Origin of the sequence: Hymenobacter swuensis DY53, assembly GCF_000576555.1 — a bacterium.
Lineage (GTDB): Bacteria > Bacteroidota > Bacteroidia > Cytophagales > Hymenobacteraceae > Hymenobacter > Hymenobacter swuensis.
In genome coordinates, this window is sequence record NZ_CP007145.1 from 2,295,173 (window position 1) to 2,352,652 (window position 57,480).

Genomic DNA, 57,480 nt, shown 5'->3' on the forward strand with positions numbered 1-57,480 from the left:
CAGGGCCGGGTAGTCTACAGCGCGGTCGGGGGTGGGAGTAAAGGGGGTGACGAGGGCGACGCCGGTACCACGAAGGTTGTCCATGCGGAAAATTAGCGGTTGATTTGTAGAGGGAAGTCCTGCGGCGAAGATACAATGCCCTTGCCCAAGGTCGGCCTCTCATCTTTAAAAGTACGGTTCGGAGCCTCTCGGGCCGGGTTATCCTTCTTCATGAACTTCCCCAAGTACCCCGTGCTGGCCGCCGCGCTGGCCACCCTGGGCGCCCTCAGCGCCTGCAACGACGCCAAAAACGCCACGGCTTCGGAAAATACGGCCGCCGTAGCCAACAAAGCCCAGGACGCGGCCGATTCGGCCAGCACCGCTGTTACGCCCACGGCCGGCAACGCCTCGGCCGCCAGCACCAGCGCCGGCTCTCCGGCCACCATCCCCGCCAGCCAGCGCGCCGATGCCGCCACCATTACGGCCCGCCCGCAGGTGCCCATTCTGTGTTACCACCAGATCCGCGACTGGCGTGCCAAGGACTCGAAAGGGGCCAAGGACTACATTGTGCCCGTGGAGCAGTTCAAGGCCCAGATCAAGATGCTGGCCGACTCGGGCTACCACACCATCCTGCCCGATCAGCTGTACGCCTACCTGACCACCGGCGCGGCCCTGCCCAGCAAGCCCATCATGCTGACCTTCGACGACACCGACCTCGACCAGTTCACAGTAGCCCGGCCCACCCTCGATAAATACGGCTTCAAAGCGGTGTACTTCATCATGACGGTGAGCCTGGGTCGGCCCAACTACATGAGCAAGGCGCAGGTAAAGCAGCTCTCGGATGAGGGCAACGTCATCGGCTCGCACACCTGGGACCACCACAACGTGAAGAAGTACGAGGGCAAGGACTGGGTAACGCAGATTGAAGAGCCCACCAAAAAGCTCGAGGAAATTACCGGCAAGAAAATCAACTACTTTGCCTACCCCTTCGGCCTGTGGCGCCCTGAGTCCATCCCCGAGCTGAAGAAGCGTGGCATGGACGCAGCCTTCATCCTGGCCGAGAAGCGCGACCAGCAGGACCCGCTCTACACCATTCGCCGCATCATTGCCAGCGGCTACTGGAGCCCCCGCACCCTGCACAACAGCATCGTGCAGAGCTTCTAGGGTAGAGGTGAGAGGCGAGACATGAGAAGCGAGACGGACAAGCCGCTGTCATTGCGAGGACGCAGGACGACGCAATCCGTCCTTCTCTCAGAGTAGAGCTTTGACCTATGCAAAAGCCCGCTTCGTGTGCACGAAGCGGGCTTTTGCATGCTAGAACGCATCCTTGCGCCTCAGCGTCGAACGATGTCGTTTGAACGCAAGCTGTTCTATTGGAAGACGCGAAGTGTCGCGGCTTTACAATCGGGCTGGCGTCAGAGGCTTGGCGAATTCGGAAGCCTCTAACCCCGAGAAGGACGGATTGCTTCGGCTCTTCCTCGCACTAATAGGCGGCTCTACTTCTTGACGTCCTGCTTTTTCAAGTCCTCGTACGCGCCAGCATTGACTACCTGCTGAAACCCTTTTTCCTGCATCAGCACGGCGGTTTTACTGCTGCGGTTGCCGCTGGCACAGTATACCACGTAGGTTTGTTTCGGGTCGAGGCGCTGGAGTTGCTGGGCTACGTCGGAGGCGCGGAAGTTAAGGTTCTGGGCTCCGGGTAGGTGGCCGGCGGCGTATTCCTCGGGCGTGCGTACGTCGAGCAGCACGGTGTTGGGCTGAGCCAGGGTTTTCTTCACCTCCGCCACGGGAGCTACGGGTACGGCTGGTGGAGTAATGGCGCCGGTATTGGTGAAAAGGGCGGTGTTCTTGGCCGGTAGATCCGCCTTTACTTCCCGAACCACGTTGGTGGCCTGGGCTGAAGCAGCCTCGGCGGTCAATAGAAAAGCGCCGGCAAGCAGGAAACGTATCATAGTGGTAGGCGGAATGTAGTGAGAAGACACTAAACGGACACGTTGCCGGCCGGATAAGTTGCAACATCCACCGGGACGATGTAGAGACGCAATATTTTACGTCTCGTCGTTGAACGGTTGGAACCGCACCAGATTCTGGTGAGTCAACATCAGCAACGACGAGACGCGAAGTGTCGCGTCTCTATACTGTGCTTAAAACAAGGAGCCTTGCTGGCCGGCACTTGGTGGGGCTGGAGCGGCAGCTTCATGTTTCTCCTCCGGCGTTTCGGGCGCGTCGGTGGCGGTGGGGAGCATGGCCAATAGGTCGGTTTCACCGATGATGGGTACGTTGAGCGAGGTGGCTTTCTCGCGCTTGGCAGGGCCCATTTTGTCGCCAGCCACCAGGTAGCTGAGCTTCTTGCTGATGCTGCCCGTGATTTTGCCGCCGTGCTGCTCAATCAGGTGCTGCAGCTCCTCGCGGCTATGCTGCTCAAACACCCCCGACAGCACAAACGTCAGGCCCGCCAGCCGGTCGCTCTGGGGCTGGGGAGCTTCGCCGGTAAGGGCCAGCTGCAACCCGGCTGCCCGCAGGCGTTCTATCAACTGCTGGTTCTCGGGCTCCTGAAACCATGCTGCCGCCGACTCGGCAATGACGCCGCCTACTTCGGGTACGGCGGCCAGGTCGGTGGCCGTGGCGGCGGCCAGGGCCTCCACGGTGCGGTAGTGGTTCACCAGCTTTTCGGCCACAGTTTCGCCCACGTACCGGATGCCCAGCCCGAACAGCACCCGGTCAAAGGGCACCTGCGTGCTGGCTTCGAGCCCGGCCATGAGCCGCTGCACAGATTTCTCGCCCATCCGGTCTAATTGAGCCAGCTCGGCAGCTTTGGCGGGCAGGTCGTAGAGCGAGGCCGCGTCCGTTACCAGGCCCAGGTCGAAGAAGCGGCCCACGGTTTCGGCTCCCAGTCCGTCGATGTTCAGGGCCTTGCGCGACACGAAGTGCTCCAGCTTGGCTTTACGCTGGGGCGGGCAGCCCCGGTCGTTGGGGCAGCGGAAGTGGGCCTCGCCCTCGGGCCGGATCAGCGGGGTGCCGCAGGCCGGGCACTCGGTGGGGTATACAATGGGCTGGCTGTCGGCGGGGCGGGCGGCCACGTCCACGCCCGTAATCTTGGGGATAATCTCGCCGCCCTTCTCCACGAATACCATGTCGCCGAGGCGCAAATCGAGGGCGGCAATCTGGTTGGCGTTGTGCACCGAGGCGCGCTTCACCACAGTGCCGGCCAGCGGTACCGGGTCGAGCAGGGCCACCGGCGTCACGGCCCCGGTGCGCCCCACCTGGTACTGAATGGCCTGCAAACGGGTGCGGCCGGCCTCGGCCGGGTACTTGTAGGCAATGGCCCAGCGGGGACTTTTAGAGGTGAAGCCCAGCAGCTCCTGCTGGCGGAAGTCGTCCACCTTAATCACGATACCGTCGGTGGCAACGGGCAGTTCAAACCGCTTTTTGTCCCACTGGTGCACGAAATCCAGCACTTCCTCGATGGTGCCGCACCGCCGCCAGGTATCCGACACCGGCAGGCCCCAGGCGCGCAGGGCTTCCAGCGAGGCGCTGTGGGTGGGAAACTGGTTGCGGCCGGGCATCAGGAAGGAGTAGGCGTAGAAGCGCAGCTTGCGGGCCGCTACTTGGGTCGAGTCCTGGAGCTTGAGCGCGCCCGAGGCGGCGTTGCGCGGGTTAGCCAGCAGGGCCTCGCCGTTGGCTTCGCGCTCCTGGTTCAGTTCCGCAAACACGGGCAGGGGCATAAAAATCTCGCCGCGCACCTCAAACTCCGGAGGCTGAGGCGCGCCCTCAGGGCGCAGGTGCAGCGGCAGGTTGCGGATGGTGCGCACGTTGCTGGTCACCACGTCGCCGCGGGTACTGTCGCCGCGCGTGACGCCCTGCGTGAGCTGGCTCTGTTGGTAGGTCAGGCTCATGGCCACACCGTCGAACTTCAGCTCGCACACGTAGGCCACGTCGGCTCCTTCCAGGCCCTTGCGCACCCGTTCGTCAAACTCGCGCAGATCGGCCTCGGAGTAGGTGTTGCCCAGGCTGAGCATGGGGTAGCGGTGCTCAGCGGTGGGAAACTGCTTGGTGATGGTGCCGCCCACGCGCTGGGTGGGGGAGTTGGGGTGGGCCAGGTCCGGGTACTGCTGCTCCAGGCGAGCCAGCTCGGCCAGCAGCTCGTCAAACTCCTGGTCCGGTATTTCGCTGATGTCGCGCTGGTAATATTGGTAGTTGAGGTGGTGGAGGCGCTCGGTAAGGGCGGTTATCTGTAGCTGAATATCGGTCATGATGCGCGGGGCGGATTAGGGCTGCAAGCTACAAAGTAGTGGGTTTTCGGGGGCGGTTTCGCGCAGTGGTTCGCGGTGGAAGGCGCAGTGGTTCGCAGTAAACGGCCACCGTGAACCACTGCGCGAAAAAAAGAAAGCCCCGGCCGGGGAGGGGCAGGGCTCTGCAGAAACGGGAAAAGCTAGTCGGCTACCAGCACCCCATCGGCCTCAAAGTTGAGCTGCTGCTGGGGCTGGGTAATGGCAGCCACCTCCTTGTCGGACTTGCCGGCGTCCTGGGCGTAGTGCTGCAAATCGGAAACCGGTACCGTCTCGCGGTGGGCCCAGCCGTTGATGACCACGGTTTTTCCGCTGATGTCCTTGGGCACGAAGAAGGCATAGTCCTTGAACCGCACCCGCATTTCCTGGCCTTCCGGCGTTTTCATCGTTAGCCAGCAGCCCTTGGCCTGGCACACGGCCTCGGCTTTGCCCACCAGCTTCACCTGCGCCGAATCCTGGGTGCCCAGAACCGCATCCAGGGCCGAAAGGGGCTGCGCGTCCTCGGCGGTAATGGCCGTGCCGTAGGTTTTGCCGGTTACAGCCGTTGTTTTGACCGTAGGTGCCGTTGTGGCGGCGGTTTCGGTTTTGGGTTGCTGCTGGCAGGCGGCCAACAGGAGCAAAGCGGCCGGCAAAACGGACAGGGTACGCATAGCAAAAGGAAAAAAGAAAGCGGAGGAACGAAGGGTTTACGGCCCTGAACTTACGATTTTTTGACCTTGTATTTCTCCTTTACCTTGGGCTGGCTAGCCGATTGGGAGCTTTGGTTGATGGCCGTCAGTAGGCGCACCTGTTCTAGCTTGCCCTTCTTGTCGTACACCTCAGTTTTCACGATGCCCACGGCCGGCGAGTAATAATCCACCACTTTCAGGGTGGTGCGCATCACCATATCGGCGCGGGCCACGGTGGCGCTTTCCCGCTCGGCTTCCACTTTGTAGCACTGAAACGTGCCTGCCGGCGTGGTCACCGATTCGGTGCCGGTGATGCGGCGTTTCTGCACGGTGGTGTACACTTTGGCAATATCCACGGCCGTACTGCTGACCTGTACCGTGATGCCGCCACCGGGCAGCTCCGAGCCCACGGTGGGCTGGTTGGGCCAGGCCAGCGGCACGGGCGCGTAGGCAAAGCGCCGGTCGCGGAAGGAGCGGAGGCTCTCGGGACTTAGCTCGGCCGCACCGTCGGTAAAGCTGGTATCCTGCCGGCAGCGGAACGTGAAGTCCTGCAGCCGCAAGAGCTTGTTTTTGAGGTCGTAGGTGCCGCTTTTTACCAGCACGGTGTTGGTAGTGAGCGTCTTTTTCTTGTTCTGCTCCGAGCCCAGGCTTACCACGCGGTTGCGCGTGGTACCGGTTGCTTTGCCCTCGGCATCCTGCAGCTGGTACACCACCTCCATGTTATCGGAGAGGCCAAACGGGTGGGCGCAGTCAACGGCGGGAGCAGTCTGGGCCAGGGCGGCAGTAGCGCCCAGCGAAAAAAGAGCGGCTACCGGAAAAATGAAACGGGACATAAAACGGAAAAATGGGTGGAAAACCAGCCTTGGGGCTGCATACGCAAGCCACGCTATTTGGATTTTGCCGGACAAGCTGAACCGGCCCGGGGTGGTCAGGCAAAGGTCTTGCCAGCCTCGTCGTGTAACTTGCCCCAGCGCGGGGCGTTTGCTAAGCAGTAATCGGCCGCAGTTGCTTACCAGCCGTCGCTTGTTGTCCACATTCCTCCTTATTTCGCACATTCTCCCACATTCCCTTCTCATGCCTGACCAACCAACTTCCTGGGCCGATACGGCCGCTTCCCTGCTTTCCAAACTTTCCGGCGGCGTAGAGCTAGCACTCAACTTCGAGCAGATGGAGCTCCAGGTGCCCAACCCGCAGAACCCGGCCACGCCCACCACTTGGCGGCTCAACGGCTCGTTGCGCATCCGTACCCGGGGCGAAAACCCGCCCAGCAACGCTTTGCCGCCGGTAACGCCTACGCCCCTTGGCTAGCGGCCTGGATATTGAGGCGCGGCTGGTCATCAGCTTCGACGGCGACGATATTCAGCTGGCGGGCTCGGGGGGCTACCTCATCGTGAACTTTCCCAGTCAGCGGGTGCTCGATAAGCTCACCAGCGGCCCGCCCAAAGACCCCAACGCCCCTCTGAAACCCAAATCCGACCTCGACCCGTTGCAGCAACTCAACGATCTGGCCCATCGGCTGGGGTTGGTGCTCGATTTGCGGGTGGCGGGCAAAACCCACGTCACGTTCGGCGTAGGCCGCTCCGCCAAGATTACTCTGAACGCGGTGCTGGGTAAAATAGGCTCCTTTTTCCGGAAGGAATAAACCGGAGGCACGGTGAATTAGCGGCTTTTGCTCAGTTAGATAAGCAGCCTGTGTCCGGGTGTTATTTCGCCGGAAATACGTACGCCGGACACAGGTGCTTTTGCGTATCTTGCTCAAACGCCTTTGGTGCCGGGTAGCCTTATCGAGCCGGAACTAAAGGGCTTGCCATTGGTTTGCTACTAGCACGCAACTCCGTATCCCGCCCATGAACTCCGATTCTGAACGTACCAACAAAGTAGGAGCAAACCGCCCGGCTTCCTCTTTTCAGCGCATGGAGCGCGTCCCCCTGCTCCTGATGATGCTGTACATAGGGCTAGCAGCCGTGGCCGCGCTGTTTGTGGTACTGGTGGCGGCGTACACCTACACCCGGCTCCGGAGCGGATTGCCGACGAGTACGTATCCATTGCCGCGCTTTTTCTCGCTTAGCACCATTGTGCTGCTGATCAGTAGCTACGTTATTGCCCAGGGACAGCGCCTGTACGCCCAGGACGATCTGTCGGGTCTGGCCCGCTGTCTGGGGGCGACGTTTCTGCTCAGCAGCGTTTTTGCCGGCCTGCAGATTCTAGGGTGGCAGGAACTGCACGCAAATCAGCTATTCTTCACTGAGGAAGCCAGCGGTACGTTCGTCTACCTGATTTCGGCGCTGCACGTAGCGCACCTGCTGGGCGGCATGCTGTTTCTGCTGGTGCTGCTGGTGCGCACCCACCATGCCTCGCGCGACGCCGTGCGCAACCTCGTATTCATCCGCAACCCCTACCGCCGGCTCCAGCTTCGTATGGTAACTATCTACTGGCACTTCATCGACGGCCTGTGGGTAGCCCTGTTTGCGGCCTTCCTGTTCTTGTATTAGAGAAAGTAAAACCTAGAGCAAAAAGCCGCCGCCCTTACTGTCAGACCACTTATCAGGTATCTGACGGCAGGGGCGGCGGCTTTTTGCTCCAGCTACTTAGTTGGCAATGGTGACGGTACCTTTGTACTTCTTGCCATCCGTGAATTCAATCAGGTAGAAATACGCGCCAGCGGGCAGGTTGCCGCCGTTCCATTGGAAGCTGCGGTTGGTGGTGCGGTACACCTGGTTGCCCCAGCGCGAAAAAATCAGGATATCGGCAAAGCGGGAGTCACAGAAATCGGGCGGCAGGTTGGCTTGGGCGTTATCGAGGGTGAAGAAGTCATTTTTGCCATCCACTAGGTAGGGTGTGATGATATTGGGCGGCAGAAAGGCCGGCGTTTCGGGGGCTTCTACCTCGAAGCGTACGGTGCGAGTGCGCGGCTGTGGCCGGCAGGTGCTTTCCTGAAGGGCAAACGTGACTTCCAGCCCGTTGCGGCGCACGGCTTCACAGTCGGCTACCCAGCGGAACGTGCCGCTGGCCGCACCGGTACCATTGCGGGGACTGAACGTCATGCCCGCTGCCCCCAGCTCAAAATTCCTGCCGGCGGCTGTCATCACCAGCGCATCATTATCGGCGTCGAGCCCGGCCAGCGTGGCCTCAAACACGCCCCCGATGGGTCGCCGCACTACTGTAATGGAATCGGCGGCAGATGGAGCGAGAAAGGACGTGGTAAGGGCAGGCGGGGTATTCTGGTAGTCTATCTGAATGGGAATGACCACGGTGGTGGCCTGCCGGTCGAGGCAGGGCGCGGCGGCGGCGATAAACTCAAACTCGTACAGCGGCTTATCTACGGCCCGGCAATCAACCCGCCACGAGAAGCGGCCATTGAGCTGGTTGCTGGCGGCCCCCTGCGTAAGCGTAGCCCCCAACGCCGCCGGAGTGAAGCCCCGGCCTGTCATTTCCAGGGTCAATGGGTCGTTATCGGGGTCGGTGGCGGTTAGGTCGAAGGTGATAAGGTCGCCGACTTTGGCCCGGATGGGCAGCGCGGCGGTGGTGCGCAGCAGGGGTGGGGCGTTGGGGTCGGGCACGGAGGTAAAGGCTACCCGCACAGTGTCGCGCTTGGGCAGGCTGCAGCCGTTATCGGCCACAATCACATCCAGCAAATACACCTTGCCCCGGGTGTTGAAGCATTCCGGAAAGCACAGGCGCGAGGTAATGGTATCGGGCAGGCCGGGGGCGTGCACGGTGCCCTGCAACACGTTCAGGGTAGGCAGCGGAGCCGTGAAATTTACCGGACTCAAGGATAACGTCAGGGCCGACGTCGGGTCGGTGTCGGTGAAGCGCAGGGTAACGCACCGGTTGTTGCCGGGCGTGAGGCGCAGCGTGTCGCGGCCGGGCCGGTAGGCGCGGGTTGTGCCCGGCAGTTGCAACAGCACCTTCGGACGGGCGTTGGTGGAGCAGGGAATAACCTTGAGCTGAAAGTCACGCCGGGTTTCGCCCAGCCGTACACCCTTGCGGTACTCGGTGCAGCGAATCCCGAACACGAATAGGCCCTGCTGCGTGGGGCGCACCTCCAGCCGGCCCGTGAGCCGCCCGATGGTGAGCGTGGGCGCTCCCGGAATCTGGTTGGTGGTGCTCAGACCCGGCAGCCAGGTAATAGGAGGGTAGGGAGCCGGGGTGGCAGTAGGCGGCTTTGGGTTGCCGGAGCTAGAATACCCGTTCAGCGGCGTGATAAGATCATACACCAGGGAGTCGTTGTCGATATCCTGCCCGCCAAAGTTGTAGTAAAACAGCTCACCCAGGCAGGCATAGTCGCTCAGGGGCGGGAAAATGCGGGGCGTGGAGTTGCGCAGCGCCTGCCCGTTGCGCGTGACGGGTGGAAACTCCAGATAGAACGTCTGGGCCGCACCGCTGGGGTTCACAATGTTGCTGATGCCGTTGTTGCGGCAACACCGCTCCACGGCTACGTAGTACCCCGCCGCGTTGGCATACTCCTGCGGCAGTAGCGTTAGCCGTTGCGTGTAAACCAGCCTGCGCGTGACCAGGTCGGGGGTGAAGCAGGCCGGGTTGGTGTAGCTGACGAGCGTGTTGTTGCCAAGCGGCAGGGTCACGTTCATCATCCGGCGGTTACTGCCCTTCTCAAAGATGCCGGCCGTCAGCTCAGCGTCGAGGGCCCCAGGCTGACCATTGACGGCATCGAAATACAGGTTCAGTGTGAGCACGTAGCTATTGCCGTTGAGGTACTGCAAATCCATTTCGCCCCCCACAATATGCGTGGCCCGGGCCGCCGGGGCCAGCAGCAGGCACAGGAGCAGGGGCAGCAGGCCGCGCCGGAACAAACAGGCAAGAGTAGAAGTCAGCATCCGGCGAAAAACACAGTGAAAAATTTCAATAGGGTAAGATACAAAGCAGCTGACTGCCAACAGCCGGGAAAGGACACTTTCTGCGGTGTGTGGCGTACCTTACGCTACTTTATTTCCACCCTGTTGCCCGCTTACCTATGCGTCTTACTGTTTACCCGCTACTACTCGGCGGTCTGCTGTGCAGCCTATCGGGACTGGCCCAGATTCCGGCGTACCGCCCGGTTGCGGCCGATCTGGATGGCTCGGCCGCCGAGGCCTGTGCCCGCACCCACGCCGGTACCGCCGCCCGTCCGGCCTACGCCAGCCTCAGCCACCGCCAGAAAATGGCCCGCTACGATGTCAAATACTACAAACTGGACCTCAGCCTGACCAATACAACCCGTGACGTGAGCGGGGTGGTTACCATCAAAGCTCTGGCCGGGGTTCAGGGCCTCGACTCGCTGGCGTTTGAGCTGTATTCCACTTTCATCATTGACTCCGTGGTGGTAAATGGCCGCCGGAGTGCCGGCCTGCGCCGGGTAGGCATGGGGGATGTGACGGTGGGCCTAAACCAGGCGGTGGTGCCCAATGCCCTATTCAATGCCCTCATTTACTACCGGGGCACCGCGCCCAACAGCAACGCGGCGGCTATTGGCAACGCACTCAACACCCGCGTGGCCCCTACCTACGGCGTGAGCACCACTTGGAGCCTGTCGGAGCCCTACAACGCGTATGAGTGGTGGCCCTGTAAGCAGGTGCTGACGGATAAGGCCGACTCTACCGACGTGTGGGTGACGACCAGTGCCACCAACAAAGTGGGCTCCAACGGGGTGTTGCAGTCGACTACCACCTTGCCAGGCAACCAGGTGCGCTATCAGTGGAAGTCGCGCTACGCCATTGATTACTACCTGATTTCCGTGGCCGTAGGGCCCTACGTTGAGTACGTGAACTACGCCAACCCGGCCGGTGGCCCCCGGGTTCCGATTGTCAATTACCTCTACAATCAGACCGCGCTGAACACGTACCGCACTGAAATAGACCGTACCCCGGGCTTCCTCGAAAACTACTCCGAGCTGGTAGGGCTGTATCCGTTTGCCGCCGAAAAGTACGGCCACAGCATGGCCCCCATCGGGGGGGGCATGGAGCACCAGACCATGACTACTCAGGATGGCTTCAGCTTTACCCTCACGGCCCACGAGCTGTTTCACCAGTGGTTCGGCGACAATGTAACCTGCGGAGCTTGGGAGGATATCTGGCTGAACGAGAGTTTCGCTTCCTATGGCGAATACTTGTCGCTGAACCGGTTCAGTTCGGCGGCGGCGGCTCTGTCCTGGATGAACCAGGCGCACACCACGGCTATGAGCCAGCCGGGCGGCAGCTTGTTCGTACCCGATACCAGCAACGTGGGCCGTATTTTCAGCTCCCGCCTCAGCTACAAGAAAGGTGCGGCCGTGGTGCATATGCTACGCTACCTGCTGGATGATGACGTGAAATTCTTCCGGGCCCTGCGCACGTACCAGAGTACATACGGCGGGCGCACTGCCCGCACCCGTGACCTGCAGCGCATTTTTGAGGCGGAAGCCGGCCGCTCCCTACAGTATTTCTTCGACCAGTGGTTTCGGGGCGAGGGCTACCCAACCTTTGCCGTCCGCTGGAACCAAGCTAATGGCCTCGTGTATATCCAGAACACCGAAACTGCTTCTATGCCTGCCGTCACGCCGTATTTTGATACCGATGTTGACTACCGCCTCACCTTCACCGATGGCACCACCCGCACCCTGCGCCTGCGCCAGTACCAGCCGGTCGTGGCCGCGGCCGTGGCGGAGTCGCGCACTGTCAGCAGCATTGCCGTCGATCCGGACCAGTGGCTGCTCAATGGCCTCGGCACCATCACCCGCGACAATGGCCTGCTTACTGGTACCCGCGCCGCCCGCGCCGTTGCCGCTATTGCCGTATACCCAAACCCCTGCCGCGACCAGCTGCGTCTGGCTGAGTTCAGTGGTACCCAGGCCCAGGCCGAAGTAACCGATGCCACTGGCCGCATTGTGCTGCGCCAAGCCGTGACGGCGGCCCTACCCGTACTGCAAACCGGCATATTGGCCCCCGGTGTCTATCATCTGCGGCTGCTGGGTAAGGATGGGGTAGTAACGCAGGCCCGCTTCGTGCGGGCAGAATAACTGCCCTGATTACTCCGCTAAGCACGAAAAAGCCTTCCGCTGTGGCAGCGGAAGGCTTTTTCGTGCTTAGCGGAGGGCTATATACTTAGCTCTTTTTGTACTTGCCAATCAGTTCCTCCACTTCCGGTGGGGCCGGCGGCAGATTGAACACAGCGTCAATCAACTCATCAAAGGACCCCGGCGCGGTGAAGATGTCATCGGTGAAGGGGTTGCTAAGCAGGCGCAGGAACCCGGGCTGCCCGTTGATGCCCACCAAATCCAGGGTTACATTGCCGAAGCGTTGATTGCAGCGGCCGGTATCGGTACAGTCATTGGGCTGAGGCTTCAGAAAATACTTCTGGGTGGTTTCCGCGTATTGCTCGTGCTGCACGGTGCGCTGGTCAGCAGCTCCTATATGGTAGCCCAGCGCCAGCACCCGGTCCCGGATGAAATCGAACAGGTGCTGGAAGTTACCGGGCCCGATGCTGGGGTCATACATAAATACTGCGCCCCGGCGGCTTTCCTCGCGGGCGAGCTGCACCCGGAAGCGCGCCCCCGGCAGGCCGGCTTTCTGGTAGTGGTACGCTTTGAAGTACGGCCCCATCCAGTTCAGATACACCTGCTGGGCCAGCCACTCCTGACGCACCCGTTCCTGCGCCGGACTGCGGTGCAGCGGCTGCCAGTCGGCCGAAGGAGGGGAGGAGCCGGGGAAAAGGCGTTTGAACAGGTTCAGCAAAATAGCACGGGTGATTTCAGAGGTAACATGCCCCCCTGCAAATGGTTTAAAAGGGAGGCGCCGGGCAGAGCCTGAAAAACCTTGCCAAACCAGCCGCCGTGCTCCTTGCCAGGCGGGCAAGTGCAAGCATATCAGAACGCAAAAGCGGCCTCTCCGGTCAGGAAGAGGCCGCTTTTTACTAGCGAAAAGAATTACGCTCTATTTTACGCGGGTCCAGGTCTGCGACTTGCCAATGAGCGAGAAGCCGATGTAGCCTTTCACTTCCATGGTGTTGGCATTCTCCATCTTCATGTAGCAGGAATACGTTTTGCCGCTTTCCGGGTCGTAGATCTTGCCATCATCCCACTTGTTGTCGCTGTCGTACTCAAAGCCCTGCATGAAGACCATGCCCAAGCGGGGACGGCTGCGCAGTTTGGGGTCGGGGTTGACGGTGTCGGTTTTGGGCTTACCGGTTTTTGGGTCGTTAGGCACCGTCAGACTTACAATTTTGCCGCAGAGCTTGTTGCCGCACTTGTAAATTTCGAAGGTAGCTTTCTTCTCCGAGTTAGTCCACACGCCCAGCGGCGAGAGAGATTGGGCCGAAGCCGCCCCAATCAGGCCCAGAAATAGGCCCAGGCACAGGAACAGAATTTTTTTCATGGTGGTGATGAAGTAAATGTGGGGTTTTCGGGGAAAAAGATAGAAGAAAAGTCGGGAAGAACGGTAATCTACCGGTTTGCTGCACTGCCCCACCAATGGCAACTTTGGGGCCAGCCTACAGATGAGGTAATAGACCAGAAGATTATTCAACGTAAAAGCGTTTGATGGTCAGATAGATGAGAAATATATGCGGTTGGGGAAGGAAAAAAAGCCTTTTTTATTTTGAACCATCCGGGGGGCTTTTAACTTTACCAACCGTAGCGAGTGCTACAGCCCCCGCCAAGCCGCCCTAAGGTATTGGGAAGCGCAGCAGGGGTTATGTCGGATCTAAAGAAAGGAGGTACAAAATGTCTAGTAGTCCCAAACAAATCCTGCCAAGCCTGTCGAATGTAGTCCGCCTCACCGCCGGACGCGCCTAACAACAGCTTTCGCGCGGAACTCGCTTTTAACTCAAGCTATTCCCGCATTCTGGCAAGGTCTTACACACGGATGGCGGAACTGTACCCCAGTTCAGTCGCTTGGTAAGATTTGAAGGATTAGATGCCCGGTTCGCCCAGCAGCCTCACAACGGAGGAACTGCATAGGCGGCCGGGCATCGTTGCGTTTATTAGATAGTGAAATTGTGAAGAGTGAAGTTGTAACTGGGCCGCTTTGTAAAATCAGGCTTTCACAACTTCACCACTCACAGCACCCGGCGCACTTGCATGAAGCGGCGCTCATAATCGGTGCCTTCCACCTGGCTGATTTTAACGCCGGATTCCCGGCGGGCCGAAGAGGAGTGTACGAAGCGAAGCGGCTGGCCGGGCTGGCTGAGTACAATACCCGCATGGCCAGGCGTAGTAGCAGTAGCAGCCGTTCCCGTGAATACCACAATGTCGCCGGGGCGGGCCTGCTCCCGCGCCACGGCCCGGCCGGTGCTGATGAGCAGGGCCGTGGAATGAGGTACCGGCACCCGGTAACGGGCAAATACGTAATTCACGAAGCCCGAGCAGTCGAAACCGGTTTCGGGTGTACTGCCAGCGTAGCAGTAATTGGTGCCCAACTGGCGCAAAGCAAAGGCCACCACGCTGTCGGCTTTGGGTGTTGTAGCATTGCTGAGCACGTAGGCAGTGGGCTGCACCGGAGCCGAAACAGGGCTTTGCGCAACCAACGCAGGTTGCCGCAGCCGCACCCAGGTTACGCGCCCCACCAGAACGGCTACCAGTAAGAGAAAAACCAACCAGACGTAACGCATACCCAAAGTGGAAAAGCTGAACGCTACCCTAACGGGACACTTACGGCCCGGGTTCCGGCGGATCGGGTCCAACCTGGCCCGGGGAATGGCAATTTTTGCGCAGGCTTTGCAGCTTTCCGTGGTTTTCCCCGTTCTTTGGCGACCCGGTTTCCGGGGCTAACGCTTCCCCACTCAATTCCTCTTTTCCTGATGCTCCTGATTCGTACCCGCCACCTCGCGGTAGCGGCCCTGGGCCTGCTGCTGGGCTCTGCCGGTTCGGCTATGGCCGCGCCTGTGCTGCGCTACACCCTCGCAATGCCCGCCCCGCAAACGCATTACTTTGAGGTGGAAATGAAGCTGGAGGGCTTCAACAAGGCGTACACCGATGTGAAGATGCCTGTGTGGGCTCCCGGTTCCTACTTAGTGCGCGAGTTTGCCAAAAATGTGGAAGGCTTTGCGGCCACGGCTGGCGGAAATTCCCTGCGTACCGAAAAGGTTTCGAAGAATACCTGGCGGGTATATCACCCAAAAGCCAAGGATTTTACGGTCCGCTATCGGGTGTACGCCTTCGAACTGAGCGTGCGTACCAGCTTCATTGATGCAGCCCACGGCTACGTAAATGGCACTAGCGTGTTCATGTACCCCGCCGATGGCAAAGAGTTGGCCAGCACCCTGGAAGTGAAACCGGCCCAGGGCTGGAGCCAGGTGAGCACCAGCCTCAAACCAGCCGGCGGCACGTTCACCTTCCGCTCCGGCAACTACGACGAACTGGCCGACTCACCCATTGAAATCGGTAATCAGAAGCTCTATACCTTCACCGCCAACGGCACGCCGCACACGGTAGCCATGTTCGGCGACCCGAAAGTGGACGAGGCCCGCCTCACCCGCGACATGCAGCGCGTGTGTGAAGAGGCGCACCAGGTGGTGGGCCAGAATCCGCTGGACCGCTACGTGTTTATCGTGCACAACATTGACCGGGGTACGGGCGGGCTGGAGCACCTGTTTTCTACCACGCTGTCGGTGTCGCGCAACGCCTATTCCTCGGAAGCGGGCTGGAAAGGCTTTTTGGGCCTCGTGGCGCACGAGTATTTCCACCTCTGGAACGTGAAGCGCATTCGGCCGGTGGCACTGGGGCCGTTTGATTACGACAACGAGAACTACACCCGCATGCTGTGGGTGAGCGAAGGCGGCACCGAGTATTTCTCAAACCTGATTGTGCAGCGCGCCGGCTTCCTGACGCCTGAGCAGTACCTGGGCGACCTGAGCAACGGCATCAACCGGGTGGAGAATACGCCCGGCAATAAGCAGCAGTCGGCCGCTGAGTCCAGCTTTGATGCCTGGATCAAATACTACCGCCCCAACGAAAACTCCTCAAATACGGGCATCAGCTACTACGATAAAGGCGAAGTGATTGGTGCGGTGCTGGACCTGATGATCATTCAGGAAACCAAGGGCCAGAAGCATCTTGACGACGTGATGCGCTACCTCTACGACCAGTATTACAAGAAGCAGGGCCGGGGCTTTACCGATGAAGAGTACCAGGATGCCGTGGCCAAAGTAGCCGGCCGCCGCTTCGATGATTTCTTCCGCCGCCATGTATACGGCACCGAAACACTGCCTTACGAGCAGGCCCTGGGCTACGCCGGCCTCAAGCTGACCACTACGCCCGCCGCCGCTACCGACGTGGCGTTGGGAGCTACTATCAGCCCCGCCGGCGGGCGCCAAACGGTGAGCAGCGTGGTGCGCGACGGTAGCGCCTGGCAGGGTGGTCTGAGCGTGGGCGACGAAGTTCTGAGCCTGGATGGAGCCCGGGTAACTGACGACCTGAACAAGCTGGTGACTGGCCGTGCCGTGGGCTCGGAAGTGAAGCTGCTGGTTACCCGCGAAGGGCAAATTCGGGAAGTGACGTTCCCGCTGCTGGCCTCCGCCGTGCGCCGCTACCGCATTGAGCAAGCCCCGAATCCTACGGCAGAACAACAGGCTGTATTGGCGAAGTGGCTGCCGGTGAAAAAGTAGATAGTAAGAAGGTGAGACATGAGAAGTGAGACTTCTGTTCAATGGCCCAAACGCCAGAACGGAAGTCTCACTTCTCATGTCTCACCTTCTCAGGTCTTAATTCAGCGGTACGCCCACGGCCGTTGCCAGATTTACGCGGCCCCAGCCGAAACTGCTGCTGCGGGCCGTGCGGTTGGAGCTGGCGGCAATCAGGCGGCTCATGATCTGAGCACGGGTTTCGGTGGGGTACCGGGACCACACCACGGCAGCCATTCCTGCCATGCTGGCCGTGGCTACCGAGGAGCCGCCCACGGTGCTGGGTGCGTCGCCGCTCATAGCCAGGGTGAGGGGCCGCCGGTCGTTGCTGCTACGCTGCATGACCACTGTAAACTCCACATCGGACCCAACGTGGCACTCGTCGCAGCGGGTGGTGAGGTTGTCCTTCACACCCGTTACGGCCACCGCTTCGGGCAAAGAAGCGGGGTAGATAACACCCACCACGCCCGCCGACCAATCGAAGGACGTACCAGCGGCGCACAGGATCAGTTTGCCTTTACCGTAGGCATAGCGAATAGCATCCGTCATCTGGGAGGAAGAGGTCAGCCGGCCCATGCTCATGCTGATAACGCGCACATCGGCGCGGTTTCCAGCCAGCAGGTACGCATCCGTGACGCCCTGTACCTCGCGGCTGGCATCCAGAAATACGTCCTCAGCGGCCCGCACCGTAATCAGGCTGGCATTGTAGGCAATGCCCACCGAAGCCCCGTCGGTGCCGCGCGGGGCGGCACAGGCTCCGGCCATGCTGGTGCCGTGACCACAGCCGTCGTTGGGGGTTTCGTAGTCGCCATACGGAATGCCGAAGATTGTATTGCGCGGCAGCGTGACGAGGCGTTCCACGGTGCGGCCCGTACTCAGGCCCTGGTTGAAGGCGGAGCCCAAATTCTCCTGCGTGTCCGAGGAACCGGTGTCGATAATCAGGACCTTGCTGCCTCGGCCGGTGCTCTGGCTCCAGGCCGCCCGGATGCCGTGGTACACATCCTGCTGGTTCCACGACGATTTGCTGCCGTTGCTAATCACCGTGTAGTCGGAACCGGCTACCAGTCCGACGGTGGCCGTGTTGCTGCCGCAGCCGCTGCTACTGAGCGTAGCGACCGGCCGGTTAGCCGGCTGCCGGTTAGGCTCGTAGCCCATCGGCTCGGCGTAGCGCACCAGTACTGAGGCTCGTAGGGCTTTGATGGTATTCAGTTCCCGAACCGTCACGGTGAGTACTGGCAGCGCATTGGCCTCGAAAACCGAAAGCTTTTCCAGCGTCATTTCAGGGTTGGTTTTCTGCTCTTCGGCCAGAATGAGGGCCAGCACCTGGGCGCGGGCCTGCTGCCACTCGGGGCTTTGCCGGGCATCTTCGGGCAGCGCGGCACCGCCCTGTAAACCGGCCGGCTGGTAGCCCACCGACAGAACGTGGTCGGATTGCTCCAGCGCACTCCATACCGTGTGGGCCGAGGCCTTGTTCCAGTCATACTGGGTGCTCTGCTTCAGCGTGCTCAGAATCTGCTCGTCGAGCTGCTGAATACTGAGGGCAGTGGTGGGGTCGGGTTGGGGCGTGGGCAGTTGCTCCGTAGTTTCCTGACTACAGGAAGCCAACGCCAGGGCCAGCAACGCGGCCGGCGCGAGGGTAAGGGTACGCATAGAATGGTGGGTTTTGGTTGGGAAAAGAACGATTGAATAAAGGAAGTAGAATATGGGATAAGTACAACGTGTAGAATTATGTTCGGCTTGCCGAATACTTACTACCCTACGAGTTAGGCATATTACCGCCCCAGCAAATTATTCGCCTGACTCAACGCAAACGGCCCCGCTGCCAAGTAGGTAGCGGGGCCGTTTGCGTTGCCCTGAATCGGGGCCTAATAGTAGGCAGAATCTGCGTTATCGAACCCGTTTGAGGGCTACGTCGCGCACGGGAGTGATGACCAGCGGCACCTTCTCTACTTTCACCGAACTGGTATCCAGTCCGAAGTATTTGTCCTCGGAGGCAATGAACTGCTTGATGTAGAAATACGCCTGCATCACCAGTTTCTCCACCATGGGGAATTCGTTTTCGACGGACAGGAATTTCTCCAGCACCACAAAGCGGAAGTCGCCGGTGACGTGCTGCTTGCTCAGGGATTCGTAGCGGGAGGTAATGTCCACTTCCTTGTTCCGCACCAAGTCTTCCACCACTTTGCGGAAGTACAGGTTGATGCGCTGCTCCACCCGGAAACCCAGCCGGAAGGTGATGCGGAACACGTCGTCCTGGGCCAGCTCGGTTACTTTGTACTCCATTGTGTAGGGCTCATCGGTGGTATCCACGTGTACAAACCAGTAGATATCAGCGCGCTTGGGCCGCTTCTGAAAGATGGAATAGATAATCTTCGACTCGATTTCCGACTGCCGCTCCGCCGACGACATAAACACGAGGTGCGTTGCGTATTTCGATACCGATTCGTCGTTGCTCAGCTCCTTCAGGGCGTCGATATATGGGTCAATCTTAACGAACTCGGTGAGGCGGCGCTTGATGTAGAAGGCCCGCAGCCACACATACATTACGCCCATCAGGGTTACGCCAATGGCTAGGGAAACCCAGCCGCCGTGCGGAAACTTAATTAGGTTGGCAATCAGAAAGGAGCCTTCAATAGCTCCGTACACCAGCGCAAACAGCACAATGGCCGCCAGCGGCACCCGCTTGGAGCGTAGCCATGTAATGAGCAGAATGGTCGTCATCAGCATAGTCAGCGTGATGGCCAGGCCGTAGGCTGCTTCCATGTTCTCTGATTTGCGGAAATACAGCACCACGGCAATGCAGCCCAGCAGCAGCAGCCGGTTCATGCTGGGCACATACAGCTGGCCCTTCACGTCGGTGGGGTAGTTCAGCTTCACCTTGGGCCACATGTTCAGGCGAATGGCCTCGGCTACCAGCGTAAACGAGCCGGTGATGAGGGCCTGAGACGCAATGATGGCTGCAATGGTGGCAATACCGATGCCGATAAGCAGGAACCACTCCGGCATCAGCTCATAGAACGGGTTACGCTTGTTGAGCATCTCTCCCTGGTGGGCCAGCAGCCAGCCCCCCTGGCCCAGATAATTGAGGACCAAGCACGACTTAACAAATACCCAGCTAATGCGGATGTTACCCTTGCCGCAGTGGCCCAGGTCGGAGTACAGAGCCTCGGCCCCGGTGGTGCACAGGAACACCGCGCCCAGCAGCCAGAAACCGCCCGGGTAGTTCACCAGCAAATCGTAGGCGTAGTAGGGGTTCAGGGCCTTCAGGATTTCCGGATTCTGCACAATGCCCAGCACACCCAGCACCGCCAGCATGGAAAACCACACGAACATGATCGGGCCGAAGGCCTTGCCTACAATTTGAGTACCAAAGCTTTGCAGTAGAAATAGTCCTGCAATAATGCCGATGACAATAGGCACCGTAGGGATATTCGGGTACACGGCTTCCAGCCCTTCAATGGCAGAGGAAACTGAAATGGGCGGCGTAATCACGCCGTCGGCCAGCAGGGCCGAGCCGCCAATAATGGCAATAGCCGAGAGCCAAGCCCCACGCCGCCGCACTAGGGCATAGAGCGAGAAAATGCCGCCTTCCCCGTTGTTATCTGCGTTGAGGGTGAGCATCACATACTTGATGGTCGTCTGGAGCGTGAGGGTCCAGAAAACGCAGGAAATCCCTCCGTAGACAAGCATGGGGTTGATCTGCTCCGGGACAATGGCCTTCATTACGTACAGCGGCGAGGTGCCGATGTCGCCATAGATAATGCCGAGGGCAATGAGCAAGCCAGCCGTCGAAATGGCGGTATGCGGGTGTTTGGCGTCCATGTGAGGAGTACTGGTGAGAGAATAGCCGGTTTTTTAACGAGCGGGGCCAAAGGTAGCAGTTGCGCCGGAATGCCACCGCTACGGCGCGCTTACGCAAGTAGCCCGAAAAAGTAACAGCACCTAAGTGAGTTAAAAGCCGCTGATCTGGTGCTGAGACGGCCAGTTGGTGGGCTCAGCGGCCTGCAGCCAGTAAGCCGCCGTGGCAGCGGCTTCATCGTGGCGCTGCCGGATGCGGCGGTTGGCTTCCTGCGCCAGCTGCTGCCAGCTCCGTGCCGGCCCCGAGAAGGCAAAGTGTCGCGGCTCCTGACCCGGCCGGTGCAGCCGCCAGCGGTTGGTACCCCGGGCCCCCCAGGCCAGCAGCGCAATACCCAGGCTCATGCCCAAGGCTGCCGGTACCGTCCGGAGCCAGAACTGCAGAAAGCCCAGCATGAAGATGCAGAGCGTAAAGGCCCCCAGCATCACACCCAGCAGCCAGCGTACCGGCCGCACGTCCACGCCCTCCAGCTCGCGCCAGCCAAACAGCTCCCCGTTCAGCTCCAAGCCGTCGTTGGTCAGCTCCACGCGGCCGTCCTCACTCCGCAGAATGGTAAACTGTTCTGGTGGGGGTGGGGGCAACGGCTGAAAGCGGGGTTCCGGTGGGAGCGGGGCCAGCTGGTCGGCCGTTTCCTCCGGTTGATTAGGCGTCGCTTCTGGTTCTGGCAAGGTGGAGTGGGACATAGGTGAAAAAGCCCCGCTGGCCGTAGTGGTTCGTACCCATTGAGGCGGGACGAGGCGCACGGACGGCAGCGGGGCTTTCATTAGGATGATGAGATGGGGCAGAGAAGAAGGCGGTAGCTAACAAAGCAGAAGTGAACAGTACTCAGAAGTTTATTCCTGCCTGTCACACTCCGGCTTTGTCAAGGTAGCACCTCTGGCTGCTACTTGTTCACCTTCAGCAGCTCTACATCAAAGATGAGCGCCGTATCGGGCCCAATGTCACGGCCGGCACCACGCTTGCCGTAGGCCAGGTCGGAGGGAATATACAGGCGCCATTTCGAGCCTTCGGGCATCAGTTGCAGGGCCTCTGTCCAGCCCGCAATAACCTGGTTTACGCCAAACGTAGCCGGCTGGCCCCGCTGGTACGACGAATCGAAAACGGTGCCGTTGATGAGCGTCCCGTGATAGTGGGTGGTTACCGAGGAGGTCGGGCCGGCCTTGGGGCCGGTACCTTCGGTCAGTACTTCGTACTGCAGGCCGCTGGGCAGGGTGGTTACGCCGGCTTTGCTGGAGTTTTCCTGCAGGAAGGCTTCGCCTTCCGCTTTGTTGTTGCTCATAGTAGTGGGGTCTTGGGTGTCATCTTGGTCTTCGCCGCCGCCCAGCTGTTCCTGCAGCTGCTGCATGGCACTCTGCATTTGCTCGGGCGTAAGCCGGGTTGGCTCGCCGGTAAGGGCCTCCTTCATGCTCTGGGCAAATATGTCAATGTCCAGGTCGAGGCCCTGCTGGGCAAAGTTGCGGGCCATGTCGCGGCCGATGATGTAGCTGATTTGCTCTTTCAAGCCGGTCAGGTTCATAAATCACTGATTTTCGATGCGTTGCCTGCTAAAAGCGGACGTTTCTTGCAAAACGCAGCAGGCGCGGCAACAGGTGAGAGGAAAGGAGCCAGCCGCCCACAGTAGGCGACCGGATCTGTGAAGTACCGAAAACCGGCGCGAATGGATATGGTTTTTTTCGCTCCCCGCAGGTAATGCCCTGATTTTGAACCCCGGTTTGTATTCTGCTAAACGCACCAAACCCCGCCGAAGGGGCGGGGTTTGGGCAAAACCAGGAAACAGGCTGCTTAGCAGAAATGCAGCTCTTCCTCGTCGCGGAGGTCAAAAAACAGGTTCAGGTCGCGGACCTGAGCAGCCAGGAAACTCAAGGACCCTAATCCGCCCAGAACCAGCAGTGAAGAAACGGCAGCAGTGCTCTTTTTCATGAAACTATGTGTATGTGAATGCAGGTCAGTTTGTTGGCTGCAAAGATACTACGCTTTGGGTAGGAAATTGTTATGCAAGCATCATTTATTTACCGCCCGTCTGAGGAAAGCCGCCAAAGCGAAGGTTACTCCGCGCGTTGCGTGTCCTCGTCCTCGAAATAGCTTTCTTCGTCCATCAGGTAGTTCTCTTCAGCTGCTGGCGGGTTACCCAGCCAGATTTCCACGAAGGGCGGCTGACTCGCCCGTACCTGCACCGGAATTTCGTCGCTTTCCAGCCGGCCGTAGGCTTTGAGAACATAGTGACCGGGGCGCAGATTATCAAAGCCGAACCTGCCCCGGGCATCAGTAATGGCGACGATATCGGGGTGCGGCGGGCCGGATACGATGATCATGTTCACGTCCTCCAGGGGCGCGTCGGTGGTATCCCGAACGATACCCGTTATGTTTCCCATAGTAGTAGGATGAGTAGGTGCGTTACAACCCAACAGCAGCAAGACAAGCCCCGGCACCAGGCCGGAGAAAGGAGGGCCAGCGGCATCCCAATGGCCCTGACCCTCCTGTATAGCCGTGCCTGTTGTCAGGCGGCCCCACCTTCCAGCCGCCACTTCTTCAGGTTATCGAAGACGGGTTTGGTGATGCGCGTGGCGGAGTTGCCCGACGATGCCCCGTTGGTATGGATGCCCACCACAATGCGGCTGCCCATTGCGTCCTTGAACCACACGGGCGAGCCGCTCTGGCCGCCGGCCGTATCAATATCGTAAGTGATGGTGCGGGCAGTGACGCTTTTGGCTTTGCGGCCGTTGAACCACATGGTGCCGGCCGGCTTGTCGCCGGGGTAACCGGCCGTGTTCAGGCGTTTATCAAGCAGGAACTGATCCGGGAACTGCCCGAAGCCGAAGGAGCCGATACTGGGTGAAACACTGGCATTTCTGGGCAGCTGAATGACGCCGTAATCGTAGTTCCGGGATTTGTTCGTTACCCAGCCCTGCACCGAGCGGAAGGCCGTGGCCGTAAACTTCTGGAAGGGCTCCGACTCAGCGTTGCGGCCGGGTGTTACCACAATCTGGCGGGGCCAGCCGCCGTGGCCGTGAATGTACACGCAGTGACCCGCCGTGAGAATAGTGCGCGGCCCGATAAAGAAGCCCGTACCAAGATAGGATTTGCCATCAGCGGCCATGATTTTGAGGTGGCAGATCCGCTTCCAGGGTATCACCGTCGTGTTATTCACCCGCGCCCGGTCATCTACCCCGATTACGACTTCCAGGGCTTCAATCTGCTGAGCCAGTGCTTCTACATCCGTTTCATTCATGCCGGTGGCTTCGTCGGAGCCGGCTTCGCTGTCGGTGGCTTCGCTGAACTCCAGCTGCTTGATGATGGCGGGGTTGACGCCGGCCTGCTTGAGCATTTGCAGAACGGCGGGGCTGAGCTTCTTGGCTTTAGGCTTCACAATGCCCTGCACTAGCTTGGTGCCCTGCTTAACGGCGGCTCCGGCCAGAGACGGTAGTACTGCCTTAGCCAGCGGAACTATCAGGGCGGCGAGGGCCCCAAAGAATTCCTGTCCACCCTCGGAGGCTTCCATATCGGCCAGGGAAGCTTCCACCACCGGTTCGGCCTCGGGGTCGGACTCCGTGGGCTGGTTTTCCTCCCAGCCTTCCACACTCTCGTAAAACGATTCGGGAGCAGCCCCATCGGCCTCCGCCGATTCATCGGACATACTGCCTTCGTTGTTGGTTGTGTTCAGGCGGTTCAGGGGGCTGCTCATTGAGCGGTGACCTTCCGTGAGGAGTGGCTCGTTGCCGGTGGCTTCCGTACCGAAGCCCTCGAATTCCTGACTCTCATTCGAGCCGGCCACTTCGTTAATGACTTCCTCCATCGTGCCGGCCTCGTTGCCGGTTTGGCTGGTGGGAGTGCCCATTGGGCCGTAGCCGGTGGGCGGGAGGTCATAATCGTACTGCCCGTTGCGCTGGGTTACTCTGAACTTTGTTTCCATAGTGGTAATAGGTTGTGATGGGTGAAAGAATAGTCCAATTTACCCAGGATACCGGCTGACTTCAATAGCATAAATATGTGACAGGTAAGCGTTTATATTGACTGTGGATCTGTGTCAGAAGGCCTTTGGAACGGATAGTGCCCGGTACTTGCGACCATAAAAAAAGCTCTGCCACGGGGGCAGAGCCTAGTAAAACATAAGTCCGAAACGTTTAGCAGTAGTAGCAGGCGTCGTTGTCGTCATCCTCGCGCAGGCTGAACCGGAGGCTCAAGCCCCACACCTGGCGTAGCAGATAGCCCTGTATACCAACAGTGCCGCTTAGCAGCGAAAGGGACTTCGCTGCTAAGAATAGGCTTTTCAGGCAATGGGCCCGACTTCCGGCGAAGTGCCGCTTTCCAGCTCCAGCAGGGCCTTCTTGCGCCAGAGTCCGCCGGCATAGCCAGTCAGCTGCCCATCGGCCCCCAGCACCCGGTGGCAGGGAATAAGAATGGCAACGCGGTTCATGCCATTGGCCGAGGCCACGGCCCGTACGGCTGCCGGCCGGCCCAGGGCCGCGGCCTGCTGCCCATAGGAGCGGGTGGCAGCGTACGGAATCCGGCGCAGCTCCTGCCACACCAGCTGCTGAAACGCCGTGCCCGGCGTAACCAGCGGTATCGAAAACTCCCGTCGGTGGCCGGCAAAATACTCCGCCAGTTGGGTGCGGAGCAGGGTAAATAGCGGGTTGTCGCTCTGCACGATGGTTGCGTTGAGCCGGCGCGCCAGATCCTTCAGCTCGGTTTCCAGGCCGCGCCGGTCAGTGAATTCGAGCAGGCAGAGGCCCGTTTCGGTGGCGCAGGCCAGCATGGTGCCCAGCGGCGTTTCGAGGCGGGTGAGGTTGATGACCTGCTGCGCCCGGCTGCGGGTGGGCGCCACGCCGAAAACGGTTTTAAACGACTCCTGGAACCCGCTCAACGACTCGTAGCCGCTGTCAAACGCCGCCGCTGTTACTGATTCGCCCTGCTGCAGCTTCTGGAAAGCCAAGTTAAGGCGGTTGAGCCGCTGGAAGGAATGAAACGTAATGCCGTGCTGGCGCAGAAACCACCGCCGCACGGTAACCGGCTCCAGCCCTTTCTGGCGCAGTTGGTAATCGGTGATTTTGGTGGCGGGCTGGTGCATGAGCTCCTGCAGCAACTGCCGGATGAAGTCGGGCGTGGCATCCCGGGCAATAAGCGGCCGGCACACTTTACAGGGCCGGTAGCCATGAAGCAGCGCCTCTTTGGTAGTGGCGAAAAACTCCACGTTTTCGGGCTTGGGCTTACGCGCCGAACAGGTGGGGCGGCAGAAGATGCCGGTGGTTTTCACCGCCGCAATAAACCGGCCTTCGTAGGAGGCATCTTTGGCTACCAGCGCCTGGTAGCACTCGGCAGTGGTGGGTTCGGGGAAGGGCAGCAGAAGCGCGCGGGCAGAGGCAGTCATACGGCTAGGAAGAAGTACACTGGCAAAGCACGGGGCATTTATCCCGGGCTGCAACCGAAAAACGGACAGGCATTTTTAGGTCTACTGCTGGCGCTGGCTCAAACGGCCGGGCCGCAAGGCGCGGGTGTTTGCTGTGCTGGTTAAAATGTTCCGGCCGGTTTACTGCGTGAACAGGCTACCGGGAAAGCTCTTCCAGTTGTTGCTTCTCACGCCTGTTAAGGCCTTCCAGGCCTTTATGGCTGATTTTTTCCAGTAACTCATCCAGTACTGCAGCGTCCTCGCGCTTGCGGGCGTGGTACCGGTCATCAACGGTTTGATAATGCGGGCCGGAGGCAAACAGATTCCCCAGCAGGCGGCCGGTGGGGCGGCGTATCAGCAGGTACAAAGATGCCGCTGCGGGCAGCACAATAGCCAAAATAGTCAGGTAATTCAGCCGCAGAATATCCGGCACTACCCCCACGGCTGTAACGAGGCCGACCAGACCGCCGCCCAGATGCGCATCATGACCAATAGTGTCGCGGCGTACCGTAATACCATAAGCCGAGAGCAACACGTACAAAAAGCCGTAAAGCCAACCCGGCAGGTAAATGCCCAGCATGCCTACCTCAATGCCCGGAAACAGTGCGATACTGGCGAAAATAAGGCCGCTAATAGCTCCTGAGGCACCTACGGCGGTGTAACGGGGCTCGTGCCGGTGCAGCCACAAGGAAAACAGGTTGCCGCCTACCAGGCTCACAAAATAGAGCAGCAGGAAATTCTGCATTCCCACCACTGTCTCCAGTGCCCCGCCAAAGCACCAGAGCGTAAGTACGTTGAACCCCAGATGCCACCAGCCAACGTGCAGGAACCCTGATGACAGTAGCCGCAGGTACTGCCGCCGGTGGCGGATAGCGCCCACTTCAAACGCGTACCGAACGAAATAGGCAGGGTCCTGCATGCCCCGATACGAAACCAACACCATCACGAATACCAACCCCAGGCCCACAATGCCCAAGTCATCCATAAAAACATTCCTAAGCTATAAACTGAACAGGCCGAAATAGCGCCTTCGGGCAATTTACAGCGGGAGCGGCCGGATTTCCTAAGGTGGTTGGGTACTGAATTAGCTACACCTAATCGGTACCGCTGACCAACGCCCCTATGGCTGCCCGAATACCCGCCGCAGAAAGGCCACAGTGTACTCCAGGGTAGGGGTAAACCAGGGGTTGAAGAGCGGAAATGGGTGAGGAGCATCCGGGAAACGCTGTGCTTCTGAGTAAATACCCAGGGCCGCCAACTGGCGGCGCGCGTCGTCGCGGCCGGCGTGCATACGGTCTACACCGCTGTTAATGAACAGGATGGGCGGCGTAGCCGGTCCAAGGTGGCTCAGGGCCGATGCCTGCTGCCACAGCTCCGGCCGGGCCTGCTTGCTGCTGCCGAGCCATTGCGTGGCGGCGGAAAGGCTCCGGCTGTCGTCGCCCTCCCCCGATTCAGGATGGATAAAGGCCAGAATACCATCGACATCTATAATGGCCTGCACACTGCTGGAGCGGCTGCGGAAACAGGTGCCCGCCTCATACAGTGGGTCCTGGTTAGTGGTGCCCACCAGAGCCGCCAACTGGCCGCCTGCCGAAAACCCCCACACAGCAATGCGTGCGGTATCCAGGGCGTAGCTTCGGGCATTGGCCCGCATCCAGCGAAGGGCGGCTTTCAGGTCCTGTACGGCGGCCGGGTAGGGGGCCTCAGGGCTCAGTCGGTACTCGGCCGTAACGGCCACGAAGCCCCGGGCCGCCAGCTGCTGCGCCAGGGGCACATGCTGACTTCGGTCGCCGGAGCGCCAGCCGCCGCCATGCACAAGAAGCACCGCCGGTAGCTGCTGGCGGCGTTTGGGTTTGGGGTAGAACACATCCAGCTTCAGTGAGTGGCCGTTTGGGGAGCAATACACAATATCCGTCCGGGCCCGTACAGCGGCCGGCATCGGCGGCCGGGCCACGCTAATATCAGGGTACTGCTTCTTCGCTTTGCTGTAGGCACTGTATACTGTAAATGACGTGTCGCGGGAAAGGGTGGGGTGCTGGGCCCAGGCCGGGCGCGTGAAGAGGACCAAGGCCAGCAGCGGCAGCAGGCGGCAGTGAGCCGGGAGAGTGAGTGGTAGCATTCGGGCCTTAAAGCAATGGTCGATTTCGAAAAATACTACTTCCGGCCGGCACTGCTTTTCTTCTGCTTAGCTGGTTTGCGGAGATGCACAGGGAGCAGATGCGCGTTGGCATAAGTGCAAAGCCCGGTAGCTACCGTTTGAAGTAGACCGCGAAGACGGAGCCTTCGCCAGGCTGACTTTGTACCGTGATTTTGCCGCCCACGTTTTCTACCATCCGCTTAACCATGTACAGCCCGATACCGGAGCCCTCTACGTGGGTATGCAGCCGCTGGAACATGGCAAAGAGCTGGTCTTCCCGGCCCGGCTCAATTCCCAGACCATTATCCTGTACTTCCAGAATCTGGTAACTGCCTTCTGTCCGGCAACTGATGCGTACCTGCGGCGCGCGGTCGGGGTGGTGGTATTTGAACGCGTTACTGAGCAGATTGTATACCACGGAACGCAGGTTTTTCGGCGAGAATATAATGGTAGAACAACTCTCAATGTCCAGTTCTACCTGGCCGCCCACCTGCTGCCGCAACGGAGTCAGGTCAAGTTGCACGTCTTCAATTACTTCCCGCAGTACTACTTCCGTCACGGGCTGGTCGTGTTCCTGCTGCAGCCGCGAAACATCGGTGAGGTGCTCAATGGTGCGCTTGAATCGTTCCACCGAGTCCTGCATCATCCCCATCAGGTGCGCGGCCTCAGTGGCCTGCCCACCCAAGGGTAGCTCGTCGCGGAGCATATACAGGAGGCCCTCAATATTCGTGATAGGGGCCTTCAGGTCGTGGGAAGCCGTATAAATGAAATTGTCCAGGTCGACGTTGGTGCGCATCAGCTGGCCATTGGTAGCTTGTAGCTCCGTGTTGAGCGCCTGCGCCTGGTCGCGGGAACTGCGTAGTTTCAGGGTGAGGCGTTGTAGCGCCAGTTCGGCCAGCTTCTGTTCGTGCACATCAATAACCGTCCCTACAATGCCAGCAAACTCCCCGTCCTGGGTGAAGCGTGGCTGTCCGCTGTCGATGGCCCAACGATACTGCCCATCATGCCGCCGCAGGCGGTACAGGCAGTGAAACGGGATGCGGTGGGCATTCGCCTCCATAAAGGCCCGGCCAGCCGCCGGAGCATCTTCGGGGTGTACCGCGCTTACCCAACCCATACCCAGGGCTTCCGCCTCCGTCTGGCCCGTGAAGGCGTACCAGGGCTGGTTAAGGTAGGTGCAGTAACCGTCAGCGTCGGTTACCCAGAGCATGGCGGGGGCGTTATCGGCCATCAGCCGGAACGATTCTTCCCGCTGTTCTACCACGCGCCGGGCTGCTGCCTGCGTGGTTACCTCAGTGGCCACGCAGATAACGGCCGACACCTTGTTGTATTCGTCACGCAGGGGCTGGTACACGAAATCGAACAGGCCGGCTTCGTGGGGCTGGTGGCGGGCCAGCCGGATTTCCTGCTCCCGGGCTACAAACGGCACGCCCGTTCGCCGCACCTCATCCAGCAGGAGGCGCAGGCCCTGGTCGGCCAGTTCGGGCATGGCCTCAAAAAACGGCTGACCCAGCAGCTGCGGCAGCGGGCGACCCAGCATCTGGCTCATGGGCTGGTTCACTACGTCCAGCACGTAGTCGGGGCCTTCAAATACGCAGATGGCCACCGGGGCCTGCGCAAATACCTTGTGCAGGCGCAGGCGCTCCGCTTCGCGCTGGCGCCGGGCCAGCACCTGCTCCGTTACGTTGTAGGCGAAGACGGACACGCCGGCTATCTGACCATGCTCGCGGTAGGCCTGATAGGTGAAGTTAAAATAATGCGTACCGGCCGGGTAAGTGGCGGTGGCGGCCAGGGTCAGCGGAACTTCTGCCCCCACGTATGTTTCGCCCGTTTGGTACACATTGTTTAGCAACGTCACGAAGCCCTGCGTTGCCAGCTCGGGCAGCGCCTCGGCTAGGTCCCGGCCCACCAATTGATGACCGGGAAACAGGGCCTGATACGCCGGATTCACATAGGCTATGCGGTGACCGGGCTGGCGGAGCAGCTGCACCAAGGCCGGGGTCTGCTCAAACACCTGATAAAACATTTCGCGCTCCTCTGCCTGGCGTCTGACGGCGGCCAGAGCGGTTGCGCGTTCCTGCTCGGCACTCTGGCGCAGCAATACCTGCTCAGCCACGTCGTAAGCAAAGGTGGAGATGCCCACAATTGCTCCGTTTTCGCGGTAGGTCTGGTACGTGAAGGTGAAGTACATCTGCCGGGGCGGGTGGCCATCAGGCTGCGCCACCATCAGCGGCAGTTCGTGACCGAAGTAGGTTTCGCCGGTCTGGTACACGCGGTCCAACAGGGCCACGATGCCCGCCTCCACCGTTTCGGGTAGCGCTTCAGCCACGGTACGTCCCAGCAGCTGGCGGCCCGGGAAAAATGCTTCATAAGCACAGTTCACGTATTCGTAGCGGTGCTCAGGGCCACGCTGAATACAGATGGCAGCCGGGGTATGCTCAAATATTTGGTAGAAATTTCCGCGTTCCTGCACCTGTTCAGTAACGTCGGTTACTGTGTGCAGAATGTGGCGTATCTGGCCCTGCTCATCGGGTATGGGCAGGTTGCGCGGCTGCCAGTAACGCTCCACAGACAGGCTCGGCGCATGGGGGTTGGGTACGTCATACCGCTGCGGGAGCATGGTATGCGGCTGCCCAGTAGCGAGAACCTGCTGCAGCGAAGCCTGCAACTCCTGGACGGCAGAAAGGGCCTGATAAGAAGCCGGGTGGTCAGGAAAAGCCTCGAATATGGAGAAGCCCACCAGCTGCTCGCGTTGGGTGAGCGTGGCCGCCAGGTAGTCGTTGCTGGCCGCTTCAATCAGCAGTTGCGGAGTGAGAAGCAGGTTGGCCCCGGGCAGCGCGTTGAACACGGGTAGCAAAGCAGCGTAATCGGTCATGAAAGGCGGATGGCGGGTAGTAAAGCGTAGTGAAAGCGCACATTCAGCCGAGGCTGGCTACCTGCCTACGTTTTTTCCGGCATAACATCCAATACTGCCCGCATTATTGCGGGCGCACCGGAGAGTTGGGGCTGCAAAATAGGGCAGAAGGTGCATAAAATACCGTTTGCCGGGTTTCGGCCGGGGAAGCTCACTCGTCACGCGCCGGACTGCGGGGCAGCGCAAAGGCCAGCAACAGCCAGCACCGAAATAAAACGAGCACAACAACAGCAGCTACCACCACGGCTGGCCCATGACGGAAGCCGGCTGCGGGCTATACAGGAAAGAAATAAACGGGCCAACTCAGGGCGCAAATCCGCGAAAAGCAGCCCAAATCTGTCGGGTTGGGGTACCAATATATGAATTGAGGCACCGGGTAGCGTGGGGTTGCCGTGCTTTGGCTCACTCTGCTGCTGTTGCGGTCCGTTGGTTTTCTCCTTTCCCTCTCAACCCTGTTGGTATGCTTCGTTTGCTACGCCCGCTTTTTGAACCCCTCGTGCTGCCGCATTGGTGGCAGGATGCCCTGCTGCTGCTGCCCCGGCTGGTGTGCGGCTACCTGCTTACGGCCGAGTTCGGGTCCGCGAAGTTCGGATTGCCCTGGTCGCCGCCCGATAATAATCTAGGGCTTTTTGAAGTAGCCTTTTGGTTTCCCACGGATGTGGCCGCTTACGGGGGCATCTTCACGCTGTTTCCGGCTTTCTTCGCCTGGATGGGTGCCGCCAGTGAAGCCGTGGGCGGCTTGCTGCTGCTGTTGGGCCTGGGTACCCGGGTGTCGGCCTTCCTGATTATCTGCACGATGCTGGTGGCTATTTTCATGCAGCAGCTCCAGCAGGGCATGTGGAATATGCTGCCCGCCGCCGGCTTCCTGTGGGCCGCGCTGCCCGCGCTGGTGCTGGGCTCCGGCCGTTTCGGCCTCGATTATCTGCTTAGCAAAACCCGCAGCCATGAAAACGCCTAGCCTGCTGCTGCTCCTCCTCGCTAGCCTGCTGCTGCCCGGCTGCGTGCAGCCCGCCCACGACAAAACCGTGGTGTACCTGCTCGATGTGCGCGGGCTGCCCAACGTGCGGCAAGTGGGCCTGCGGGGCCGCGACAACCCCCTAAGCTGGAACCAGGACCTGCCCCTGATGCCCGCCAACCCCGACAGCAGCCTCTACCGCGCCGTGGTGACTACCCACACCGGCTACCTGCTTACGGAGGTGAAGTTCACCGTCAACGGCGAGTTTGAGTTCAAGGAGGCCGATAACCGCCGCATTGAGTTCGGCCCAGGCGACACCACCGTGTACCGTGCCCGCTTCAACGTGCAGTAGACTGGGTGGTGCTGCATAGATAAAAAGTGCCGCGTAGAGGTATAGACGATGCCTACTCCTGCCTCGCCCGGCTCATGATGCGCCGCTCCCACCGCTTGCGTTTGGGGGCGATGCTGCCGCGCAAATACTTCTCCATCACCATTACGGCGCAGGGTGCGGCGGCCGTGGCCCCGAAACCCGCGTTTTCGAGGTATACGGCCACGGCAATTTTGGGATTATCGGCCGGAGCAAAGCCGACGAAGGCGGCGTGGTCGTCGCCTTCGTCGTTTTCCACGGTACCGGTTTTGCCGGCTACGGTAATGCCTATATCGGCGAGGCTGGAGGCATCGGCAGTGCCGCCGCGCTGCATTACGGCTACCATACCGGGCACCAGCGCGGCAAAATTAGCGCTGTCGATAAGGGTATAATGCTTTTCACGGAAGCGCGACAACGGCCCGCCGCTGCCAATGCCGCGTACCAGATGGGGAGCGTAGTACCAGCCCCGGTTGGCAATGATGGCCGCCATATTGGCCATCTGCAGTCCCGTCAGGTTGATTTCACCCTGCCCGATGCTGAGCGAATAGATGGAACGGTACGTCCAGTTGCGGGTGCGGCGGGCCTTGTCGTAATAGGCCGGGGTGGGCAGGAAGCCGGGTGCCTCACGGGGCAGATCCACGCCCAGCACCGAGTCCAGCCCGAAAGACCGCACGTAGCGCCGCCAGAGGGCCAGGTTGGCGTGGCGGGCAGCCACCGTATCCTGTACCAAACTATCGGGTACGCGGGTGATGAGGTTCTGCATCACCTGGTAGAAATAGGGGTTACAGCTGTATTTCAGGCCCAGCGTGAGGCTGTTGGCGGGCCGGTGGTGGTGCACGCAGCTCACCAGCGCCTGGTTACAGCGGAAGCCGGTGGCGGGAGTAATGGCTCCCAACTGCAGTGCCACGGCGGCATTTACCAACTTGAACACTGAGCCGGGTGGGTTGGCCAGCATGGCGGGACGGTTTAGCAAAGGCATCTCCTCGTGCTCCAGCAGCTCAGCCCGAACCCCGGCCTGATCGGGCGCGCTAAGGGTGGCCGGATCATACACCGGGGCCGATACGTAGGCCAGAATTTCGCCAGTACGTGGGTCAAGGGCGACCAGGTAGCCCCGGCGGTTGCCCAGCAGCTTTTCGGCGTACGACTGCAGCTTCACATCAAGGGTGAGGTGCAGATCCTGCCCCTGGCGGAAGGTGGTGTCTTTGGCCCAGGTGCCATGGGTGTTGCCTTTGGCATCTACTAACGGGTGGAGGTAACTGTGGCGGCCGGTGAGCAGGCCATTGTAATACGCCTCAATGCCACCGTTACGCAGCCGGTAGAAACGCCCGCGCCGGTAGCGTCTGGCTTGGTGGAAGAAAGTCTGGGCTTCGCTGGCCTTATAGCCCAACACCGGGGCTCCTGCGTGGGTAGTGTACACGCGCTGATGCCGCTGCGTGAGCAGTAGGTTGGGCCAGGCAGCACTGTCGCGGCGTACCCGCTTGGCTTCGGCGGCCGTGAGCCGGAGCTGAACCGGATGGCGGGGCCGGGCACCCGGGTAAGGCAGGGCCTCGGCAATACGCCGCCGGACGGTAGTAGAATCCCAGCCCAGCAGCAGGCCCAGGGCCAGGGTGTCGAGCGGAGGGCGGCGCGGCAGCTTCAGCAGAAATTGCGGGCGGGTATCCACCAGCACCGAGTCGTACCGGTCGAGGAGGCGGCCCCGAATAAGCGAGTCGGCCACCACAACGCGTCGCCGGGTATACACTTCGCCGGTGGTGGGGTTCTGGGTGGGTACGTCCGTTTGCTGATCGGGAGAGGAGCAGGCGGCCAGCAGTGCCAGCAGGCCGGTTTGCCACCAGAAGAGAGCAGTGCGCATGGGGTAAAGCTAGCCAATTGCCGGGCTTCGACGGTCCGGTTTTCGGTGAACGGCGTGGGCTGCTGGTCGGGCACCGGCCCACGCCGTTCATCGACCAGTCAGCCCATTCCCGACCCGCGCCCACCAAAATACCGCTTATGTTGAGCCCGGCGGCGCGGCCCCGGCCGCCGAGTGGCGGGGCTTATTCGTCGGTAGCTGCCGGTTCTTTGGTGCCGCCCCCGAGCATGAGGGACATGGTTTGCATCCCGATCTGCAGGGCGTCTTTGGTATAGTCGAGCAGGGGGGCGGTGGTGTTGACTTTCAGCTCCTGGTCGGTAACGGCGCGGGGCTGCACGGTGGCAAATTCGTAGCGCATCTGCTGGCGGTGCTCCTTATCGAAGTACACCACCAGCCGGGTGATGCCGTAGGCCTGGTTGACGTACACCGGGTGGGCGAAGTTCAGGCTCTGCGGAATCTGGCGGGAGGTCCACACATCCAGGGCCACGGGCTTGCCGGAGAACTGGCCGGGGCCAGCCGGTTTAGTGTCCTGCGCCCCGGGCTTGAGGGTGTAAGTGGTTTTCTGGCTGGGGTAGCCCGCCACCAGCACCGTTTCGGGCGTGGTGCGCAGAGTGTAGTCCGAGTCTGTTACTACGATGCTCTGCCAGGTTTTCTCCACCGAAGCGGCGTCGTAGCTGTAGTTGACGCTCTGGGGAGCGGCCTGCGCCACGAGGCGTAGCAGGCCTTTGTTGGTTGCCTGGTTGAAGTAGTTTTCGAGGTGGTAGGTGAGGGCATCGGTAGTGGCGCGCACTTCCCGGCCCCGGCAGTAGAGCGTACCCTTGCGCGGCAGCAGCAGCGCGCCCATCGTCATGGCCGGGCTGAGGTCGGCAGCGGCGGCCTGCAACTGCTGCTGCTCGGCCGCCGTGAGCCGACCGGCCAGCTGCTGCAGCTGCTCCTGAACGTTGCCCTTGGCCGGATCGACCTGGCTAAGCAGCTTGTCGTACGGATTACCGGGCAACGACACGCGGGTGGTAATAACGCCCTGGGTGAAATCGGGCACGGCCACCGCCGAGGCAGAGGGGGCGGGAGCATAGCCGGCGGCGGCCAGCAGCACAGTAAGCGGCAACACAGACCAGGCAAACGAACGAGAAAGGCGCATAGGGAGGAAAGGATTTATTCGCTCAAAGCTATATAGATAATCCAGACCCGGCGTCTTTCCTTATCACGCTCCGAAACCGCCGCCGGACCGGCCCACGGCATCTGCCGGCCCGGCAGCAGTCTATGCTTCGTGTCGGCTTAGCTTACCGGTCTATCCCTATTACTAATCCAGGTTGCTGAAAGAGCCGCCGGACCGGAGCCCTTGCGAGTGGCCCCGCATCATCCGCAACCTGGGTTAACTACTATGTTTTCCTGATTGATCCGCGCCGTCCGTTTTCTGCCTTTGGTCGCTTTGGGGGCCTGCTCTTCCCAGGCTGTGTGAACAGATGGCACCCGTTCATGTTTCCGGCGTGGCTTCGCCTGGGTTTTGCCGGCTGCGCCGCTTAGTCCGCGTAATGGTGGCGGTATAGTAAAACCCAAGCAGCCAGGAAACTCCCAACGGCCAGCAGTGCCGTAAATCCAAACAGGTTAAGCAGCAGCAATCCGATAAAAAGCCCGAATACCACCCGCAGAAACAGTTTCATGTGCTGCCCCAGCCGGTACAGTACGGCCCGGAACAGGAGCGTAACGCCCAGCATCAGCAGGAACCCCATGAGGGCCTTGGGCGGAGCGGCGGCAAGAAACAGCCCCAGCGCTTCGGGCAGCAGCAGCAGGCTGTATAGGGCTATCTGCTGACCGTATTGCCGCGCTTTACCGTAGGGGAAGTTGCGGGCGAAGCGCAGGTACGTCAGCTCGAACTCGCTTGCCTGATACACCAGCACCGCGTGAATCAAGGCCACACACAAGCCCATCATCCCAAGCAGCCGCAGGTCGGAGCGGGAATCGGGAAATACGCCGAAGACCAGGGCTACACTGACCAGGGAAGCTGCTTTGGTAACGGCGTAGGCCACGCGTTTGCGGAAGACGACTTCGAACAGAAACAGGCTGAACAAGGGCTTGGGCCAGGCGCGCAGCCACGCCAGCCCAACTGCCCGGGTCGGCTCGGTGGCCGGGTTGTTCGTGATGCATACGTAGTACCGGGCACTGTACCCGATAAGCACCAGCAGGTACCCGGGGATGAGCAGCGGCACTAACCAGTACCCGTACGCCACGCCCACCAGCATGGCATACCCGCCCAGCACCACCAGCGGCAACGACATGACGAGCTGCATTACTGCCCAGGCCCGCAACTGCCGGGTGCGGCTCAGGGCGTTGAGGCTGTAAAACAGAAACCCCGCGTCTGGCTCTTTCAAACGCGCGCTGACATATTGCCAGGTCTTAATGCTGTAGATAAATAAAATAGCAGCAAAAATAACGACGCCCACCGGTTCGCTGACGGTAGATATTGCCAGTTTCAGGGCCGTTGCAATAATCTGCTCGGGCGTCAGGTGGGTTTGGTTGAGGACGTTGGTATAGAAGAAATTGCTGAAAATGAGAATAAGCAGCGAGAGTAATAAGCCGGTGTGCTCCCGATAGAACCCTTTGGCCAATAGTTTGGTCAGCACGCGGGTGTGGGCACTGCTCATCCGATATGTTGCAGCGTAGCCTGGGCCACTAGAATTTCCCGCACGTCGGGCAGAAGTTCCCCCTCAAATGCCTGGTGCGAGGACAACAGGAAGGTCGTGCCAGCCAGCCGGTGCTGGTCGGCAATCCAGGCATATAGAATCGGCAGCGAATCCGCATCCAGGGTGGTCAGGGGCTCATCGAGCAAGATGCAGGCCGGCCGCCCCAAAAAGGCCAGCACCAACGACAGTTTCTTGAGCATCCCGCTGGAATAGGTGCTGATGCGGTCCGGGAGGTAGGCCGTCATGCCCATGCTTTCCACGTACTGCTCCTCCTGCCGGGCCGGCGCATTCTTGGCCGATTTGAACAGCTGAATCAGCTCCGTACCCGTCAGGAAATCGGGAAACACGGGTTCAGCCTCGGCAAAGTTCACCGCGCTGCGGTAGGCGGTGGGGTTCTTCTTGATAGATATATTGGGGTGTGCCGTCACGTCTCCCTCAAAGGAAAGTATGCCGGCCAGGGCTTTCAGGAACGTGCTTTTGCCGGAGCCGTTGTGGCCGCGAATCCAGTGAATCCCGGAGTCGATAGTGAAATTATCCAGCCGAAGAATTGTGTGGCCGTTGTAGGCTTTATGGAAGTTGTGAATGGTGAGCACGGGGTAATAACGAATAGTTGTGGACGCCAAAGCGGACGCCAGATTAAGCATGACGATACGGTTACTGTTGGCTGACTATCTGAGCCGCACGCTGCTTGTGGCTGCGTCAGCAACGCCGGCTTTGTCCGCTTGTTGTCGCAGCGCGCCACAAAAATCCTTCATGTTTTCTGCCAACCCGGCGCGGCTGCTCAGCAAAACGCCACCCGGATTTCTCCGGGTGGCGCAGTCCAAACGCACGTCAGATTGTGGTGTGTTACTGGGCGGCCGGATACCAGTTGCGCAGCCGGACGTCAATTTTCTTGTTGGCCTGGTTCACGGTTTTCCTGAAGCCCTCCACGTCGCTCAGGCCATTCTGGCCCCGGTAGTGATACGGATACACCATACCCGGTTTGAAGGCCAGAACGCCCTGCGCGGCCTGCTGCACATCCATGGTATAGGGCAGGTTCATGCATACGAATGCCACGTCGATGTTCTTGAGGGCGCGCATTTCGGCAATGTCTTCGGTGTCGCCGGAGAGGTACACGTTCTTGCCGCCCAGGTTTAGCACATAGCCGTTGCCCCGGCCTTTGGTGTGCGGCGCATCGGGGGCTTCGGGCAGGTTGTACATCGGAATGGCCGAAACCGTCATGCCCAGCGTATCGAGCTTCTGGCCGTTACCCAGCACGCGGACCTGGGCTTTGTACTCGGCGGGCAGCTTATCGGCCACGGCCTGGGGCACGATCATCAGGGCCTTGCCCACGGAAAGCCCCGCCAGCGTCTTCGGGTCCAGGTGGTCGCCGTGAATGTCGGTGATGAGGATAACATCGGGGGCGGCCAGGCCGGCGTAGGCGGCGGCTCCGCCGTAGGGGTCCACGTAAATGGTCTTGCCGTTCCAGCTAAACACCACGCTGCCGTGGGTGATGGGCTGCATCGTAAGCGGGCCTTTCTTGGTGACAATCTGGTCGGCGGCCGCACGCGGTGCGGGGGCAGTTTGGGCCTGCGCCTGGGCAGTGAATGCCAGGGCCGCCGCGAGGATAAGGGGGAATTTCATTCGTTTTTTTCTTGGTGGGGGTGTTGGGAAGAAAGCAGGTTCAGGTTGCTAACTCAGGGCGGGGGCGAAAGTTCTGGGTGAGGCGTTTGGAGAGGGTAGCCTCCGTGTCTTCGGTGTGTAACACACGAGTGGAGTATAGAAAACGCCGCCCGGATTGCTCTGGGCGGCGTGTTTTCGGGTTGCTGCTTTGCAGTAGTGGCGGTACAATCTCCACATATAGCTAGTCACAAGTTACGGCTGCGCTTGAAATCGTGCCAGTAGCAGCCAATGGAGGACTTAGATTATCTAGTCTCTATATCAAAGATGAAGAAAGCATCGTTATTATTCGATAGACATAATCCCCAAATTTCCTTGTCGAGGAACAAACTAGGGTCTTTTGATTCTGCATATTCTATGGACACGTCCGGTGCGTGGCCAAAATAAGTATAGCTCAGATAAATTGGATTTGGTATCCAAAGTTGAAGCGCAAAAGACGAATCAATTCTGGTAGAAATATATTCATGCTTTTGACACTTGTCAATAAGAGTTTGGTTGACCTTTGCTTCAGCTAAATTGTCAGTTCCAATCTCTTCGTCTAAAGCATAGTTCAACGTTGGTACTGTAACAGGCTCATTAATGGCACAGATTGTAATAGCATCAATAGTCATATTATCCTGTGTGCAAATCTTTATATTGGCGTTTTTGAATAAGTATAGATATGAATAGTATTTTTTACTCGCTTCTACTAGTTCATCACTGAACGTGTCAAAAATGGATTGTTCGTTATCTGAGTATTTCAACGGAATGCCTAGTATATGTCTCATCAATTCTACGCTTGAACCTGGCTTGAGACGCCAAATGGCTTCGCCTGTAATGACCTTGTCAGTATTCTGTAATGTTATTGTCTTTTGCTTTTCTAATTCTTTGGCTCGTTCTGCTATTGTTTCTTTCTTCTTTTTATTTTCTCGATAGTTAAGATAAGTCTGCTGTAATAACCAAACTAATAAGCCTCCTATTAGACCTGATAAAATATTGCTGAACATAGATGAAAAAAAATCTGGTTCTGGTTTCATAAAAATTTCTAAATAAAGAAGGTATACCCTTAATGAGGTATACCTTCTTTAACTACAATGTTAGAGTTTACATATTCCGCCGATACTGCCCACCCACCTCAAACAGCGCGTTCGTAATCTGCCCTAATGAGCAGAACTTGGCGGTTTCCATGAGGGCCTCGAAGAGGTTGCCGTTGGCCACGGCCACCTGCTGCAGCTGCTTCAGGCGCTGCTCGGTGGTGGCGTGGTTGCGGGCATGCAGGGCCTGTAGCATTGTAATCTGGTACTGCTTTTCCTCCTCCGTGGCGCGGATAACCTCGGCGGGTACCACCGTGGGGGACCCGGAGGAGGAGAGGAAGGTGTTCACCCCGATGATGGGATACTCGCCCGTGTGCTTGAGCATCTCGTAGTGCATGCTTTCCTCCTGAATCTTGCCGCGCTGGTACATGGTTTCCATGGCCCCCAGCACGCCGCCGCGCTCCGTAATCCGGTCGAATTCCGTGAGTACGGCCTCTTCCACTAGGTCGGTGAGCTCCTCAATGATGAAGGAGCCCTGCAGCGGGTTTTCGTTTTTGGCCAGGCCCAGCTCCCGGTTGATGATGAGCTGGATAGCCATGGCCCGGCGCACCGAGGCCTCGGTGGGCGTGGTAATGGCCTCGTCGTAGGCGTTGGTGTGCAGCGAGTTGCAGTTGTCGTAGATGGCGTAGAGGGCCTGCAGGGTGGTGCGGATATCGTTGAAGTCGATTTCCTGGGCGTGCAGGCTCCGGCCGCTGGTCTGGATGTGGTACTTCAGCATCTGCGAGCGGGCGTCGGCGCCGTACTTCAGCTTCATGGCCTTGGCCCAGATGCGGCGCGCCACACGGCCAATCACGGCGTACTCGGGGTCGATGCCGTTGGAGAAGAAGAACGACAGGTTGGGGGCGAAGTCGTTCACGTTCATGCCCCGGCTCACGTAATACTCCACAAACGTGAAGCCGTTGCTGAGCGTGAGGGCCAGCTGGGTAATGGGGTTGGCCCCGGCCTCGGCAATGTGGTAGCCCGAAATCGACACGGAGTAGAAGTTCCGCACCTTGTTGGTGATGAAGTACTGCTGCACGTCGCCCATCAGGCGCAGGCTGAACTCGGTGCTGAAGATGCAGGTGTTCTGGGCCTGGTCTTCCTTCAGAATATCGGCCTGCACGGTACCGCGCACCTGCGCCAGCGTGCGGGTTTTGATGGCGTGGTACACCTCCTGGGGCAGCACCTGGTCGCCGGTTACGCCGAGCAACAGGAGGCCCAAGCCGTCGTTGCCCTGGGGCAGCTCGCCCTGGTAGCGGGGGCGGGGCTGGCCCAACTCCTGGTAAATGGCCTCGATTTTGGCTTCTATCTCCGCTTCCAGCCCGTTTTCCTTGATGTACAGCTCGCACTGCTGGTCGATGGCCGCGTTCATGAAGAAGGCGGCAATGGTAGCGGCGGGCCCGTTGATGGTCATCGACACCGAGGTCATCGGGTCGGCCAGGTTGAAGCCGGAGTAGAGCTTCTTGGCGTCGTCGAGGCTGCACACGCTCACGCCGCTGTTGCCGATTTTGCCGTAGATGTCGGGCCGGTGGTCGGGGTCCTCGCCGTAGAGCGTTACGGAGTCGAAGGCCGTGCTCAGGCGCTTGGCGGGCAGGCCCATGCTCACGTAGTGGAAGCGGCGGTTGGTACGCTCGGGCCCGCCTTCGCCGGCAAACATGCGGGTGGGGTCTTCGCCCTCGCGCTTGAAGGGAAACACACCGGCCGTGTAGGGGAACTCGCCGGGCACGTTTTCCTGGAGCTGCCACTTCAGCAAATCACCCCAGGCGGTGTAGCGCGGCAGGGAAATCTTGGGAATCTGCTGCTGGGAGAGGCTAGTGGTGTGCGTCTGGATGCGGATTTCCTTGTCGCGCACCTTGAAGATGAACTCGGGGGCTTTGTAGGCGGCTACCTTTTGCGGCCAGGTCTCCAAGAGCTTCCAGTTTTGCCCGTCCAGACGGAGCTTGATTTCCTGGAAGGTGCTCTCCAGGCCGGCCACGAGGCTTCCTGCTCCGGATCCGTGGCTGCCGTTCCCGCTGCCAGATCCGTTAGGGGCGGCGTCTCCGAGACTTTCAACGGCTCCGACGGCCTGTCGGATTCCATAGAGCTGCTGAGCAACGTCAGCTTGTTTTTGAACCCACTGATCATACTGGCGGTTGGTTTCGGCAATTTCAGACAAATACCGCGTGCGGTGCGGCGGAATGATGTAAATCTTCTCCGAATCCTCCTGGGAGGTTTCGAGGTGGGAGGCGAAGGGCACGCCGGTTCTGGCTTCTACAGTGGCCAGCACGGCGCGGTAGAGGCGGTTCATGCCGGGGTCGTTGAACTGGGAGGCAATGGTCCCGAAAACGGGCATCGAATCCAGGGGCTTATCCCAGTGGCCGTGGTTGCGCTGGTACTGCTTGCGCACGTCGCGCAGGGCGTCCAGGGCGCCGCGCTTGTCGAACTTGTTAAGGGCAATGACGTCGGCGAAGTCGAGCATGTCGATTTTCTCCAACTGGGTGGCCGCGCCGTACTCGGGCGTCATCACATAGAGGCTGGTATCGGAGTGCTCGATGATTTCGGTGTCACTCTGCCCGATGCCGGAGGTTTCGAGGATGATCAGGTCGAAGCCAGCGGCTTTTACCACGTCCACGGCGTCCTGCACGTACTTACTCAGGGCCAGGTTGCTCTGGCGCGTAGCCAGGCTGCGCATATACACCCGGGGTGAGTTGATGGCGTTCATCCGGATCCGGTCGCCGAGCAGGGCCCCGCCGGTTTTGCGCTTGCTGGGGTCGACGGAAATGATGGCAATGGTCTTCTCGGGGAAGTCGAGCAGAAACCGCCGCACCAGCTCATCCACAAGCGAGGATTTACCCGCGCCACCGGTGCCGGTGATACCGAGGATGGGAGTGGTGTGAGGGTGTGAGGGTGTGAGGGTAGGAGTTTGGGAGTTAGTGGTGTTGGCTCCATTTTCACTCTGCTGAAACTCAGCCACCAACTGGCCTTTCACGCGCTCAAACTCCTCGGGGAAGTTTTCGGCGGCGGAGATGAGGCGGCCGATGCTGCGGGCGTCTTTGTCTTTGACGTGGGTTACCTCGCCGTTGAGGTGTTGGCCGGTGGGGAAGTCCGACTGCTGGAGCAGGTCGTTGATCATACCCTGCAGACCGAGGGCGCGGCCGTCGTCGGGCGAGTAGATGCGGGTGATGCCGTAGCCTTGCAGCTCGGCAATTTCGGTGGGCAGAATCACGCCGCCGCCGCCGCCGAAGATTTTGACGTGCCCCGCGCCGCGCTCCTGCAGCAGGTCATACATGTACTTGAAGTACTCGTTGTGGCCGCCCTGGTAGGAGGTAATGGCAATGGCCTGGGCATCTTCCTGAATGGCGCAGTCCACGATTTCCTGCACCGAGCGGTTGTGGCCAAGGTGAATTACTTCGGCCCCGCTGCTCTGGATGATGCGGCGCATAATATTAATGGCGGCGTCGTGCCCGTCAAACAAGGCAGCGGCCGTGACGATGCGGACGTGGTTCTGAGGCTTATAGGGAGCTACGGGAGCTGGGTGCATACGCGCAGGGCAAAGTGGGTGGAATTGGAGGGGTGAAGGTACAAAAAAAGCCCCGGCGGGGCTATTCACGTAAGTTTGAGTGAACTTGCAGCAGCTAAAATTTTACTACCCAATGTCTGAAACCAGTAAGCGCGTTGCTTCTTTCGCCGAGTTCAGGGAGGTCATAGAGAAACTGAAGAATCAGCCGGTATGGCAAAGCCGGGCCGGGAGTGGGACAGGATCCATTTTCACGCTGCAATTCGGCCCGGTATCGGCCCGTGATGAAAAATGGGGCAAATTCTCGTTGATGGTTTGTTGCGCGTGGCGGATTGTAACGGCTGAGCGCGTTATCTGTACATGGCACGAGGATGCCGATACCAGCCTGGCTCCTGCCTTACAGACATTGGAAAACAGTATGGTTGCCAATGCTGCTTTCACAGCGTGGGGTGACCTGACCATTGATTTCTCAAATGGCCATTCACTGCACATCTGGAACGATGCTCCCTACATAGATTCTGACAGTTGGTTTATTATCTGTGAAGGACTAGGGAATTATTGGGTGGACCCCCGCAATACTTTCATCCACGAGCCCCACGAGCCCGAAGTTGATTAGCTAGGGATAAAAAAAGCAAGGTTACCCAAGTGTCATTGACTGCTGCCGGGGCGACAAGGGCTGGTGGTGGCGTGGCAATGCTGTATAAACGAGTGACATTGACTGCTGTCCTAGTGACATTAAGAGGTGACGAGGTGACAATGCGCGCTGACCCGGTAGCAATGGCGAATGACCCAGTGGCAACGCCTTGCGGCGGGGTGGCAAGAGCTGCTGACTCAGTGACAAGGGGCACTGCCTGCGTGGCAATGAGCAGTGACGAGGTGACAGCAGACACTGGCGGGGTGACAAAGCCCCGTGGCCTGTTCACAACAGGCATTGACCTCCGCGCGCTGGGTGTTGCGTGCTTTACACTACTTCGTGTGCAAGCCACAAGGGAAAGGGAAGTGGGCGAGGCTGGTGAGACGCCAGGCTAAAATCCTTCTTCCGGAAAGTGAGGGCCAGTACTGGGGTTGAGCGCCTGTTCAAGTGGGCCTGTCCGCAATAAATCAGCAATAGCTGCGGTGATACACTCCCGGGTGAGCTCTTTTACGAACAGATCAGGCGGCTTTAGATAAAGGCCGGCGAGTGGTTTGCCTTCAGCTATGTCCTGCTGGACAGCAGTGGTCAAAAACCGGAATGTCCAGACGTTGATGCCATAAAACCGGCCATCGGGCAGGGTTACGTTGATGTTACAAAACTCATTTCGCATGTCGGACTCACCAAAGTCGACATATTCAAACTCTAGCTAAAGGGTGAAATCACTCATTCGAAATGAGAATAGACTGAGCAAGAGAAAACAAAATTTTAGCCCGCAGCGGCCGTGGAAGAAACGTAGAGGGCGCAGAACTCAGCGTCTTCTGCTCCAACCTCTGCGTCCTCTGCGGGCTAAAAACAGCTGAATAAACTAGCTGCAGTTGCGCCAGCCGGAAGCCTGCCCGCCCGTTGTCGAAACCCTGCATCGTTTCTGATTCAGGTTGGCCTCATAAAACGGGTTGTCTTTCGGAAGACGCGCAAAACGCCCGCCTACTCCGTGAGTACCGTGAAGTACAGGCTGGGCTGCATGGCGTGGATGGTCCAGGCGGCCTGGCTGTTCTCGCGCTCCACCATTACCTGTTTCCGCTCCCGGGTCACGGGGATGGAAAAGTACTTGTCCCAGGGGTTGGTTTTCTCGCTTTGCAGCCACTGAATGGTAGCCATGACGGGCTGGGCCTCCAGCGTGAGGGCGTAGGGGCGGAGGTCCACCGTGAGCCAGCCCTGCTGCCGGTTGGTAGTCAGCAACTGAATATCCCGGGAGAGCAAAGCACGGCCGGGCCGGCCGTTTTCCACGGTGTACAGGTTGAGGCGGAAGCGGAGCTGCTCGTAGTTGTTGGCGGCCAGATACACGTGAAACTCCTCCAGGTAGGTCGGGCGGGTGGGGCGTAGCAGGGTGCCCAACTCCCAGCCCCATTCGTCGTCCACGGTTTCCTTGCCGCTGGAGCCGCCGGTCCAGTGCACGTCGCCCTTCTCCTTGTTGCGGCCCAGTAGCGCGGGATGCACGCGCGGGTGCTCCACCACCACTGTCCCGAGAGCCTGCTCCTGAGGCATCACCTTGAATACGCGCTGCCCGGCCGCTAGCGCCGCCGGGGCCACGGCCGTGCGCGAGAAGCCCACCGAAGTAACTACCAGCGTATCGCTCAGGCCGGCGGGCAGGCGCAGCAGGTAGCGGCCCTGCTCGTCGGCCACCGTGCCGATGCCCCGGCCGGGTACGCCCAGGGTGGCAAAGGGCACCGGCTCGTTGGTGCGCTCATTGAGCACTTGACCTTCCAGAATAGCGGTCTGGGCGTACAGTGCCGCCGGAAGGATACTTACTAACAGGCTAAAAAACAGCCGACGAATCATGGGCGGGGGTAGAAAACAGCACGGATAACTACCCGAAGGTAAGCCGGACCTGAGCAAATTCGATGGGATATGCGGGCGGTCCGGCGAGTAGGAACGGTAACCTGTTGGCTTGGTGAAATATGGTGTTTTTCGCTTATTAAACAGAAATATGGAAGCTGATGGACCGCCCGGACGGATAGTGGACGCAACGCATCTACGGCCGCCTATTCGGTCCTGGATTCCGGCGCGAAAATTCGGGGTACTAATCCGGCCCAAACGCCAAACGGCCAGACCACCCCGTAGGGAGGCCCGGCCGTTGGTGCCGAGGGCAAGCAGCGCTGACGTTATGCCGGCTCCTTCTCCTTCTTCTTGGCTTTGGGCTTGATGTCCGGAATCAGGTTGTGCGGGTTGAGTACGAACTTCTTGGCGACGCCGCTGTCGAATTCCTCGTACCCACGCGGGGCGTCGTCGAGGCTGATGACTTCCACGTTCACGGCTTTGGCAATCTGCACCTTGTCGTACAGAATGGCCTGCATCAGCTGGCGGTTGTAGCTGAGCACGGGCGTCTGGCCGGTGTGCAGCGAATGGCTCTTGGCCCAGCCTAGGCCGAAGCGGATGGACAGGCTGCCTTTCTGCGCGGCCTCGTCCTTGGCGCCCGGGTCCTCGGTCACGTACAAGCCGGGGATGCCGATGGAGCCGCCTGCCCGGGTGATTTCCATGAGCGAGTTGAGCACGGCGGCCGGCACTTCCGTCTTGGAGTCGGTGCCGTGGCCGCTGGCCTCGAAGCCCACGCAGTCGATGGCACAGTCGATTTCCGGCACGCCCAGAATCTGGGTGATTTGCTCGGTGAGGGTGGCGTCCAGCGTCAGGTCCACGGTTTCGCAGCCGAAGGAGCGGGCGTGGGCCAAACGGGCCTTGTTCATGTCGCCCACAATCACCACGGCGGCACCCAGCAACTGCGCCGAAGCGGCAGCGGCCAACCCTACGGGGCCGGCTCCGGCCACGTACACCGTCGCGCCTGGTCCCACGCCGGCCTTCACAGCCCCGTGGAAACCGGTCGGGAAAATGTCGCTGAGCATGGTCAGGTCCCGGATTTTCTCCATGGCCTGGTCTTTATCGGGGAAGCGTAATAGGTTGAAGTCGGCGTAGGGCACCATCACGTACTCGGCCTGGCCACCAATCCAGCCGCCCATGTCCACGTAGCCGTAGGCCCCGCCGGCGCGGCCCTCGTTCACGGTCAGGCAGATGCCGGTTTTCATTTCGCGGCAGGTGCGGCAGCGGCCACAGGCCACGTTGAACGGCACCGACACTAGGTCGCCTTTCTTGAGGAACTCCACGTCGGCCCCCATTTCAATCACCTCGCCCGTGATTTCGTGGCCCAGCACCAGGCCCGATGGGGCCGTAGTCCGGCCGCGCACCATATGCTGGTCGGAACCGCAGATGTTGGTGGAAACTACTTTCAACACCACGCCGTGCGTGATTTTCTTGCCTTTCGGATTCTTCAACTCCGGAAACGCAATATTCTGCACCTCGACTTTGCCGGGGCCGGTGTACACAACGCCTCTGTTATCAGCCATGTGAGTAGGAATGTGAGTGGAGAAATAAAACAGCCCGCCCCCAGGGATGGGAGCGGGCTGTTGGGCCTAGCGGCCGCCGACAGCCTGTGCGCCGGCTTCGGCTACCGTATGGTCGTTTTCTACCGAGTCGCCGGACACGCCGATGGCTCCGATAACCTTGCCGCTGGCATCCTTAATAGGTATGCCGCCAGGGAAGGTGATCAGGCCTCCATTAGAATGCTCAATGCCAAACAACGAGCCGCCGGGCTGCGAAAGGCCGCCAATAGCCCCGGTTGGCATATCGAAGAAGCGGGCTGTTTTGGCCTTCTTGATGGAGATGTCCAGTGAGCCGAGCCACGCGTCGTCCATGCGGGCGAAGGCCGTTAGGTTGGCGCCGGCATCTACCACGGCAATGTTCATTTTCACGCCCATTTCGAGGGATTTCTCGTGTGCGGCCTTCACGGCGGCCTGGGCTTGTTCGAGGGTAATACCCATAATGCTTGGTTGGGAAGGTTAGGTGAAAGAACAGTGTTCCTTCCACAACGGGGATTCAGCCGCCTTGTTCAGTTCCGGCCACGCGGTTGCGACGATTCGTGCGCTTTTTGCGACGATACTGTACCGTTGCGCCGGGTTTGCCACTGTGGTTAGTTACCGACGAGAGCCGAATCAGGGTGAAACCGGGTCAGGGAGGGTGGCCGAAGCGGGCGTTGGGTCGGCCATTTTAGCTTTTCCCGGGCCTTTCCCGTATCTTCGCCACTGCAAAAAACCGCCTCTAGTGAAGAACATCCGCAATTTCTGCATCATCGCCCACATCGACCACGGCAAGAGCACGCTGGCCGACCGCCTGCTGGAATTTACCAGTACTGTCTCCAAGCGCGATATGCAAGCTCAGCTGCTCGACAACATGGACCTAGAGCGGGAGCGGGGCATCACCATCAAGAGCCACGCCATTCAGATGCAGTACCCCTACAAAGGGGAAATCTACACGCTCAACCTGATTGACACGCCCGGTCACGTCGATTTCAGCTACGAGGTATCCCGCTCCATTGCCGCCTGCGAAGGCGCTTTGCTGATCGTGGACTCGTCGCAGGGTATCGAGGCCCAGACGATTTCCAATCTGTACCTGGCTATCGGCTCCGACCTGACCATCATTCCGGTGCTCAACAAGATTGACCTGCCGCACTCCATGCCGGAGGAGGTCAGCGACGAAATCGTGGACCTTATAGGCTGCGACCGGGACGAAATCATCCCCGCCTCGGGCAAGTCGGGCATTGGCATCGAAGCCATCCTGAACGCCATCTGCGAGCGGGTTCCCGCCCCGGTCGGCGACCCGGACGCGCCGCTGCAGGCCCTGATTTTCGACTCTGTTTTCAACTCCTACCGGGGTATCGAAGTTCTGTTCCGCATCAAGAACGGTACTATGAAAAAGGGCGACAAGCTCCGCTTCATGGCCACCGGCAAGGAATACGGCGCCGACGAAATCGGTATTCTGGGCCTCAACCAGGAGCCGCGCCTCGAAATCGGGGCCGGCAACGTGGGCTATCTCATTTCGGGCATCAAGGAAGCCCGCGAAGTGAAGGTCGGTGACACCATCACGCACGTGGCGCGGCCCACCACTGAAGCCATTCAGGGCTTCGCCGATGTGAAGCCGATGGTATTCGCCGGTATCTACCCCGTAGAAACCACCGAGTACGAGGAGCTGCGCTCGTGCATGGAAAAGCTCCAGCTCAACGATGCCTCTCTGGTGTGGGAGCCCGAAACGTCGGTGGCCCTGGGCTTCGGCTTCCGCTGCGGGTTCCTGGGCATGCTGCACATGGAAATCGTGCAAGAGCGTTTGGAGCGCGAGTTCAACATGACGGTCATTACCACCGTGCCCTCGGTGCAGTTCCACGCCACCGGCACCAAGGATCAGCGCCTGGTTATCAACGCCCCGAGCGAAATGCCGGAGCCGAACATGATCAAGCTGATCGAGGAGCCCTACATCAAGGCTCAGATCATCACGGCTTCCGATTACGTGGGGCCCATCATCACGCTGTGCATGGAGAAGCGCGGCATCATCAAAGGCCAGAGCTACCTGACTTCCGAGCGGGTAGAACTGTCGTTTGAGCTGCCGCTGTCGGAAATCGTGTTCGACTTCTTCGACAAGCTCAAGACCATTTCGCGCGGCTACGCCTCGCTCGATTACGAGCTGATCGGCTTCCGCGAGTCGGACATGGTGAAGCTCGACATCATGCTGAACGGGGAGAAGGTCGATGCCCTGTCGGCCATCGTGCACCGCTCCAAGAGCTACGAGTGGGGCCGCCGTCTCTGCGAAAAGCTCCGGGAGCTGCTCCCACGCCAGCAGTTCGAAATTGCCATCCAGGCCAGCATCGGGCAGAAAATCATTTCGCGGGAAACCGTGAAGGCCCTGCGCAAAAACGTAATTGCCAAGTGCTACGGCGGCGACATCAGCCGCAAGCGCAAGCTGCTCGAAAAGCAGAAGGAAGGCAAGAAGCGGATGCGCCAGGTTGGCTCCGTAGAAATTCCGCAGGAGGCCTTCCTGGCCGTCCTCAAAATCGACTAACGAAGTGGAACGCGCCCCATCGGGGCGCGTTTTTTTTGTATTCACACCAACAACGCATTTTCCACCTCATACACTTCTTGACACGGCGTGTTATGATTTACTCATTCTAAGACATGTCCTCAACCCTTCTCAAGAACTGTACGAGCCAGGAACAGCTGGAAAAGATCATCAAAGGCCAGGAGCGTAAGTTCCGGTGGAGAGATGACTGGCCCACGATGGAAGCCGCCCTGCAGGCTGCCGGTACGGCCGCCATTGCCGCCCACGAAAACAAGAAAACTACTGACCAACCCCAAGACCCTGCTTAACTGCCAAACCCCATGACCACTGCCCCCGACGCCACGACCTACCGCCTCATCGACGGCAAGCAAACCGCCGAGGCCATCAAGGAAGAAATTGCTGCCGAAGTAGCCCAGCGTAAAGCAGCTGGCCAGAAGACGCCGCACTTGGCGGCTATTCTGGTGGGCCACGACGGTGGCTCGGAAACCTACGTGCGTAATAAAGTGCTGGCCTGCGAGCGGGTAGGCTTTGAAAGCACGCTGCTGCGTTACGAAGACACCATCACGGAAGCCGAACTGCTGGCCAAGGTGCAAGAGCTGAACGAGGACGAAAGCATCGACGGCTTCATTGTACAGTTGCCGCTGCCGCGCCACATCGATACCAACAAGGTGATTGAGGCAGTGCGGCCGGAGAAGGACGTGGACGGTTTCCACCCGATGAATATCGGGCGGATGGTGGCCGGCCTGCCGGCCCTACTGCCTGCCACGCCCTCAGGCATCGTGGAACTGCTACGGCGCTACGAGCTGCCGACGGATGGTATGCACTGCGTGGTAATCGGGCGCAGTAACATTGTGGGTACGCCGGTTAGTATTTTGCTGGCCAAGAACTTAGAGCCTGGTAACTGTACCGTGACTTTATGCCACTCGCGCACCCAGAACTTAGCCGACATCACCCGCACCGCCGATATACTGGTAGCCGCTTTGGGCCGTCCGGAGTTCGTGACGGCCGACATGGTGAAGCCCGGCGCGGTGGTAATCGACGTGGGCACTACCCGCGTGGAAGATGCCGACAAGAAGTCGGGCTGGGCGCTGAAAGGCGACGTGAACTTTGCTGAAGTGGCACCGCTTGCTTCCTATATCACGCCCGTGCCGGGTGGGGTCGGGCCGATGACCATTGCCATGCTGCTGCTGAATACGCTGCGGGCAGCGAAGGGCGAAGTGTACCCAAAGTAACGTGAAACCAACAGGAGGGAAGATCACTTGAACCCAACGTAGAATATACAGGGTTAAATCGGTGCTTGGCCTCGTTAAATCCAATTAAAACCGCCTCAGGCTTTTAGAATTCGGGGCAGTGTACTACTTTTAAAGTCGGGCCGTTAGGGCGGAGGTCGGGTGCGCAGGCATTCGGAGCCGCCCAACGGCCCGGCTTGTCGTTTTCAGATTACCCACGTTTTGCTGCACGAACTTCCCGTTACGTCGGCGTCCCCGGCCCCCGGGACGACGGCTTCCGAACTGCCCGTTATGGAGCAGTTCTATACCATTCAGGGCGAAGGCTATAACACCGGCCGCGCCGCTTACTTCATCCGCTTGGGCGGGTGTGATGTGGGCTGCGTATGGTGCGATGTGAAAGAATCATGGCCCATCGACGCGCACCCACGCCAGGCCATTGCCCGCCTCGTGGCGGCGGCCACTGCCGATGCGGGCCGCAACGTGGTCATTACCGGCGGCGAGCCGCTGATGCACGATCTGGCTCCGCTCACGGCCGCGCTGCACGAAGCCGGCTGCCGGAACTGGATTGAAACCAGCGGTGCGTATCCGCTCAGCGGCCAGTGGGACTGGATCTGCGTATCGCCCAAGAAATTCAAGGCTCCGCTGCCGTCGGTGCTGGCGGCCGCGCACGAGTTGAAGATAATTGTGTTCAATAAAAGTGATTTTGCCTGGGCCGAGCAGCACGCTGCTTTGGTAAGGCCCGATTGCCGACTCTATCTGCAGCCGGAGTGGAGCAAAGCTCCTGAGATGATGCCGCTCATTGTGGAATACGTCAAGAACAATCCGCAATGGCAGGTTTCGTTACAAACCCATAAGTTTCTCGACATTCCGTAGCGTCCTACTTTCCCCCTATGCGCCGTTCGTTCGTTGTGCCCATTGTCCTGTTGCTTGCAATGGGCAGCCTGTCACCCTTGCAAGTTGCTGCCCAGGCCAAGCTGAGTACCACCAACACCAAAGCCCGCAACATGTGGGAAAAAGCACAGGAACAGGCCAAAGCCCGGGACTTCAACAAGGCCATTGAAACCCTGACGCAGCTGAATCAGAAGTTCCCTTCGTTGGGAGAGCCGTACGTGCTGAGAGGGTCGCTGCTGAAGGCTATGGGCGAAAATCAACAGGCTTTTGAGGCGTATCGTGATGGGCTGGCCAAGTTGCCGGTAGAGGCTTCCCATTCCAACGATTATTTTACGCTGGGGGAGTTGGCCATGACATTCGGCGAGTACCAGACGGCCGCCGAGAGCTACAAAAAACACCTCAAAACTGCCGCTAAAAGCCCACGGAATGCCCCGCGGGCTCAGCGCCAACTGCTGAACTGCGAGTTTGCCCAAAAGGCTATTGCCGCACCGACTGGCATTCAACCCGAGCGACTGGCGGAGCCGCTGAATACATTCCGGTTCCAGTATTTCCCGGCCCTTACCGCCGACAGCCGTTTCCTGTTATTCACGGGTCGGCCCACGGCGGAAAGCGGTGAGGATTTGTTTGTGAGCCGTCAGAATAAGGACGGGAGTATGGGTGAGCCGGCCTCCATCTCAGCAGCCATCAATACGCCCTACAACGAAGGCGCAGGCTCTATTGCCGGCGATGGTAAAACGTTGGTATTTGCGTCCTGTGACCGGCCGAGCTCAGTAGGAAACTGTGACCTGTACATTTCCCGCCGGACTGGCAATGTGTGGAGCAAGCCTCAGAACTTGGGGCGTAACGTCAACTCCCCGGAGTGGGACTCGCAGCCCACGTTGTCGGCCGATGGCCGTACGCTCTACTTCACCAGCACCCGGCGCGGCGGCAAGGGCCAGGAGGATATCTACGTGACCACCCTCAATGCTGATGGCAACTGGACACCCGCCCGCAACCTGGGGGCTCCGGTGAACACGTCCGGCAAGGACATGGCCCCATTCATCCACGCCAGTAGCACCACCCTCTACTACGTTACCGATGGCCTGGTGGGCATGGGGGGGCTGGATGTGTACCGTTGCGAACAGCTGGCCGCCGACAAATGGAGCAGCCCCCAGAACCTGGGCTATCCGCTCAATACGTTTGAGAACGAGGCGTCTCTGTTCATCAGTTCCGATAACCGCCGGGGCTTCTGCTCCCGCTCCAAGGCCACGGTGGCTGGTGTGAAGCAGGAGCGTGACCGGCCGGTGGAACTGTTCGGCTTTGAAGTGCCCAAGGAGGTGCGAGCCCGCGAAACCAGCACTTACACCCAGGGCCGCGTATTCGACGCCTTCACCAAAAAGCCTATCCGGGCCGACGTGCAGCTCTACGACCTCAACACCGACGAACTGGTGCAGTATGTGGGCTCAGATGCCGAAAACGGCGAGTACACTGTAGTGCTCAACGAAGGCCGTCAGTACGCCATGTACGCCGCTGCCGATAAATACCTGATGCGTAGCCTGAGCTTCGACTACAGCGACAAGCGCAGCTTCGACCCCCTTACGCTTGATATCTATCTGGAGCCGGTGCGCTCGGGTCGCAGCATTGTACTCAATAACCTGTTCTTCGATTCCAAGGAGTTTGCCCTCAAGCCCAAGTCGCGCACTGAGCTGAATCGGCTGGTGGCATTCATGAAGCAATATCCTGATATTCAGGTCGAAATATCGGGGCATACCGACGACGTCGGATCCGATGATGATAACCAGGCGTTGTCGCAGAACCGGGCAAAGTCCGTGTATACCTACCTTATCAGCCAGGGGGTGAAGGCCCAGCGGTTACGCTTCAAGGGCTATGGCGAAACCAAACCCCTCAACCCCAACGACTCCGACGAACACCGCCAGCAGAACCGGCGCATTGAACTGCGGATTCTGTAGGTTTCTTGTTCATAATCAGAGAATTGAAAGTCCGGCTGCTAAGCAGCCGGACTTTTTTTGTTTGTATTTAGCCTTTGTCGTTGCACTCCTAAAAGACTGATAATGAGGAACGAAATAGGAGCTGGGAAAAGTATTTGATTAGAATAATTATAAAATTTATTTGTATTATTAAATTATAGTGTTCATATTTGGTCATGCCTACCTCCCCTACCGGGTTAGGGCAGTAGGTCTGAGTATGGTTTGTCAACCCATTCAGACCCCAAGCATTCCTTCGTAAACACATCATTTCCACACTTACACCTTTCACTCCTTATCTCATGAAAAAGACTACTCTTTTCGCTTGCCTGCTGCTGGGAGTACAGAGCATGGCATTGGCTGGTTCAGAAGGCGACGGCAATACCAGCATCCACGCCCGGGCCACTGCTCTCACGCGTTCCATTTCGGAGAAAGCCCGTCTGGATGAAGGACAGTACCTGCGCGTAAAGCAGCTCAACGTACGGATGCTGGCTGAAATAGAAGACTTGAAAACCCGCTTTGCCGCCGACCAAAGTATCCTGGATCAGCGTCTTGCCGATGCGCAGGGCCGCTACGAATCTGACCTCACTGCGCTGCTCCGGCCAGCCCAGTTGGCACTATTCCAGCAGAGCCGCGCCAGCATGACGGCCCTGGGGCAGCACTAGAATCCTTAGTCGTTGTTGGAATTTCCTCCCTTGTTCCTTTTTTCAGACCCTATGAAAAAGCTCACAGTACCCTTGTTGCTGGCTGTGTTAGCCTTCACATCGCACCGGCTGCTGGCGGCTCCCGGCCCCGGTAACCGCGACCTGCAGGCCCGCGCTACCGCCATGGCCCGTTCCCTGTCGCAGCAGGTGCGCCTGAATGAAGGCCAGTACGTGCAAGTACGCGCCCTGAACCTGCGGCTGCTGCAGGAAACACTTTCGGCTAAGGCCTTATTCGTACACGACGCGGAACTGCAAACCCGTGCCGTAGCCGATGCACAGCTGCAGTACGAGATGGAGCTGTCGTCTCTATTACAGCCAAACCAACTGGCCCTTTACCAACAGAATCGGGCCAGCATGACGGCACTAGGTGCAACGCCTTACTAGTAGCGGCCAGAAAGGCCTGTCTACTTCCGTAGGCAGGCTTTTTCAGGTCTATTACAAACTTGCTTAAATATATTTAAAGTAAATATTGGTTATGTTATAACAAACGAATATATTCATTCTATTGCTAGCGAACTACTTACTCTTTCTGGTTTCACTTTCCTCCAACTCACCACCGTTATGAAAAAAGTATTCTCCGTTCTCGCTTTTGTCGCTGTAGTAACTGTTAGCCAGTCTGTGCAAGCATCTCCCGCTGACGGTGGCAGCAAGGTATCAACCCGCGCCACCGAGATGACGCGCCGCATGGCCGAGCGTACCCGTTTGAGCGAAGGACAGTATGTGAAAGTCCGGACGCTGCACATACGCCTACTCACCGAAACGGCAGAGTTGCGCAAGCAATTCGCTGCCGATGCTGAGGCAACCGATAAAGCCCTGGCCGACGTGCAAATGCGCTACGAGTGGGACCTAGCTGCCATTCTGGGACCTAAGAAAATGGTAGCTTACGAAGAAATGAAAACGAACTTCACCGCCGCTAATATCCACTGATTTACTGCAGGTTACAGAATGTAACCTGCAGTAGCAGTAGAAACGAAAAAAGCCCGCTGAAGCGGGCTTTTTTGCTGTACTAAGGTAACGTGCAGAACTTACGAACGAGCCGTAATGCTCACGTAGTCGCGCTCAGTTTCGCCGGTATAGATCTGGCGCGGACGGCCGATAGGCTCCTTGTTCTCGCGCATCTCTTTCCACTGGGCAATCCAGCCGGGCAGGCGGCCCAAAGCAAACATCACCGTGAACATTTCGGTAGGGATACCGATGGCGCGGTAGATGATGCCGGAATAGAAGTCTACATTAGGGTACAGCTTCCGCTCGATGAAGTACTCATCGGTGAGGGCAGCCTGCTCCAGTTCCTGGGCAATCTTCAGCAGCGGGTCGTCAATGCCAAGAGCAGCTAGTACGTCGTCGGCCGCTTTCTTGATGATTTTGGCACGTGGGTCGAAGTTCTTGTATACGCGGTGACCGAAGCCCATCAGACGGAACGAATCGTTTTTGTCCTTGGCCTTGGCAATGAACTTGCTAGTGTCGCCGCCGTCTTTCTGAATAGCCTGTAGCATCTCCAGCACTTCTTGGTTGGCGCCGCCGTGCAGCGGACCCCAGAGGGCGTTGATACCAGCCGAAACAGAGCCGTAGAGCGAAGCATTGGCCGAACCCACGAGGCGCACGGTGGAGGTAGAGCAGTTCTGCTCGTGGTCGGCGTGCAGGATGAGCAGCTTGTTGAGGGCACTCACGATGCGCGGGTCGATTTCATACTTCTCCGTGGGGAAGCTGAACATCATGTACAAGAAGTTCGAGCAGTAGTCGAGGTCATTGCGCGGATAGTTCAGCGGGTGACCCATGTTGTTCTTGTACGTCCAGGCCGCAATAGTTGAAATCTTGGCCATGAGACGAATCACGTTCAGGTCGATTTCTTCCTTGCTCAGGTCGGGCGATACGCTCTCGGGATAGAAGGCCGTGAGCGAGCAGATGAGGCTGCTGAGGATGGCCATGGGGTGGGCTGCCGACGGGAAGCCGTCGAAAATCTTGCGCACGTCCTCGTGCACCAGCGTGTGCTTGGTAATCTGGTGGCTGAAGTTGTCGAGCTCAGCCTGGGTGGGCAGCTTGCCGTAAATCAGCAGGTAGGCTACTTCAATGAACGAAGACTGTTCGGCCAGCTGCTCAATCGGATAACCGCGGTAGCGCAGGATACCTTCTTCGCCGTCGAGGAACGTGATGGCGCTCTTGGTAGCACCCGTGTTCTTGTAGCCCGAATCGAGGGTTACGTAGCCCGTCTGGTCGCGCAGCTTGCCAATGTCAAAGGCTTTTTCGTGCTCGGTGCCTTCAATGACGGGGAGAGAGATGGATTTCCCGTCGAGGATCAGTTCAGCAGATTCTGCCATAAGGTTGGGTTGATGGGTGGGGTTATAAGGCGAAACTAAAGAATTGCCGGTGAGCCGGAAACCCCGTCTGTATTTGACGCCTATACTACAATCCGACCGCAGTGGTTGTTTGAGATGGGGAAAGCGCAAAGAAACGGCCCCCTGTTTGAAAATGCGGCATGCAGCGTAAGGTTTTTCCAGGCGAAGCAGCATTTTTTGTTCCGGCAACGTTGCCGATTCATGCCAGCAGCTTACTTCCCGATGCAGAACTGGGTGAAAATGCTGGTCAGCAGGTCGTCGTTGCTGATTTCACCGGTTATCTGGCCCAGGGCCGCCAGGGCGTGGCGCAGGTCAGCGGCCAGGAGCTCGGTGCCCGCGCCGGTGCTCAGGCCCATCAGTACGGCATCAAGGTGCTGATTGGCCTGCTCCAGGCTTTGGGCGTGGCGCAGATTGGTCACGATGGTACTGGAGCCCGTACGGTCAAGGCCATCGAGGCGGACACGGGCCAGCAACTCCTGCCGCAGCTCATCCAGCCCGTCGCCCCGGGACGCAGCAATAAGCACGGTGCCGGGACGCGTCAGGAAGGCTTCCTGGTCGGTATCCGGAGCGACGTCCAGCTTGTTGCCTACGGCCAGTACACCCACGCCCGCCGGTAGTTTCAGTGCCTCAATCTCCGCTTTAAGATCAGCGGGGGTAGTAGTCGTTATATCAAACAGATATACTACCAATGCTGCCTGCTGCACACGCTTTAAGGTGCGCTCCACGCCGATGGATTCTACCACGTCGGTTGTGTCGCGCAGGCCGGCCGTATCCACAAACCGGAACCGGATGCCTTCAATGCTGACTTCATCCTCAATCAGGTCGCGGGTAGTGCCGGCCACGTCCGAGACAATAGCGCGCTCCTCGTTGAGCAGAGCGTTGAGTAGGGTGCTTTTGCCGGCATTGGGGCGGCCAGC

The 57,480-nt window shown here is 59.3% G+C and carries 50 protein-coding genes (2 of these 50 only partly in view); 17 read left to right on the plus strand and 33 right to left on the minus strand.

Annotated elements, in window-relative coordinates:
* Positions 1–84 carry the 5' end (the start) of a 4-hydroxy-tetrahydrodipicolinate synthase gene (gene dapA / locus HSW_RS11120; RefSeq protein ID WP_044001980.1) on the minus strand. Its footprint begins 786 nt before the window's first position, so 84 of the gene's 870 nt are visible here — the first part of the coding sequence; its start codon is at positions 82–84; its stop codon lies beyond the left edge, outside the window.
* Positions 85–210: 126 nt separating this feature from the next.
* On the opposite strand from dapA, the gene HSW_RS11125 reads away from it, so the two are divergent.
* On the plus strand, positions 211–1,143 hold the full coding sequence (locus HSW_RS11125) for a polysaccharide deacetylase family protein (RefSeq protein ID WP_044001981.1): 933 nt from the start codon (positions 211–213) through the stop codon (positions 1,141–1,143).
* Between the two features lie 332 nt (positions 1,144–1,475).
* On the opposite strand, the gene HSW_RS22790 is transcribed toward HSW_RS11125, so the two are convergent.
* From HSW_RS22790 to HSW_RS11145, 4 genes are all read right to left on the minus strand, one after another.
* Positions 1,476–1,931, minus strand: coding sequence for a rhodanese-like domain-containing protein (locus tag HSW_RS22790; protein ID WP_081768375.1), 456 nt, complete (start codon positions 1,929–1,931; stop codon positions 1,476–1,478).
* Between the two features lie 192 nt (positions 1,932–2,123).
* Entirely contained in the window at positions 2,124–4,232 is a 2,109-nt protein-coding gene (ligA, locus tag HSW_RS11135) for an NAD-dependent DNA ligase LigA (protein WP_071883100.1), read from the minus strand.
* 179 nt (positions 4,233–4,411) lie between these two features.
* Positions 4,412–4,918 (minus strand): DUF4920 domain-containing protein, encoded by a 507-nt coding sequence (locus tag HSW_RS11140; RefSeq protein ID WP_044001982.1) that lies wholly within the window; start codon positions 4,916–4,918, stop codon positions 4,412–4,414.
* A gap of 50 nt (positions 4,919–4,968) precedes the next feature.
* Complete coding sequence (locus tag HSW_RS11145) at positions 4,969–5,769, minus strand: TapB family protein (protein WP_044001983.1); 801 nt, start codon at positions 5,767–5,769, stop codon at positions 4,969–4,971.
* Between the two features lie 241 nt (positions 5,770–6,010).
* On the opposite strand from HSW_RS11145, the gene HSW_RS11150 reads away from it, so the two are divergent.
* The 3 genes from HSW_RS11150 to HSW_RS11160 all read left to right on the plus strand — a co-directional run bounded on the left by HSW_RS11150 (position 6,011) and on the right by HSW_RS11160 (position 7,428).
* A complete protein-coding gene (locus HSW_RS11150; RefSeq protein ID WP_044001984.1) occupies positions 6,011–6,244 on the plus strand; it encodes a hypothetical protein in 234 nt (77 codons plus the stop codon).
* Positions 6,237–6,578, plus strand: coding sequence for a hypothetical protein (locus HSW_RS11155; protein WP_044001985.1), 342 nt, complete (start codon positions 6,237–6,239; stop codon positions 6,576–6,578). Before HSW_RS11150 ends, HSW_RS11155 begins: the two co-directional genes overlap by 8 nt.
* Before the next feature lie 205 nt (positions 6,579–6,783).
* Entirely contained in the window at positions 6,784–7,428 is a 645-nt protein-coding gene (locus HSW_RS11160) for a cytochrome c oxidase subunit 3 (protein ID WP_044001986.1), read from the plus strand.
* Between the two features lie 96 nt (positions 7,429–7,524).
* On the opposite strand, the gene HSW_RS11165 is transcribed toward HSW_RS11160, so the two are convergent.
* On the minus strand, positions 7,525–9,771 hold the full coding sequence (locus tag HSW_RS11165; protein ID WP_081768376.1) for a T9SS type B sorting domain-containing protein: 2,247 nt from the start codon (positions 9,769–9,771) through the stop codon (positions 7,525–7,527).
* A gap of 137 nt (positions 9,772–9,908) precedes the next feature.
* Here HSW_RS11165 and HSW_RS11170 point away from each other — a divergent pair, with 137 nt between their 5' ends.
* Positions 9,909–11,927 carry a M1 family aminopeptidase gene (locus HSW_RS11170; protein WP_044001988.1) on the plus strand — a complete coding sequence of 673 codons (2,019 nt, stop codon included), beginning with the start codon at positions 9,909–9,911 and terminating at the stop codon, positions 11,925–11,927.
* 85 nt (positions 11,928–12,012) lie between these two features.
* On the opposite strand, the gene HSW_RS11175 is transcribed toward HSW_RS11170, so the two are convergent.
* From HSW_RS11175 to HSW_RS11185, 3 genes are all read right to left on the minus strand, one after another.
* Positions 12,013–12,642, minus strand: a complete 630-nt coding sequence (locus tag HSW_RS11175) for a hypothetical protein (protein WP_044001989.1) — start codon at positions 12,640–12,642, stop codon at positions 12,013–12,015.
* A 198-nt stretch (positions 12,643–12,840) separates the two neighbouring features.
* The gene (locus HSW_RS11180) at positions 12,841–13,281 is read right to left on the minus strand and encodes a DUF2147 domain-containing protein (protein WP_044001990.1); all 441 of its coding nucleotides are present in this window, start codon (positions 13,279–13,281) and stop codon (positions 12,841–12,843) included.
* A 682-nt stretch (positions 13,282–13,963) separates the two neighbouring features.
* Positions 13,964–14,515: a C40 family peptidase gene (locus HSW_RS11185; RefSeq protein ID WP_052346361.1), complete on the minus strand. Its 552-nt coding sequence runs from the start codon at positions 14,513–14,515 to the stop codon at positions 13,964–13,966.
* A 189-nt stretch (positions 14,516–14,704) separates the two neighbouring features.
* Here HSW_RS11185 and HSW_RS11190 point away from each other — a divergent pair, with 189 nt between their 5' ends.
* Positions 14,705–16,510, plus strand: a complete 1,806-nt coding sequence (locus tag HSW_RS11190; RefSeq protein WP_044001991.1) for a M61 family metallopeptidase — start codon at positions 14,705–14,707, stop codon at positions 16,508–16,510.
* 96 nt (positions 16,511–16,606) lie between these two features.
* Here the strand turns inward: HSW_RS11190 and HSW_RS11195 are convergent, their stop codons facing one another.
* From HSW_RS11195 to HSW_RS11240, 11 genes are all read right to left on the minus strand, one after another.
* The gene (locus tag HSW_RS11195) at positions 16,607–18,175 is read right to left on the minus strand and encodes a S8 family peptidase (protein ID WP_044001992.1); all 1,569 of its coding nucleotides are present in this window, start codon (positions 18,173–18,175) and stop codon (positions 16,607–16,609) included.
* A 237-nt stretch (positions 18,176–18,412) separates the two neighbouring features.
* The gene (locus tag HSW_RS11200) at positions 18,413–20,347 is read right to left on the minus strand and encodes a KUP/HAK/KT family potassium transporter (protein ID WP_044001993.1); all 1,935 of its coding nucleotides are present in this window, start codon (positions 20,345–20,347) and stop codon (positions 18,413–18,415) included.
* Positions 20,348–20,476: 129 nt separating this feature from the next.
* Positions 20,477–21,064 (minus strand): hypothetical protein, encoded by a 588-nt coding sequence (locus HSW_RS11205; protein ID WP_044001994.1) that lies wholly within the window; start codon positions 21,062–21,064, stop codon positions 20,477–20,479.
* Between the two features lie 200 nt (positions 21,065–21,264).
* Positions 21,265–21,897: an FKBP-type peptidyl-prolyl cis-trans isomerase gene (locus HSW_RS11210; protein ID WP_044001995.1), complete on the minus strand. Its 633-nt coding sequence runs from the start codon at positions 21,895–21,897 to the stop codon at positions 21,265–21,267.
* 266 nt (positions 21,898–22,163) lie between these two features.
* Positions 22,164–22,301 (minus strand): hypothetical protein, encoded by a 138-nt coding sequence (locus HSW_RS24265; protein WP_155832933.1) that lies wholly within the window; start codon positions 22,299–22,301, stop codon positions 22,164–22,166.
* A 125-nt stretch (positions 22,302–22,426) separates the two neighbouring features.
* The gene (locus HSW_RS11215; RefSeq protein ID WP_044001996.1) at positions 22,427–22,753 is read right to left on the minus strand and encodes a carboxypeptidase-like regulatory domain-containing protein; all 327 of its coding nucleotides are present in this window, start codon (positions 22,751–22,753) and stop codon (positions 22,427–22,429) included.
* 125 nt (positions 22,754–22,878) lie between these two features.
* Positions 22,879–24,291, minus strand: a complete 1,413-nt coding sequence (locus HSW_RS11220) for a trypsin-like serine peptidase (RefSeq protein WP_044001997.1) — start codon at positions 24,289–24,291, stop codon at positions 22,879–22,881.
* 357 nt (positions 24,292–24,648) lie between these two features.
* Positions 24,649–25,746, minus strand: a complete 1,098-nt coding sequence (locus HSW_RS11225) for a bifunctional transcriptional activator/DNA repair enzyme AdaA (RefSeq protein WP_052346362.1) — start codon at positions 25,744–25,746, stop codon at positions 24,649–24,651.
* A 175-nt stretch (positions 25,747–25,921) separates the two neighbouring features.
* A complete protein-coding gene (locus HSW_RS11230) occupies positions 25,922–26,749 on the minus strand; it encodes a rhomboid family protein (RefSeq protein ID WP_044001998.1) in 828 nt (275 codons plus the stop codon).
* 135 nt (positions 26,750–26,884) lie between these two features.
* Entirely contained in the window at positions 26,885–27,883 is a 999-nt protein-coding gene (locus tag HSW_RS11235; RefSeq protein WP_052346363.1) for an alpha/beta hydrolase, read from the minus strand.
* A 130-nt stretch (positions 27,884–28,013) separates the two neighbouring features.
* Positions 28,014–30,776 (minus strand): PAS domain-containing protein, encoded by a 2,763-nt coding sequence (locus tag HSW_RS11240; protein WP_044001999.1) that lies wholly within the window; start codon positions 30,774–30,776, stop codon positions 28,014–28,016.
* Between the two features lie 499 nt (positions 30,777–31,275).
* On the opposite strand from HSW_RS11240, the gene HSW_RS11245 reads away from it, so the two are divergent.
* Together HSW_RS11245 and HSW_RS11250 are read left to right on the plus strand one after the other, a co-directional pair.
* Positions 31,276–31,773 (plus strand): DoxX family protein, encoded by a 498-nt coding sequence (locus HSW_RS11245; protein ID WP_044002000.1) that lies wholly within the window; start codon positions 31,276–31,278, stop codon positions 31,771–31,773.
* A complete protein-coding gene (locus HSW_RS11250; RefSeq protein ID WP_044002001.1) occupies positions 31,760–32,122 on the plus strand; it encodes a hypothetical protein in 363 nt (120 codons plus the stop codon). The genes HSW_RS11245 and HSW_RS11250 overlap by 14 nt, the downstream gene beginning before the upstream one ends.
* Positions 32,123–32,174: 52 nt before the next feature.
* Here the strand turns inward: HSW_RS11250 and HSW_RS11255 are convergent, their stop codons facing one another.
* From HSW_RS11255 to HSW_RS11285, 7 genes are all read right to left on the minus strand, one after another.
* A complete protein-coding gene (locus HSW_RS11255) occupies positions 32,175–33,989 on the minus strand; it encodes a peptidoglycan D,D-transpeptidase FtsI family protein (protein WP_052346364.1) in 1,815 nt (604 codons plus the stop codon).
* A 181-nt stretch (positions 33,990–34,170) separates the two neighbouring features.
* Positions 34,171–35,124: a hypothetical protein gene (locus HSW_RS11260; protein WP_155832934.1), complete on the minus strand. Its 954-nt coding sequence runs from the start codon at positions 35,122–35,124 to the stop codon at positions 34,171–34,173.
* A 382-nt stretch (positions 35,125–35,506) separates the two neighbouring features.
* Positions 35,507–36,628: a hypothetical protein gene (locus HSW_RS11265; protein ID WP_044002003.1), complete on the minus strand. Its 1,122-nt coding sequence runs from the start codon at positions 36,626–36,628 to the stop codon at positions 35,507–35,509.
* The gene (locus HSW_RS11270) at positions 36,625–37,290 is read right to left on the minus strand and encodes an ABC transporter ATP-binding protein (protein WP_197031989.1); all 666 of its coding nucleotides are present in this window, start codon (positions 37,288–37,290) and stop codon (positions 36,625–36,627) included. Before HSW_RS11270 ends, HSW_RS11265 begins: the two co-directional genes overlap by 4 nt.
* A 223-nt stretch (positions 37,291–37,513) precedes the next feature.
* Positions 37,514–38,290, minus strand: a complete 777-nt coding sequence (locus HSW_RS11275; RefSeq protein ID WP_044002005.1) for an MBL fold metallo-hydrolase — start codon at positions 38,288–38,290, stop codon at positions 37,514–37,516.
* Between the two features lie 281 nt (positions 38,291–38,571).
* A complete protein-coding gene (locus tag HSW_RS11280; protein ID WP_155832935.1) occupies positions 38,572–39,342 on the minus strand; it encodes a hypothetical protein in 771 nt (256 codons plus the stop codon).
* A gap of 67 nt (positions 39,343–39,409) precedes the next feature.
* A complete protein-coding gene (locus HSW_RS11285; protein WP_044002007.1) occupies positions 39,410–42,898 on the minus strand; it encodes a methylmalonyl-CoA mutase family protein in 3,489 nt (1,162 codons plus the stop codon).
* Positions 42,899–43,010: 112 nt separating this feature from the next.
* Here HSW_RS11285 and HSW_RS11290 point away from each other — a divergent pair, with 112 nt between their 5' ends.
* Entirely contained in the window at positions 43,011–43,490 is a 480-nt protein-coding gene (locus tag HSW_RS11290; RefSeq protein WP_044002008.1) for a hypothetical protein, read from the plus strand.
* 409 nt (positions 43,491–43,899) lie between these two features.
* On the opposite strand, the gene HSW_RS23510 is transcribed toward HSW_RS11290, so the two are convergent.
* From HSW_RS23510 to HSW_RS11310, 4 genes are all read right to left on the minus strand, one after another.
* A complete protein-coding gene (locus HSW_RS23510; protein WP_197031990.1) occupies positions 43,900–44,178 on the minus strand; it encodes a hypothetical protein in 279 nt (92 codons plus the stop codon).
* Positions 44,179–44,492: 314 nt separating this feature from the next.
* Positions 44,493–45,347: a carboxypeptidase-like regulatory domain-containing protein gene (locus HSW_RS11300; protein ID WP_044002010.1), complete on the minus strand. Its 855-nt coding sequence runs from the start codon at positions 45,345–45,347 to the stop codon at positions 44,493–44,495.
* Between the two features lie 323 nt (positions 45,348–45,670).
* The gene (gene fdhA / locus HSW_RS11305) at positions 45,671–46,903 is read right to left on the minus strand and encodes a formaldehyde dehydrogenase, glutathione-independent (protein ID WP_044002011.1); all 1,233 of its coding nucleotides are present in this window, start codon (positions 46,901–46,903) and stop codon (positions 45,671–45,673) included.
* A gap of 66 nt (positions 46,904–46,969) precedes the next feature.
* A complete protein-coding gene (locus tag HSW_RS11310) occupies positions 46,970–47,377 on the minus strand; it encodes a GlcG/HbpS family heme-binding protein (RefSeq protein WP_044002012.1) in 408 nt (135 codons plus the stop codon).
* Between the two features lie 280 nt (positions 47,378–47,657).
* On the opposite strand from HSW_RS11310, the gene lepA reads away from it, so the two are divergent.
* The 8 genes from lepA to HSW_RS11350 all read left to right on the plus strand — a co-directional run bounded on the left by lepA (position 47,658) and on the right by HSW_RS11350 (position 55,157).
* On the plus strand, positions 47,658–49,445 hold the full coding sequence (lepA, locus tag HSW_RS11315; protein ID WP_044002013.1) for a translation elongation factor 4: 1,788 nt from the start codon (positions 47,658–47,660) through the stop codon (positions 49,443–49,445).
* 113 nt (positions 49,446–49,558) lie between these two features.
* Positions 49,559–49,750 carry a hypothetical protein gene (locus HSW_RS11320; RefSeq protein ID WP_044002014.1) on the plus strand — a complete coding sequence of 64 codons (192 nt, stop codon included), beginning with the start codon at positions 49,559–49,561 and terminating at the stop codon, positions 49,748–49,750.
* A 12-nt stretch (positions 49,751–49,762) separates the two neighbouring features.
* The gene (locus HSW_RS11325; protein WP_044002015.1) at positions 49,763–50,674 is read left to right on the plus strand and encodes a bifunctional 5,10-methylenetetrahydrofolate dehydrogenase/5,10-methenyltetrahydrofolate cyclohydrolase; all 912 of its coding nucleotides are present in this window, start codon (positions 49,763–49,765) and stop codon (positions 50,672–50,674) included.
* A gap of 288 nt (positions 50,675–50,962) precedes the next feature.
* Positions 50,963–51,544: a 7-carboxy-7-deazaguanine synthase QueE gene (locus HSW_RS11330; protein ID WP_081768377.1), complete on the plus strand. Its 582-nt coding sequence runs from the start codon at positions 50,963–50,965 to the stop codon at positions 51,542–51,544.
* 17 nt (positions 51,545–51,561) lie between these two features.
* The gene (locus HSW_RS11335) at positions 51,562–53,511 is read left to right on the plus strand and encodes an OmpA family protein (RefSeq protein ID WP_044002016.1); all 1,950 of its coding nucleotides are present in this window, start codon (positions 51,562–51,564) and stop codon (positions 53,509–53,511) included.
* 317 nt (positions 53,512–53,828) lie between these two features.
* Positions 53,829–54,191, plus strand: coding sequence for a hypothetical protein (locus HSW_RS11340; RefSeq protein WP_044002017.1), 363 nt, complete (start codon positions 53,829–53,831; stop codon positions 54,189–54,191).
* Positions 54,192–54,242: 51 nt separating this feature from the next.
* Positions 54,243–54,614, plus strand: coding sequence for a hypothetical protein (locus HSW_RS11345; RefSeq protein WP_044002018.1), 372 nt, complete (start codon positions 54,243–54,245; stop codon positions 54,612–54,614).
* A 234-nt stretch (positions 54,615–54,848) separates the two neighbouring features.
* Positions 54,849–55,157, plus strand: a complete 309-nt coding sequence (locus HSW_RS11350) for a hypothetical protein (RefSeq protein ID WP_155832936.1) — start codon at positions 54,849–54,851, stop codon at positions 55,155–55,157.
* A gap of 98 nt (positions 55,158–55,255) precedes the next feature.
* On the opposite strand, the gene HSW_RS11355 is transcribed toward HSW_RS11350, so the two are convergent.
* Complete coding sequence (locus HSW_RS11355; RefSeq protein ID WP_044002020.1) at positions 55,256–56,545, minus strand: citrate synthase; 1,290 nt, start codon at positions 56,543–56,545, stop codon at positions 55,256–55,258.
* A gap of 230 nt (positions 56,546–56,775) precedes the next feature.
* Positions 56,776–57,480, minus strand: the 3' portion of a protein-coding gene (gene mnmE / locus HSW_RS11360) for a tRNA uridine-5-carboxymethylaminomethyl(34) synthesis GTPase MnmE (RefSeq protein ID WP_044002021.1). Its footprint extends 687 nt past the window's final position; 705 of the gene's 1,392 nt are visible here — the last part of the coding sequence; its start codon lies beyond the right edge, outside the window; its stop codon occupies positions 56,776–56,778.

Coding starts and splice junctions, on each gene's coding strand:
- HSW_RS11255 (WP_052346364.1), bottom strand. CDS start 33,989: ATGCGCACTGCTCTCTTCTGGTGGCAAACCGGCCTGCTGGCACTGCTG.
- HSW_RS11330 (WP_081768377.1), top strand. CDS start 50,963: ATGGAGCAGTTCTATACCATTCAGGGCGAAGGCTATAACACCGGCCGC.
- HSW_RS11335 (WP_044002016.1), top strand. CDS start 51,562: ATGCGCCGTTCGTTCGTTGTGCCCATTGTCCTGTTGCTTGCAATGGGC.
- HSW_RS11300 (WP_044002010.1), bottom strand. CDS start 45,347: ATGATTCGTCGGCTGTTTTTTAGCCTGTTAGTAAGTATCCTTCCGGCG.
- HSW_RS11310 (WP_044002012.1), bottom strand. CDS start 47,377: ATGGGTATTACCCTCGAACAAGCCCAGGCCGCCGTGAAGGCCGCACAC.
- HSW_RS11185 (WP_052346361.1), bottom strand. CDS start 14,515: ATGCGTTACGTCTGGTTGGTTTTTCTCTTACTGGTAGCCGTTCTGGTG.
- HSW_RS11280 (WP_155832935.1), bottom strand. CDS start 39,342: ATGAAACCAGAACCAGATTTTTTTTCATCTATGTTCAGCAATATTTTA.
- HSW_RS11205 (WP_044001994.1), bottom strand. CDS start 21,064: ATGTCCCACTCCACCTTGCCAGAACCAGAAGCGACGCCTAATCAACCG.
- HSW_RS11210 (WP_044001995.1), bottom strand. CDS start 21,897: ATGAACCTGACCGGCTTGAAAGAGCAAATCAGCTACATCATCGGCCGC.
- HSW_RS11180 (WP_044001990.1), bottom strand. CDS start 13,281: ATGAAAAAAATTCTGTTCCTGTGCCTGGGCCTATTTCTGGGCCTGATT.
- HSW_RS11285 (WP_044002007.1), bottom strand. CDS start 42,898: ATGCACCCAGCTCCCGTAGCTCCCTATAAGCCTCAGAACCACGTCCGC.
- HSW_RS11125 (WP_044001981.1), top strand. CDS start 211: ATGAACTTCCCCAAGTACCCCGTGCTGGCCGCCGCGCTGGCCACCCTG.
- HSW_RS11290 (WP_044002008.1), top strand. CDS start 43,011: ATGTCTGAAACCAGTAAGCGCGTTGCTTCTTTCGCCGAGTTCAGGGAG.
- HSW_RS11195 (WP_044001992.1), bottom strand. CDS start 18,175: ATGCGTACCCTTACCCTCGCGCCGGCCGCGTTGCTGGCCCTGGCGTTG.
- HSW_RS11170 (WP_044001988.1), top strand. CDS start 9,909: ATGCGTCTTACTGTTTACCCGCTACTACTCGGCGGTCTGCTGTGCAGC.
- HSW_RS11220 (WP_044001997.1), bottom strand. CDS start 24,291: ATGGAAACAAAGTTCAGAGTAACCCAGCGCAACGGGCAGTACGATTAT.
- HSW_RS11345 (WP_044002018.1), top strand. CDS start 54,243: ATGAAAAAGCTCACAGTACCCTTGTTGCTGGCTGTGTTAGCCTTCACA.
- HSW_RS11150 (WP_044001984.1), top strand. CDS start 6,011: ATGCCTGACCAACCAACTTCCTGGGCCGATACGGCCGCTTCCCTGCTT.
- HSW_RS11160 (WP_044001986.1), top strand. CDS start 6,784: ATGAACTCCGATTCTGAACGTACCAACAAAGTAGGAGCAAACCGCCCG.
- HSW_RS11325 (WP_044002015.1), top strand. CDS start 49,763: ATGACCACTGCCCCCGACGCCACGACCTACCGCCTCATCGACGGCAAG.
- HSW_RS11140 (WP_044001982.1), bottom strand. CDS start 4,918: ATGCGTACCCTGTCCGTTTTGCCGGCCGCTTTGCTCCTGTTGGCCGCC.
- HSW_RS11260 (WP_155832934.1), bottom strand. CDS start 35,124: ATGCGCCTTTCTCGTTCGTTTGCCTGGTCTGTGTTGCCGCTTACTGTG.
- HSW_RS11240 (WP_044001999.1), bottom strand. CDS start 30,776: ATGACCGATTACGCTGCTTTGCTACCCGTGTTCAACGCGCTGCCCGGG.
- HSW_RS11245 (WP_044002000.1), top strand. CDS start 31,276: ATGCTTCGTTTGCTACGCCCGCTTTTTGAACCCCTCGTGCTGCCGCAT.
- HSW_RS11275 (WP_044002005.1), bottom strand. CDS start 38,290: ATGAAATTCCCCCTTATCCTCGCGGCGGCCCTGGCATTCACTGCCCAG.
- HSW_RS11250 (WP_044002001.1), top strand. CDS start 31,760: ATGAAAACGCCTAGCCTGCTGCTGCTCCTCCTCGCTAGCCTGCTGCTG.
- HSW_RS24265 (WP_155832933.1), bottom strand. CDS start 22,301: ATGAAAAAGAGCACTGCTGCCGTTTCTTCACTGCTGGTTCTGGGCGGA.
- HSW_RS11355 (WP_044002020.1), bottom strand. CDS start 56,545: ATGGCAGAATCTGCTGAACTGATCCTCGACGGGAAATCCATCTCTCTC.
- HSW_RS11145 (WP_044001983.1), bottom strand. CDS start 5,769: ATGTCCCGTTTCATTTTTCCGGTAGCCGCTCTTTTTTCGCTGGGCGCT.
- ligA (WP_071883100.1), bottom strand. CDS start 4,232: ATGACCGATATTCAGCTACAGATAACCGCCCTTACCGAGCGCCTCCAC.
- HSW_RS11320 (WP_044002014.1), top strand. CDS start 49,559: ATGTCCTCAACCCTTCTCAAGAACTGTACGAGCCAGGAACAGCTGGAA.
- HSW_RS23510 (WP_197031990.1), bottom strand. CDS start 44,178: ATGCGAAATGAGTTTTGTAACATCAACGTAACCCTGCCCGATGGCCGG.
- HSW_RS11235 (WP_052346363.1), bottom strand. CDS start 27,883: ATGCTACCACTCACTCTCCCGGCTCACTGCCGCCTGCTGCCGCTGCTG.
- HSW_RS11190 (WP_044001991.1), top strand. CDS start 14,705: ATGCTCCTGATTCGTACCCGCCACCTCGCGGTAGCGGCCCTGGGCCTG.
- HSW_RS11340 (WP_044002017.1), top strand. CDS start 53,829: ATGAAAAAGACTACTCTTTTCGCTTGCCTGCTGCTGGGAGTACAGAGC.
- HSW_RS22790 (WP_081768375.1), bottom strand. CDS start 1,931: ATGATACGTTTCCTGCTTGCCGGCGCTTTTCTATTGACCGCCGAGGCT.
- fdhA (WP_044002011.1), bottom strand. CDS start 46,903: ATGGCTGATAACAGAGGCGTTGTGTACACCGGCCCCGGCAAAGTCGAG.
- HSW_RS11200 (WP_044001993.1), bottom strand. CDS start 20,347: ATGGACGCCAAACACCCGCATACCGCCATTTCGACGGCTGGCTTGCTC.
- HSW_RS11265 (WP_044002003.1), bottom strand. CDS start 36,628: ATGAGCAGTGCCCACACCCGCGTGCTGACCAAACTATTGGCCAAAGGG.
- HSW_RS11215 (WP_044001996.1), bottom strand. CDS start 22,753: ATGGGAAACATAACGGGTATCGTTCGGGATACCACCGACGCGCCCCTG.
- HSW_RS11165 (WP_081768376.1), bottom strand. CDS start 9,771: ATGCTGACTTCTACTCTTGCCTGTTTGTTCCGGCGCGGCCTGCTGCCC.
- HSW_RS11225 (WP_052346362.1), bottom strand. CDS start 25,746: ATGACTGCCTCTGCCCGCGCGCTTCTGCTGCCCTTCCCCGAACCCACC.
- HSW_RS11230 (WP_044001998.1), bottom strand. CDS start 26,749: ATGGATGACTTGGGCATTGTGGGCCTGGGGTTGGTATTCGTGATGGTG.